Origin of the sequence: Kocuria rosea subsp. polaris (assembly GCF_001483755.1) — a bacterium.
GTDB classification, from domain to species: domain Bacteria; phylum Actinomycetota; class Actinomycetes; order Actinomycetales; family Micrococcaceae; genus Kocuria; species Kocuria cellulosilytica.
In genome coordinates this window covers 56,461-114,131 of sequence record NZ_LQBK01000002.1, presented here as the reverse complement: position 1 = coordinate 114,131, position 57,671 = coordinate 56,461, and the positions used below count along the sequence as shown (strand labels likewise).

The 57,671-nt window shown below is 74.0% G+C and carries 49 protein-coding genes and 1 pseudogene (2 of these 50 only partly in view); 17 read left to right on the top strand and 33 right to left on the bottom strand.

Going from position 1 to position 57,671, the window contains the following annotated elements:
- From AVL61_RS00670 to AVL61_RS00650, 5 genes are all read right to left on the bottom strand, one after another.
- Positions 1-146 carry the start of an L-lactate dehydrogenase gene (locus tag AVL61_RS00670; RefSeq protein WP_058872442.1) on the bottom strand. It extends 823 nt beyond the left edge of the window, so the window shows 146 of its 969 coding nt (coding positions 1-146); it begins with the start codon at positions 144-146; the stop codon falls past the left edge of the window.
- A gap of 111 nt (positions 147-257) precedes the next feature.
- A complete protein-coding gene (locus AVL61_RS00665; RefSeq protein WP_058872441.1) occupies positions 258-2,324 on the bottom strand; it encodes a penicillin-binding transpeptidase domain-containing protein in 2,067 nt (688 codons plus the stop codon).
- A 170-nt stretch (positions 2,325-2,494) separates the two neighbouring features.
- A complete protein-coding gene (locus tag AVL61_RS00660; protein ID WP_082696885.1) occupies positions 2,495-3,457 on the bottom strand; it encodes an HpcH/HpaI aldolase/citrate lyase family protein in 963 nt (320 codons plus the stop codon).
- A 282-nt stretch (positions 3,458-3,739) separates the two neighbouring features.
- On the bottom strand, positions 3,740-6,310 hold the full coding sequence (gene hrpB / locus AVL61_RS00655) for an ATP-dependent helicase HrpB (protein ID WP_058872440.1): 2,571 nt from the start codon (positions 6,308-6,310) through the stop codon (positions 3,740-3,742).
- Between the two features lie 100 nt (positions 6,311-6,410).
- Positions 6,411-7,220 (bottom strand): alpha/beta fold hydrolase, encoded by an 810-nt coding sequence (locus AVL61_RS00650; RefSeq protein ID WP_058872439.1) that lies wholly within the window; start codon positions 7,218-7,220, stop codon positions 6,411-6,413.
- A gap of 99 nt (positions 7,221-7,319) precedes the next feature.
- Between AVL61_RS00650 and AVL61_RS00645 the strand changes: the two genes are divergently transcribed.
- The 3 genes from AVL61_RS00645 (at position 7,320) to AVL61_RS00635 (ending at position 10,554) form a co-directional block, all read left to right on the top strand.
- The gene (locus AVL61_RS00645) at positions 7,320-8,294 is read left to right on the top strand and encodes a 1,4-dihydroxy-2-naphthoyl-CoA synthase (RefSeq protein WP_058872438.1); all 975 of its coding nucleotides are present in this window, start codon (positions 7,320-7,322) and stop codon (positions 8,292-8,294) included.
- A 70-nt stretch (positions 8,295-8,364) separates the two neighbouring features.
- Positions 8,365-9,528, top strand: coding sequence for an AMP-binding protein (locus AVL61_RS00640; protein ID WP_058872437.1), 1,164 nt, complete (start codon positions 8,365-8,367; stop codon positions 9,526-9,528).
- A 147-nt stretch (positions 9,529-9,675) separates the two neighbouring features.
- Positions 9,676-10,554, top strand: coding sequence for a 1,4-dihydroxy-2-naphthoate polyprenyltransferase (locus AVL61_RS00635; RefSeq protein ID WP_058872436.1), 879 nt, complete (start codon positions 9,676-9,678; stop codon positions 10,552-10,554).
- Between the two features lie 28 nt (positions 10,555-10,582).
- Here AVL61_RS00635 and AVL61_RS00630 read toward each other — a convergent pair whose 3' ends face one another.
- Entirely contained in the window at positions 10,583-10,870 is a 288-nt protein-coding gene (locus AVL61_RS00630) for a DUF4229 domain-containing protein (RefSeq protein ID WP_058872435.1), read from the bottom strand.
- 91 nt (positions 10,871-10,961) lie between these two features.
- Here AVL61_RS00630 and AVL61_RS00625 point away from each other — a divergent pair, with 91 nt between their 5' ends.
- Positions 10,962-11,435, top strand: coding sequence for a PLD nuclease N-terminal domain-containing protein (locus AVL61_RS00625; RefSeq protein ID WP_058872434.1), 474 nt, complete (start codon positions 10,962-10,964; stop codon positions 11,433-11,435).
- 235 nt (positions 11,436-11,670) lie between these two features.
- On the opposite strand, the gene ccsB is transcribed toward AVL61_RS00625, so the two are convergent.
- From ccsB to AVL61_RS00575, 11 genes are all read right to left on the bottom strand, one after another.
- Entirely contained in the window at positions 11,671-12,753 is a 1,083-nt protein-coding gene (ccsB, locus tag AVL61_RS00620; RefSeq protein ID WP_058872433.1) for a c-type cytochrome biogenesis protein CcsB, read from the bottom strand.
- A gap of 13 nt (positions 12,754-12,766) precedes the next feature.
- A complete protein-coding gene (resB, locus tag AVL61_RS00615) occupies positions 12,767-14,647 on the bottom strand; it encodes a cytochrome c biogenesis protein ResB (RefSeq protein WP_231738227.1) in 1,881 nt (626 codons plus the stop codon).
- Positions 14,648-14,691: 44 nt separating this feature from the next.
- The gene (locus tag AVL61_RS00610; RefSeq protein WP_058872432.1) at positions 14,692-15,453 is read right to left on the bottom strand and encodes a cytochrome c biogenesis CcdA family protein; all 762 of its coding nucleotides are present in this window, start codon (positions 15,451-15,453) and stop codon (positions 14,692-14,694) included.
- Entirely contained in the window at positions 15,450-16,070 is a 621-nt protein-coding gene (locus AVL61_RS00605) for a TlpA family protein disulfide reductase (RefSeq protein WP_058872431.1), read from the bottom strand. Before AVL61_RS00605 ends, AVL61_RS00610 begins: the two co-directional genes overlap by 4 nt.
- Before the next feature lie 54 nt (positions 16,071-16,124).
- On the bottom strand, positions 16,125-16,796 hold the full coding sequence (locus AVL61_RS00600; protein WP_157571236.1) for a histidine phosphatase family protein: 672 nt from the start codon (positions 16,794-16,796) through the stop codon (positions 16,125-16,127).
- 49 nt (positions 16,797-16,845) lie between these two features.
- Positions 16,846-17,109 carry a glutaredoxin family protein gene (locus AVL61_RS00595; RefSeq protein WP_058872429.1) on the bottom strand — a complete coding sequence of 88 codons (264 nt, stop codon included), beginning with the start codon at positions 17,107-17,109 and terminating at the stop codon, positions 16,846-16,848.
- A gap of 96 nt (positions 17,110-17,205) precedes the next feature.
- Positions 17,206-17,304 carry a 30S ribosomal protein bS22 gene (locus AVL61_RS17235; RefSeq protein WP_005504750.1) on the bottom strand — a complete coding sequence of 33 codons (99 nt, stop codon included), beginning with the start codon at positions 17,302-17,304 and terminating at the stop codon, positions 17,206-17,208.
- Positions 17,305-17,468: 164 nt separating this feature from the next.
- Positions 17,469-18,290 (bottom strand): FadR/GntR family transcriptional regulator, encoded by an 822-nt coding sequence (locus tag AVL61_RS00590; RefSeq protein WP_058872428.1) that lies wholly within the window; start codon positions 18,288-18,290, stop codon positions 17,469-17,471.
- A gap of 113 nt (positions 18,291-18,403) precedes the next feature.
- Positions 18,404-19,744, bottom strand: a complete 1,341-nt coding sequence (gene gdhA / locus AVL61_RS00585; RefSeq protein ID WP_058872427.1) for an NADP-specific glutamate dehydrogenase — start codon at positions 19,742-19,744, stop codon at positions 18,404-18,406.
- Between the two features lie 35 nt (positions 19,745-19,779).
- A complete protein-coding gene (locus tag AVL61_RS00580; protein ID WP_058872426.1) occupies positions 19,780-20,358 on the bottom strand; it encodes an ArsR/SmtB family transcription factor in 579 nt (192 codons plus the stop codon).
- Between the two features lie 110 nt (positions 20,359-20,468).
- Positions 20,469-21,689, bottom strand: a complete 1,221-nt coding sequence (locus AVL61_RS00575) for an acetoin utilization protein AcuC (protein WP_058872425.1) — start codon at positions 21,687-21,689, stop codon at positions 20,469-20,471.
- A gap of 170 nt (positions 21,690-21,859) precedes the next feature.
- On the opposite strand from AVL61_RS00575, the gene AVL61_RS00570 reads away from it, so the two are divergent.
- Positions 21,860-23,263 carry a TrkH family potassium uptake protein gene (locus tag AVL61_RS00570; RefSeq protein WP_058872626.1) on the top strand — a complete coding sequence of 468 codons (1,404 nt, stop codon included), beginning with the start codon at positions 21,860-21,862 and terminating at the stop codon, positions 23,261-23,263.
- Positions 23,256-23,924: a potassium channel family protein gene (locus AVL61_RS00565; RefSeq protein ID WP_017832491.1), complete on the top strand. Its 669-nt coding sequence runs from the start codon at positions 23,256-23,258 to the stop codon at positions 23,922-23,924. The genes AVL61_RS00570 and AVL61_RS00565 overlap by 8 nt, the downstream gene beginning before the upstream one ends.
- 24 nt (positions 23,925-23,948) lie before the next feature.
- On the opposite strand, the gene proC is transcribed toward AVL61_RS00565, so the two are convergent.
- From proC to AVL61_RS00510, 11 genes are all read right to left on the bottom strand, one after another.
- Positions 23,949-24,782: a pyrroline-5-carboxylate reductase gene (gene proC / locus AVL61_RS00560; protein ID WP_058872424.1), complete on the bottom strand. Its 834-nt coding sequence runs from the start codon at positions 24,780-24,782 to the stop codon at positions 23,949-23,951.
- Between the two features lie 115 nt (positions 24,783-24,897).
- The gene (locus tag AVL61_RS00555) at positions 24,898-25,845 is read right to left on the bottom strand and encodes a sugar phosphate isomerase/epimerase family protein (RefSeq protein ID WP_082696870.1); all 948 of its coding nucleotides are present in this window, start codon (positions 25,843-25,845) and stop codon (positions 24,898-24,900) included.
- Positions 25,842-26,819, bottom strand: a complete 978-nt coding sequence (locus AVL61_RS00550) for a Ppx/GppA family phosphatase (protein WP_058872423.1) — start codon at positions 26,817-26,819, stop codon at positions 25,842-25,844. Before AVL61_RS00550 ends, AVL61_RS00555 begins: the two co-directional genes overlap by 4 nt.
- Positions 26,820-26,865: 46 nt before the next feature.
- Complete coding sequence (gene topA / locus AVL61_RS00545) at positions 26,866-29,691, bottom strand: type I DNA topoisomerase (protein ID WP_058872422.1); 2,826 nt, start codon at positions 29,689-29,691, stop codon at positions 26,866-26,868.
- A gap of 222 nt (positions 29,692-29,913) precedes the next feature.
- Positions 29,914-30,351: a pyridoxamine 5'-phosphate oxidase family protein gene (locus tag AVL61_RS00540; protein ID WP_058872421.1), complete on the bottom strand. Its 438-nt coding sequence runs from the start codon at positions 30,349-30,351 to the stop codon at positions 29,914-29,916.
- 137 nt (positions 30,352-30,488) lie between these two features.
- Positions 30,489-32,147 carry a DUF7059 domain-containing protein gene (locus AVL61_RS00535; RefSeq protein ID WP_058872420.1) on the bottom strand — a complete coding sequence of 553 codons (1,659 nt, stop codon included), beginning with the start codon at positions 32,145-32,147 and terminating at the stop codon, positions 30,489-30,491.
- On the bottom strand, positions 32,144-33,208 hold the full coding sequence (gene trhO / locus AVL61_RS00530) for an oxygen-dependent tRNA uridine(34) hydroxylase TrhO (RefSeq protein WP_231738226.1): 1,065 nt from the start codon (positions 33,206-33,208) through the stop codon (positions 32,144-32,146). The genes AVL61_RS00535 and trhO overlap by 4 nt, the downstream gene beginning before the upstream one ends.
- A gap of 65 nt (positions 33,209-33,273) precedes the next feature.
- On the bottom strand, positions 33,274-33,726 hold the full coding sequence (locus tag AVL61_RS00525) for a pyridoxamine 5'-phosphate oxidase family protein (RefSeq protein ID WP_231738225.1): 453 nt from the start codon (positions 33,724-33,726) through the stop codon (positions 33,274-33,276).
- Between the two features lie 76 nt (positions 33,727-33,802).
- Positions 33,803-35,074 (bottom strand): galactokinase, encoded by a 1,272-nt coding sequence (locus tag AVL61_RS00520; protein WP_058872418.1) that lies wholly within the window; start codon positions 35,072-35,074, stop codon positions 33,803-33,805.
- The gene (gene galT, locus AVL61_RS00515) at positions 35,071-36,207 is read right to left on the bottom strand and encodes a galactose-1-phosphate uridylyltransferase (protein ID WP_058872417.1); all 1,137 of its coding nucleotides are present in this window, start codon (positions 36,205-36,207) and stop codon (positions 35,071-35,073) included. Before galT ends, AVL61_RS00520 begins: the two co-directional genes overlap by 4 nt.
- Positions 36,204-36,989 (bottom strand): DeoR/GlpR family DNA-binding transcription regulator, encoded by a 786-nt coding sequence (locus tag AVL61_RS00510; RefSeq protein WP_082696869.1) that lies wholly within the window; start codon positions 36,987-36,989, stop codon positions 36,204-36,206. Before AVL61_RS00510 ends, galT begins: the two co-directional genes overlap by 4 nt.
- Positions 36,990-37,183: 194 nt before the next feature.
- Between AVL61_RS00510 and AVL61_RS00505 the strand changes: the two genes are divergently transcribed.
- The 6 genes and pseudogenes from AVL61_RS00505 to AVL61_RS00480 all read left to right on the top strand — a co-directional run bounded on the left by AVL61_RS00505 (position 37,184) and on the right by AVL61_RS00480 (position 47,071).
- Positions 37,184-39,427, top strand: coding sequence for an alpha-galactosidase (locus tag AVL61_RS00505; protein ID WP_231738224.1), 2,244 nt, complete (start codon positions 37,184-37,186; stop codon positions 39,425-39,427).
- Between the two features lie 8 nt (positions 39,428-39,435).
- Positions 39,436-40,368, top strand: coding sequence for a carbohydrate ABC transporter permease (locus tag AVL61_RS00500; RefSeq protein WP_058872415.1), 933 nt, complete (start codon positions 39,436-39,438; stop codon positions 40,366-40,368).
- Positions 40,369-40,383: 15 nt separating this feature from the next.
- On the top strand, positions 40,384-41,379 hold the full coding sequence (locus AVL61_RS00495) for a carbohydrate ABC transporter permease (RefSeq protein WP_082696867.1): 996 nt from the start codon (positions 40,384-40,386) through the stop codon (positions 41,377-41,379).
- Positions 41,380-41,388: 9 nt separating this feature from the next.
- A complete protein-coding gene (locus AVL61_RS00490) occupies positions 41,389-42,801 on the top strand; it encodes an ABC transporter substrate-binding protein (protein ID WP_058872414.1) in 1,413 nt (470 codons plus the stop codon).
- 117 nt (positions 42,802-42,918) lie between these two features.
- Positions 42,919-43,933, top strand: a pseudogene (locus tag AVL61_RS00485) (ABC transporter ATP-binding protein).
- A 72-nt stretch (positions 43,934-44,005) separates the two neighbouring features.
- Positions 44,006-47,071 (top strand): glycoside hydrolase family 2 TIM barrel-domain containing protein, encoded by a 3,066-nt coding sequence (locus AVL61_RS00480; RefSeq protein ID WP_058872413.1) that lies wholly within the window; start codon positions 44,006-44,008, stop codon positions 47,069-47,071.
- A gap of 34 nt (positions 47,072-47,105) precedes the next feature.
- Here AVL61_RS00480 and AVL61_RS00475 read toward each other — a convergent pair whose 3' ends face one another.
- On the bottom strand, positions 47,106-48,338 hold the full coding sequence (locus tag AVL61_RS00475; protein ID WP_231738223.1) for an ROK family protein: 1,233 nt from the start codon (positions 48,336-48,338) through the stop codon (positions 47,106-47,108).
- 234 nt (positions 48,339-48,572) lie between these two features.
- On the opposite strand from AVL61_RS00475, the gene AVL61_RS00470 reads away from it, so the two are divergent.
- From AVL61_RS00470 to AVL61_RS00450, 5 genes are read left to right on the top strand one after another with little or no spacing between them, the layout of a single operon-like run.
- Complete coding sequence (locus AVL61_RS00470) at positions 48,573-49,793, top strand: ABC transporter substrate-binding protein (RefSeq protein WP_058872411.1); 1,221 nt, start codon at positions 48,573-48,575, stop codon at positions 49,791-49,793.
- Positions 49,790-50,713, top strand: coding sequence for a carbohydrate ABC transporter permease (locus AVL61_RS00465; protein ID WP_082696865.1), 924 nt, complete (start codon positions 49,790-49,792; stop codon positions 50,711-50,713). The genes AVL61_RS00470 and AVL61_RS00465 overlap by 4 nt, the downstream gene beginning before the upstream one ends.
- Positions 50,713-51,621, top strand: a complete 909-nt coding sequence (locus AVL61_RS00460; protein ID WP_058872409.1) for a carbohydrate ABC transporter permease — start codon at positions 50,713-50,715, stop codon at positions 51,619-51,621. The genes AVL61_RS00465 and AVL61_RS00460 overlap by 1 nt, the downstream gene beginning before the upstream one ends.
- Positions 51,618-53,417 carry a glycoside hydrolase family 13 protein gene (locus AVL61_RS00455; RefSeq protein WP_058872408.1) on the top strand — a complete coding sequence of 600 codons (1,800 nt, stop codon included), beginning with the start codon at positions 51,618-51,620 and terminating at the stop codon, positions 53,415-53,417. The genes AVL61_RS00460 and AVL61_RS00455 overlap by 4 nt, the downstream gene beginning before the upstream one ends.
- A gap of 54 nt (positions 53,418-53,471) precedes the next feature.
- Positions 53,472-55,814, top strand: coding sequence for a DEAD/DEAH box helicase (locus tag AVL61_RS00450; protein WP_231738222.1), 2,343 nt, complete (start codon positions 53,472-53,474; stop codon positions 55,812-55,814).
- Between the two features lie 4 nt (positions 55,815-55,818).
- Here the strand turns inward: AVL61_RS00450 and AVL61_RS00445 are convergent, their stop codons facing one another.
- The 4 genes from AVL61_RS00445 to AVL61_RS00430 all read right to left on the bottom strand — a co-directional run.
- Positions 55,819-56,244, bottom strand: a complete 426-nt coding sequence (locus AVL61_RS00445) for an Rv3654c family TadE-like protein (RefSeq protein WP_058872406.1) — start codon at positions 56,242-56,244, stop codon at positions 55,819-55,821.
- 22 nt (positions 56,245-56,266) lie between these two features.
- Positions 56,267-56,668: a TadE family type IV pilus minor pilin gene (locus AVL61_RS00440; protein WP_058872623.1), complete on the bottom strand. Its 402-nt coding sequence runs from the start codon at positions 56,666-56,668 to the stop codon at positions 56,267-56,269.
- Between the two features lie 252 nt (positions 56,669-56,920).
- The gene (locus tag AVL61_RS00435) at positions 56,921-57,220 is read right to left on the bottom strand and encodes a DUF4244 domain-containing protein (RefSeq protein ID WP_082696864.1); all 300 of its coding nucleotides are present in this window, start codon (positions 57,218-57,220) and stop codon (positions 56,921-56,923) included.
- A gap of 278 nt (positions 57,221-57,498) precedes the next feature.
- Positions 57,499-57,671, bottom strand: partial view of a type II secretion system F family protein gene (locus AVL61_RS00430; protein WP_058872405.1) — the end only. The gene runs 388 nt beyond the window's last position; only the last 173 of its 561 coding nucleotides appear in the window; its start codon lies beyond the right edge, outside the window; its stop codon occupies positions 57,499-57,501.

Here is a 57,671-nt window from a genome sequence, read left to right as displayed (position 1 = left end):
ACCCGGTCCCCGGCGAGGTCGTAGAGGGCCACCTCCTGGGCGACGCCCTTGATGAGGGCCGCGTAGGCCAGGGACGAGCCGACGGACCCGGCGCCGACCACGCCGATCTTGGTCCTCGCGGGGGTGGTGGGCACGGTCTCGGGCACGAGGGGCTCCTGACGGTCTCGGCGGTCCGCGGCGGCGGACGGTGTCCTCCCATCCTGGGCCAGCGGCGCCGGTCGCGGAAGGGGGACGCCGGCGCCTCGCCCCGGCGTCCCTCAGCCGGCGCGGGACGCGGAGGCCGCCGCGGCCAGGAAGTCGCGCATGATGGGGCCGCCGGTGACCGAGCCCAGGTCCCCGTCCTCCACGAAGACCGCCACGGCGAGGTCCTCGTGCTCGGCGATCACCCAGGAGTGGGTCCGGGGCGGGTCCTCCTCGCCGAACTCGGCCGTGCCGGTCTTGCCGATCGCGGTGTCCGGCTCGAGCTCCTGGAGCACGCCCAGGTGCCCGGAGGAGACGACGGCCCGCATCATGGTGCGCAGCTGCTCCGCCTCCTCGGCGGTCAGGGGCTCCTGCGGGCCGGGCCCGGCAGCGGCCGTGCCGGTGGCGCCGGGGGCGTCGTCCGGGGCCAGGCCCTCGGTGCTGACCAGCCGGGGGGTGACGAGCTGCCCGGCGGCCACCGAGGCGGTGAGCCGGGCCATGCTCAGCGGGGACACGAGCGTGCGGCCCTGCCCGAACATCGCCGCGGCGTGCTGGGCGGGCGGCTCGTCCTGCGGGATCTCGCCCCAGAACGCGGGCACGGCCGACTCGGCGGGCACGCCGATTCCGAGCGCGGCCGCGGCCGCGGCGAGGTCCGCCTGGCCGATCCGCTCGTGCTGGTCCACGAAGGTGGTGTTGCAGGAGTGGGCGAGGGCCTCGGTGAGGGTGATCGAGCCGGTGAACTCGGCCGGATAGGACTCGACGTTGTCGATCCGCACGCCCGCCGCGGTCGTGGACGGCGGGCACGGCACCTCCGTCCCGGGGGTGTCGCCCTCCCGGAGCATCCCCAGGGCCGTGACGACCTTGAAGGTGGAGCCGGGGGCGTACCGGCCCAGCAGCGCGGTGGAGTAGCCCTCGGAGCCCGGCCCGTTGGCCGAGGCGACGAGCTCGCCCGTGGAGGGCCGGACCGCCACGACCGCGGACGGGGACTCGATCCCGGCCAGCAGCTCCTCCGCGGTGGCCTGGAGCCCGCGGTCCAGGGTCACCGCGACCGGCTCCCCGGCCTGCGGCGGCACCTCGAACAGCGGCTCGCCGGCGGCCGGCCGCACGCCGTCGGCACCGGACCCGGACTCCTCCGCGGGCCTCCCCCCGGTCTCCGTCACGACCTCCTCCACGACGACGCCGGGCCTGCCGCGCAGCCGCTCGTCGAAGCGCTCCTGGACTCCCCCGCGGCCGATCGCCGTCCCGGGGGCGAGCTGCCCGCCGGAGTCCGCCACGTCCTCGGCCGTCGCCTCGCCCACGCCGCCCAGGAGGTCGGCGGCGAAGCCGCGGGACGGGGCCAGCGGCATCTCGTCCTCGACCGCGAGCAGCCCCGGGACGGCCTCCAGCCGCCGGGCGTCCAGCTCCCGGAAGTCCTCCTCGCGCAGCGGCAGGGCCTCGACGAACGCCTCGGGCCCGGCCTGCTCGACGGCCTCGGCGTAGGCGTCGGCGTCGAGGCCCACGACCTCGGCGAGCCGGCGCGCGGCCTCGCCGGGGTCCGCCCCCGCCAGCCGCGACCGGTCGATGCCGACCCGCCGGACGGGCCGCTCCGTCACCAGCGTCTCGCCGCCCGCCCCGAGGATGTCCCCGCGGTCCGCGTCCACCGTCCGCGCGCGCAGGGCCTCCCCCTCCTCCAGTCCCGGCCGCACCACGGCCGGGGACCACTCGGGGACCCACTCGCCGGACCCGCTGCGGACCAGCGGGAGGACGGAGTCGTAGGCCCAGTCCTGCTCCGCTCCCGGGAGGTCCCAGGACCAGGAGAGGGTGGCCTCGCGCCGCCCCTCCTGGCCCGTGTCCTCGACCGCGGCGACCTCGACGGCCGGGGCGACCTCGACGGCCGGGGCGGCCTCGCCGAGCCGGGCGACCGCCTGCTCGTACTGCTCCTGGGCGGAGGCGCCCTCGACGTCGCCGAAGGACAGCTCCGCGACGCTGCCCGCGCTCAGGGCCGCGGCGACCTGCTCGGCGGCCTCCCGGCCGTCGTCGGGGCCGAGCACCGAGCAGCCGGTCGCGAGGAGGACGGCGGAGAGGACGGCCGGGACCGCCGCGCCCGGCCGCCGGCGGAGCGGCCGGGACGCCGGGGGCTGCGGGGCGGGGCGTGGAGTCTGCACGCCCTCAATGTAGTCCGGCCCGCCCGGGGCGGCACAGGCCGGAAGGGGGCCGGGCACGGAAGAACCGGTGGGCGCCGTGTCTGCACGGCACCCACCGGTCCGTCGGACGCGGCGGGAGGGGGTGCGCTCCCGCGCGAGGCGGGGCCGGGTACCGGCCCCTCACCACCGGATCAGCAGTGGTACGTGTCGGTCGGCGCCTCGAAGTGGACGTCGTAGCCCTCGGGGATGCTCAGGCCGAAGGCGCCGGCCAGGCCCAGGATCTTCTTCGCGCGGGCGAGCCGGGGCAGGTCCGAGCCGTTGCGGATCTCCCCGCCGTCGGCGTCGAACTCCTGGAGGAACTCCGTGGCCCAGGACAGCTCGGACAGGGACGGGCTCAGGCCCTCGTTGACCGTGGCGGTCTGCTCGGGCATCAGGCACAGCTTGCCCGTCATGCCGAACTCCAGGGTCACGGACGTGGCCTCGGCCAGCTTGGGCCCGAGCGCCCCGACGGCGGGCCCGTCGATGGGCCCGGGCAGGTTGGCGGCCCGGGAGGCGATGGTGAACTGCGAGCGCGTGTAGGCCAGCGTCATGGGGTTCTCGCCGAATCCCGTGTCGCGCCGGAAGTCGCCCAGGCCGAAGCCGAGGCGGTACGTGGAGCGGGCGCCGGCGATGGCCTGCAGGTGCTGGACGCCGCGGGCCGTCTCGACGAGCGCGACGATCTTCGTGTCCTTGAGCAGCTCCGCGGTGCGGGTGACGTGCTCCGGGGACTCGACCATGGCCAGCATGACGCCGTCGAGGCCGCGGACCCCGGCGAGGGCCCGGAGGTCCTCCTCCCACCACTGGGTGCCGAAGCCGTTGACCCGCACCCACGCGTGGTGCTGCTCGCCGTTCTCGTCCCGGGCGTCCAGCCAGCTGATGACGTTGCGGCGGGCCCGCTCCTTGTCCTTGGGCGCCACGGAGTCCTCGATGTCCAGGACCACGACGTCGGCCGCGCTCGCCCGGGCCGCCGCGAACCGCTCGGCCTGGGCGCCGTTGACGAGCAGCCAGGAGCGGGCGAGCTCCGGGCCGACCGCGGGGACGGCGGCCTGGGGAACCAGCGGCAGGGACGAGGTGGTCGGGGTCGTCGACGAGGTCTCGATCGAGGTGGCAGTCATGAGGGCGTACCCGTTCTCCGTGAGGTGCAGCGTGCTGCGGTGCAAGAGCGTGCCGGGGCATTCGTGCTGGGAGGGCTGGTGCTGCCCGGCGGAACCGTGACCGGTGCCGGGCCCGCGGGAACGATCGCGTCGCGGGGGTCCGGCCGGTGCGTGCCCCGGACCGGGGATCGCGAGGTGGGCGAGCCGGTCCGTGCGCGCTGGATCAACGCGCTCGGCAGGTGCGGTGACTCCACCGTAACGCAGATCACACGCGGACGCCACCCGCCGTGCGCGGGCCCGGGCTCAGGAGCGGCGCGCCGTGCGGGCGGTCGCGGGGGCGGCCCACGGGTCCTCGGGCCACGGGTGCTTCGGGTAGCGGCCGCGCATCTCGGCGCGCACCTGGGCGTAGGGGCCGGACCAGAACGAGGCGAGGTCGTCGGTCACGGCCAGGGGCCGGCCCGCCGGGGAGAGCAGGTGGAACAGGACGGGGACCCGGCCGTCGGCGACCGTCGGGGACGCCGCCCACCCGAAGCACTCCTGCAGCCTGACGCTGACCACGGGCCGGCCCGCGGGGTCGTCGGCGGCCGGGTAGTCGATCCGGACCCGGCTGCCGCTGGCCACGGCCAGCCGCTCGGGCGCGAGCTCGTCGAGGCGGGTGGCCTCCGGCCACGGGAGCAGCCGGCGCAGGGGCGCGGCGAGGTCCGCCCGGCCGCCGCCGGCGAGGCCGTCGAGCTCGGGGGCGAGCCACTCGTCGAGGCGGTCGAGCAGGGCGGCGTCGGCCACGTCGGGCCACGGCGGCCCGAGCCGGTGGTGGAGCAGCGCGAGCCGGCGCCGGAGCCGGTCGGCGCCGTCCGACCAGCCGAGCAGGCCCAGGCCCTGCTCGGCCAGGGCCTCGCGCACTGCCGCCCGCGCCGCCGCCAGGGCGGGCCGCACGGGGGTCGAGGACAGCTCGATCGCCCCGAGCGCGCGGACCCGGCGGGCGCTCGCCCGCCCGCCCTCGAACCGGGTGCGCACCTCGTCGGTGAGCAGGTGCTCGGCGCAGCGCTCGGCGAGGGGACGGTCGAGGGCCGCCGCGGCCCGCACCACCGCCCCGGTCCCGGCGGCGGCCTGTCCGGCCGCCCGGGTGACGTCGGCGACGGCCAGCCACTCCTGGCCGGCGAGGCCGCTGCCCGGGGCCAGCCCCGCCCGGGTCCCGGAGGCGAGCAGGTACGTGTCCCCCACCTTCCGGGCGACCCGCTCCGGCAGCGCCAGCGCCACCACGGCGCCGGTCACGAGCTCGGCCGGGATCTCTCCGGCCCCCGCCGGCGCCGCGGAGGGCGCCGCGTCCGTGGCCGTGCGCTCCAGCCGGCGGGCCTCCTCCGCCCAGCGGCGGGCGTCCGGGGCCCGTCCGGAGCGCAGCTCCGCCAGCAGCCGGGAGAGGTCCCCGCCGGGCGGGCGGTGGTCGTCCGAGACCATCGCGACGACCTCGGCCGCAGGCCGGGCGCCCACGGCGCGGGCGCCGTCGAGCAGGCCGCGGGCCAGGCGCGGGTCCACGGGCACGGCCGCGAGCAGTCGGCCGGTCGCGGTGGCCCGGCCGTCGTCGTCGAGGGCGCCGAGCCCCCGCAGCACCGCGAGGGCATCGGCCAGGGCCGGTGCGGGCAGCGGGTCCGGCAGGGACAGGCCCCGTCCGCCGGGGGCGCCCCAGCAGGCCAGCAGCAGGGCGGCGCCCGTGAGGTCGGCGGCCGCGAGCTCGGGCGTCAGGTGGCGGGGCATCGCGGCCCAGGCGCGCTCGTCGTAGCAGCGCACGACCTCCCCGGGCCCGAGCCGGGCGGCGCGGCCCGCCCGCTGCTCCGCGGAGGCCCGGGAGGCCGCGACCGTGACCAGTCCCGTCATTCCGCGGCCGGCGTCGCGCCGCGGCTCCCGGGACAGCCCGGAGTCGACCACCAGGCGCACGCCCGGGACCGTCAGGGAGGACTCGGCGAGGGACGTGGAGACGACCACGCGGGGCGGGTCGCCCGGTCCGCGCCCCGACGTCGCCCGGTCCTGCTCGGCGGCGCCCACCCGGCCGTGCAGCTCGAGCACCTCGGTCCCCCGGCAGGTCTCCCGCAGCCGCCGGGCCACCTGGGCGACCTCCCACGCCCCGGGGACGAACACGAGCGCGTCCGTGGCGGCGTCCCGGGCCAGCGCCTGCGCGTGGGCGCCGGCCGCCGTCCGGGCGACGTGGTCGAGGAACGGGCGGGTCGCCCCGCGCTCGTCGGTGCGCCGGCCGGGGGCCGGGGCCCACCGGACCGTGAGCGGGTGCAGGGCGGCCGGGCAGTCGACCACCGGGGCCGGGCCGTCCTCGCCCAGCAGGCCGGCGAAGCGCGCGGCGTCGAGGGTCGCGGACATCGCGACGAGCACGAGGTCCTCGCGCAGCTGCCGGACCTCGGCCAGCAGGCCGACGAGCAGGTCGGACTCGAGACCGCGCTCGTGCACCTCGTCCAGGACCACGGCGTCCGTGCCGGGCAGCCCCGGATCCTGCAGCAGCCGGCGCAGGAGCACGCCGGGGGTGACGAACTCGACGAGCGTGCCGGGGCCGGCGCGCCGGTCGCCGCGCACCGTGTGGCCGACGAGCCCGCCCACCCGGGTGCCCGCCAGGTGCGCCAGCCGGCGCGCCGCCGAGCGCGCGGCGACCCGGCGGGGCTGGGTGACGACCACCCGGCCGGGCGCGGCCCCGGTGGCGCGCTCGTGCAGCAGGTCGGCGACCAGCGGGGGCACCAGGGTGGTCTTGCCGGTGCCGGGCGGGGCCTGCACCACGGCGGCACCGTGCCCGAGCGCCGCGCGCAGCTCGCCGAGCACCCCGGCGACCGGCAGGCCGGCGCCGATCCGGGCGAGGTCGAAGGGTGCGGTGCTCACGGTCCCCAGTCTGACACCGCCGCAGGGGGCCGGTCGCGCCGGTCCGGCCGTCGCGGGCGGCCACCGTCCGCAGCGGCCGTGCCCGGCGCGGGCCGGACGGTCAGTCCCCGGTGTGCGCCAGGAACCCGCGCAGCACCTCGGCGAACTTCTCCGGTGCCTGCGAGTGCACCCAGTGGCCGGCCTCGCGGATCGTCACCCGGTGCGCCCGGGGGAACAGCCCGCGCATGACCGGTGCGTGCTCGTCCCGGACGTAGTCCGAGCGCCCGCCGGCGATCCACAGCACGGGCCCCTCGTAGACGGCGTCCCCGGTGTCCGGGAAGCCGCCGATGGCGTCCAGGCTCGTCCGCAGCAGCTCGAGGTTGGGCTCCCAGGAGAAGCCGTCCTCGCCGCTGCGCAGGTTCTGCAGCAGGAAGCTGCGGGTGGTGTCCCACGGGATGGGCTCCTTGAGGGCCTCGTCCGCGTCCGAGCGGCGCTCGAGGGCGCTCAGGTCCACGGCCGCGAGACTGTCCAGCAGGTGCGCGAACTCGCCCTCGCCGCCCCCGGTCCGCGTGGGCGAGATGTCCACCACGACGAGCCGGGAGACGAGCTCCGGGTGCCGCAGCGCCAGCACCATGGCCACCTTGCCGCCGAGGGAGTGCCCGACGACGGCGACCGGGCCCGCCGCGGCGAAGTCGTCCCGCAGGGTCTCGGCCACGGAGTCGGCCATCTGCGCGTAGTCCACCCGGTCCGTCCACTCCGACCGGCCGTGGTTGGGCAGGTCCACCAGCAGGCTCCGGAAGTCCGGCCGGAGGTCCTTGGCGATCCGGGTGAAGTTCTTGCCCCGGCCGAACAGGCCGTGCAGGAAGACGACGGGCTCGCCGTCGTCCCCGACGGGGGTGGTGTGCAGAGTGCTCGTCCGGGTCTCAGCCATCCTCCGAGCTTAGCCAGGTCCCGGCGCCCGCGTCCCGCGCGGCGGCGGCGCTCGCTCCCGCGCCCGCCCCCGGGCGGGCGCCGCACGTAGACTCGGGGCGTGACTGACTCCACCCCCACCACCGGCAGCGACCTCCCCGAGCAGGTCTCGGAGCTCTTCGACCCCGCGCAGTGGCGGACGGTCGAGGGTTTCCGGGACCTGCAGGACCTCACCTACCACCGCGGCGTGGAGCGGGCCCCGGACGGCACGGTCGTCCGGGACCTCCCGTGGGTGCGGATCGCCTTCGACCGCCCCGAGGTGCGCAACGCCTTCCGCCCGGGCACGGTCGACGAGCTCTACCGCGCGCTCGACCACGCGCGGATGTCCTCCGACGTGGGCGCCGTGGTCCTCACCGGCAACGGGCCCTCCCCCCGGGACGGCGGCTGGGCCTTCTGCTCCGGCGGGGACCAGCGCATCCGCGGCCGGGACGGCTACCGCTACGCCGGGGGCGAGACCGCGGAGAGCATCGACCCGGCCCGCGCCGGGCGGCTGCACATCCTGGAGGTGCAGCGCCTGATCCGCACCATGCCCAAGGTGGTCATCGCAGCGGTCCCCGGCTGGGCCGCGGGCGGCGGGCACTCCCTGCACGTGGTCTGCGACCTCACGATCGCCTCCCGGGAGCACGGGCGGTTCAAGCAGACGGACGCGACCGTCGGCTCCTTCGACGCCGGCTACGGCTCCGCGCTGCTCGCCCGGCAGGTGGGGCAGAAGGCGGCCCGCGAGATCTTCTTCCTGGCCCGGGAGTACGACGCGCAGCGGATGCACGAGCTGGGCGCGGTCAACGAGGTCGTCCCGCACGCGGAGCTGGAGAACGCGGCGATCGACGCCGCCCGGGACGTGGCCGCCCAGTCCCCGCAGGCCATCCGGATGCTGAAGTTCGCGTTCAACCTGCCCGACGACGGGATGGTCGGCCAGCAGGTCTTCGCGGGCGAGGCGACCCGCCTGGCGTACATGACCGACGAGGCCGTCGAGGGCCGGGACGCGTTCCTGGGCAAGCGCGACCCGGACTGGTCCGGCTTCCCCTACTACTTCTAGGGCGCCCGCCGCCGGGCCACGGCCCGTCCCCGGGTCACGGTCCGGCCGGCGGCACGAGGAGGAGGCCGCGATGGCCGAGCTGACCGTCCCCGGCGACGCCGTGGTGCTCGACGGGCCCGTGCCCGGGGACCCCCTGCGGCTGCTGTCCCCGCTGACCCGGGCGCTGGCGCGCGAGGGCCCCGCCGTCGTCGTGCGCACCTCCGGGTCCACCGGCCGGGCCAAGCGCACGGTCCTCACCCGTGACGCGCTCGCGGCGTCCTCGATGGCCACCGCGGTGCGCACCGGCGGGGTGGGCCAGTGGCTGCTCGCCCTGCCCGTCCACTACGTGGCGGGCGTGCAGGTGCTCGTGCGCTCCCTCTACGCCGGGACGGACCCCGTGGTCCTCGATCCGGCGGCCCGCTTCACCCCCGAGGCCTTCGCCGCGGCGGCCGAGGAGCTGGACGACCCCGTGCGCTTCACCTCGATCGTGCCCACCCAGCTGCAGCGGATCCTGGACCCGGCGTCCGGGGTGCGCAACGGTGACGCGGTCTCGGCGCTGAAGAGCTTCTCCGCGGTCCTGCTCGGCGGCTCGGCCGCTCCCCCGCGCCTGCTCGCGGCCGCCCGGGACGCCGACGTCCGGGTGGTGGCCACCTACGGGATGTCCGAGACGTGCGGGGGCTGCGTCTACGACGGTGTGCCCCTGGACGGCGTCTCCGTGCACGTCGGGACGGCGGGGGACGACGACGCCCCGCGCCCCGGGTCCGTCCGCGGGCCCGGTCCGGGCCGGATCTGGCTCGGCGGGGACGTCGTGGCCGCCGGCTACGCCGGGGACCCCGAGCAGACCGCACGGCACTTCCGGGAGACCGCCGGCACGCGCTGGTACCGCACGGACGACCTCGGCGAGCTCTCCCCCGACGGCGTGCTCACGGTGCACGGGCGGGTCGACGACGTCGTGAACACGGGCGGGGTCAAGGTCGCCGCGGGACTCGTGACCGCCGTGCTGGCCGAGCACCCCGCGGTGCGTCAGGCCATGGTGCTGGGCGTGCCCGACGCCGAGTGGGGGCAGGCGGTGGGGGCCGCGGTCGTCGCCGCCCCCGGCGCCGACCGGCGGCGGCTGCGCGCCGAGCTCGAGGAGGCGGTGCGCGCCCGGCACGGCGCCGCCGCGGTGCCCCGGCGCTGGGCCTGGCCGGAGGAGCTGCCCCTGCTGCCCACCGGCAAGCCGGACCGCGCGGCCGTGGCCGGGATGCTCGGCTGAGCACCCGCTCCGTTCCGGGTCCGGTCCGGGCCCGGACCGGGGGCCGTGGCGGGGGCCGTGGCACAATGGTCCGCGGCCCCGGACCCCCGCCGCGGCCCGCATCCCGCATCCCGCACCCGTGCGGGTCGTTCTCGACGGAGGTACCCCGTGGCCACGCCAGCACAGTGGATCGAGGGAGCCCGGCTCCGGACGCTGCCGATGGCCCTCGCCCCCGTGGTGGCCGGCTCCGCCGCGGCCCAGGCCCTGTTCTCCTTCGAGCCCGTCCGCGCGCTGCTCGCCCTGCTGGTGGCCCTCTTCCTGCAGATCGGCGTGAACTACGCCAACGACTACTCCGACGGCATCCGCGGCACCGACGACGTCCGTGTCGGCCCCCTGCGCCTGACCGGCTCCGGGGCCGCCGCGCCCGGGCAGGTGAAGGCGGCGGCGCTGCTGTGCTTCGGCCTCGCCGCGCTCGCCGGCGCGGTCCTGGTGGTGCTGAGCCGCCAGTGGTGGTTCATCCCCGTGGGCCTCTCGGCCGTGCTCGCCGCGTGGGGCTACACCGGGGGGCGGAGCCCGTACGGCTACCGCGGGCTCGGGGACCTGTTCGTGTTCGTCTACTTCGGGCTCGTGGCCGTGCTCGGGACCACGCTCACCCAGGCCGGCACCCTCAACCTCGAGGCGTTCGTCGCGGCCCTGTCCACCGGCCTGATCGCCACCGCCCTGCTGATGGCCAACAACATCCGGGACCTGCCCGGGGACCGGGAGGTCGGCAAGCGGACGCTGGCCGTGCGGCTGGGCGACCCGCTGGCACGGGTGGTGTTCACCGCGGAGATCGCCGTGGCGTTCGCGCTGGTGCTGTTCCTGGTGCCCTACAACCCGTGGATGCTCCTCGTGCTGCTGCTCGTGCCGGTCGCCTGGGCGCCCGTGGCCACGGTGCTGCGGGTGCAGGACCGGCGCCGGCTCATCCCCGTGCTCCGGCAGTGCGGGGTGCTCAACGTGGGCTGGGCCGTGCTCTTCCTGCTGGCGGTGCTGCTGCGGCAGTGGTGAGGCCCCGCCGGGGCTCCGCGGCCCGTGCTCAGACCTCGCGGCCGTCCTCGCGCAGCCGCCGGTCCACGTAGGCGTCCTCGACCTCCTGGTCCTCGAGCGCCACCCGGTTGCGGGGCCTCGGCGCCCGGGCGAACCACCGGTGGAACTCCTCCCCCGCGGCGGCGTGCAGGCGCGGGAAGAAGAGGTAGGAGACCGCGAACGAGATCGCCACCGCGGCGACCCCGGAGAGGACCAGGCCCACGCCCAGCCACATGCTGACCAGGAAGACCAGCACGAGCAGCGCGAACCGGAGCAGGGAGTACTTCAGGAAGTTCACGCACCCAGTCTACCGGGGCCGCACTGAAGAACTCCCGGGAACTCCCGGGGCGCTGAGCTGGCGTCCAGGCAACTCCCCTACGATTGTCGGCATGGGCAGAGCCATCCTCATCATCGGCGCCGCCGCACTGGCGGTGGGCGTCATCGTCTACTCCCTCATCGAGTGCGCCCGGACCGACAGCAGCGACATGCGCGGTCTCCGCAAGGGCGGCTGGATCGCGGTGATCCTCCTCCTCCCGCTCGTCGGCGCCGTCCTGTGGCTGTTCCTCGGGCGCCCCAAGGGCACCGCGGAGTCCGCGCGCCCCGTGCGCGGCAAGGGCCCCGACGACGACCCCCAGTTCCTGCGCAACCTCGAGGAGCGCCGACGGCAGCAGGAGAAGGCCGAGAAGCTCCGGCAGTGGGAGGAGGAGCTGCGGCGCAACGGCGGGCCGGGCGCGGACGGGGACACCGGCCCGGACGACGGTCCCGGCGGGCGCCCCGACGAGGGGCCCTCGGACGGCTCGTCCGCCGGCCGCTCCGACGGGCCCACCGACGGCTCCCCCGGCAACCGGCCCCCGCACGACTGATCCACCCGGCGAGACCACCGGGCGGGACCACCCGGGCAGGACCACCCGGCCGGACCGGGCAGGACCTCCCGTCAGGACCAAGCAGGAGGACCGCCAGACGGGACCACGTGACGGAACCGCCCCGCAGTGGACCCGCCCCGGCCCGACGTCCCTGCCGCGACCGCCCCGACCACGACGAACGGCCCGCACCTCCCGGTGCGGGCCGTTCGTCGTCGCCCGGCGGGGGCGGCCGGGATCAGACCCCCGAGTAGGAGTGCAGGCCGGGGAAGACCGTGTTGACCACGGTGAAGTTGAAGATGACGCAGAGGTAGCCGACGATCGAGAGCCAGGCCGAGCGGTTGCCGGTCCAGCCCCGCGTGGCGCGGGCGTGCATGTAGGCGGCGTAGACCACCCAGATCACGAAGGTCCAGACCTCCTTCGTGTCCCAGCCCCAGTAGCGCCCCCACGCCTGCTCGGCCCAGATCGCGCCGGCGGCGAGGGTGAAGGTCCAGAACGCGAACCCGACCGCGTTGAGCCGGAAGGACAGGTTCTCCAGCGCCTGGGAGGACGGGACCAGGCCGAGGAAGCCCGCGCCGGTCCCCTCGCCGGCCAGGATGACCCGCTCGCGCCGAGCCTGCAGCAGCTGCAGGACGGCCATCGCGAACGTGATGGTGAAGACCCCGGAGGCGGCCACGGCGATGGACACGTGGATCACCAGCCACCAGGACTGCAGCGCGGGCTGCAGCGGTCCCACCGGGGTGGGGAAGCCGATGGTGGCCGCGCAGAGCATGATCACCACGAGCCCGGACACGAGGGAGCCCACGAAGCGCAGGTCCCGGGCCAGCAGGGACAGCAGGTACACGCCCGCGACGACCAGGGCGCCCGTGGTGCAGAACTCGTACATGTTGCCCCACGGCACCCGTCCGGCCGCGAACGCCCGGCTGAGCACGGCGGCGGTGTGCACCGTGAAGCCCAGGACCATGACGGCCACGGCCACGCGGGCGGCGGGCCGGCGCTCACCGGTGTAGCGCATCTCCTCGTCCGCCACGTGCCCGGCCAGGGCCGAGCGCGCTCCCGTGCGGTAGCCGCGCCCGCGGTGGCCCGCGCCGTGGCCGGCCCGGGCGTCGGCGGGCTCCGAGGCCGCCTGCGGGGACGCCGCGGAGGCGCCCGCCGCGGCGCCCACCAGCTCGTGCTCCTCGTCTCCCCCGGCCCCGCGCAGGGTCCGGGAGTGGGACGCCACGTCCCACGCGAAGGCCACGAAGGCCACCAGATAGGTCAGGGCGGCCAGGAGCATGAACAGCTGGCTCCAGGCGCCCAGGGTCTCGTTGACGACGGTCATGCCGCCCATCCTCTCACTCGTGGCCGGACCGGGCGTCGGGCCCGGTCTCCGGTCGGCTGCCGGTCCGCACCCGGCGGTCCGCCGCCGTGGTCGTCGCCGCGGTCGTCCCCGCGGTCGTCGCCGGGGCCGTTGCCGTGCTCGTTGTCGTGCTCGTTGCCGGGGTCGATCCCGTGCTCGTTGTCGTGCTCGTGCTCACCGCCGCGGCGGTCGCCGTGCTCTCCGTGTCCCGCACGCCGGCGTCCTGCCACTGCTCGGTCCACAGCCGGTCCAGCCGCTCGGCCTCGGCGCTCAGCCGGGGGTCCTCGCCGCGGGCCAGCAGCCCGTACTCCAGCACCGTGCAGGCCCGGCCGTCCCCGTCGACGCCCTCGGCCGCACGCACCCAGACGCGGCGGCGGGCGATGAACAGGGACATGAGCAGGCCGGCGAACGCGGCGACGAAGGAGACGAACGCGCCCGTCTTGCCGGGGTCGTAGTGGATGTCCAGGCCCACGTAGCGCTTGACGTCCAGGAACTCCACCGTGCCCTTGCCGTCGGGCAGCTCGTGCACGGGGTTCGCGGCGTCGAGCGTGATCGCGCCGTTCTCGCTGGTCATGGCGTTGAGCTCCGTGAGCGGCTCGACGTCGAGCACGTACACGTTCTGGGGCTCGCCGCTGTCCAGGCCGAGGTCGCCGTGGTAGGCGGAGAGGATCAGCCGGGGGTTGGCGAGGCCCGGGTCCACCGAGCGGGGCATCTCGCCGTCCCCGCCCACGGCGGTGGGCAGCAGCAGACCCACGAACCCGAGCTGGTCGGGGCGGGCGTCCGGGACCTTGAGCACGAGCGAGGACGTGTAGACGCCGTCGGAGGGGACCGTCACCACGGGCCCCTCGAAGGCGACGTCCCCGTTGCCGTCGGTCACCCGGATCACCGGGGCGTAGCCGTTGCCCACGAGATAGCTCTTCACGCCGTCCACGTTCAGCGGCTGGTTCACCTTGAGGACCTCCTGCCGCGGCTCGGCGCCGGGCTCGTCCTGCACCGTGACCTCCGCGGTGAAGTCCAGGGGCGCCCCGTAGTTGCGCGGGTCGGTGGTGTCCCGGTTGAACACGGCCTCGAAGCTGTCGAGCCGCACCGAGAAGGGCTCGAGCCAGTCGGCGTCGTAGTTGGTGCCGGGGGTGAAGGAGTCGTAGCCGATGAGGGTGTTGACGAAGGACTCGCCCTCCACGACCACCCGCTGGCCCTTGTAGCCGAAGAGGGAGCCGACGGCCACGGACACCAGCACGCCCAGCAGGGCCAGGTGGAAGACGATGTTGCCGACCTCCTTCCACATCCCGCGCTCGGCGGCCACCGACGGGGCGGCGGTCCCGGTGTCCCGCACCGCCACCCGGTATCCCCGCCTCCTGAGCAGCCGGGCGGCGTCGGCGACGACGTCGTCCGGGGCGGGCGGCTCGGCGCCGTCGCGCCCGCCGAGGGCGAGGGAGCGGTGCTCGGGCAGCCGCTCGAGCCGCCGCGGGGTGCGCGGGGGCTCGGCCCGCCACGCCCGCCAGTGCTTGGCCGCGCGCGGGAGGACGCACCCCACGAGGGAGACGAACAGCAGGATGTAGATCGCGGAGAACCACGCCGAGGAGAAGACGTCGAACAGCTGCACCCGGTCCAGCCACTCCCCCAGCACCGGGTTGTTGTCGAGATAGTCCTGGACCGCCGCCGGGTCCTGGATCCGCTGCGGGAAGATCGATCCCGGCACCGCGGCGACCGCGAGGAGCAGCAGCAGGAACAGTGCGGTGTTCATCTTGGTCAGCTGCGTCCAGGCCCACCGGGCCATGCCGAGGGGCCCGAGGGCCGGGAGCTCGACGTCCGGGCTCCGCGCCCCGGACGGGTCCGGGGTCGAGGGGCCCGACGACGGGGGCGCTGTGGTGCTCATGCCGGCCTTTCTGCGGTCGGGACGGGGCCGGGGCTCGGAGGTGCTCAGATCGGCATCACCCAGTCGGTGACGAGCTCGGCCTGGACCCACGAGACGAACGCGGTCCAGGCGCCCGTGACCATGAGCAGGCCGACCAGCACGAGCAGGCCGCCCCCGGCGCGCTGGATGCCCAGGCGGTGCCGGCGGAAGACGCCCATGGCGCCCATGCCCCGGCGCAGGGCCATGGCCAGGACCAGGAACGGCACGCCCAGGCCCAGGCAGTAGGCGACCGTGAGGACGGCCGCCTTGCCGGTCGAGGCGCCGTCCACGTAGACGAGCGCCTGCACGGCCGCGAAGGTGGGGCCGATGCACGGCGCCCAGCCGAGGCCGAACGTCACGCCGAGCAGGGGGGCGCCCCAGAGCCCGGGCGGGGGGCGGCGCTCGATCTTGCGGTCCCGCTGGAAGAAGGAGAACCCGCCGAGGAACACGACGCCCATGAGCATCACGAGGGCGCCGAGGACCACGGTGATCCAGTTCTGCCCCAGGAACCAGGCGTAGGCGCCCAGCTGGGCCAGGAGCACGGACATCAGCAGGAACACGGCGGAGAAGCCGAGGACGAACAGCGTGATCCCCGCGAGCACGCGGCCGCGCCGCTGCTCCTGCAGGTCCGCGCCGGTCAGGCCGGTGACGTAGCCGAGGTAGCCGGGCACGAGGGGCAGCACGCACGGGGAGGCGAAGGAGACGAGGCCCGCGAGCAGCGCCACGGGCAGCGCGACGAGGAGGGAGCCGTCGAGGACGATCTCGGCGAAGGGATTGCCTGCCGTCATGCCGCCTCGGCCACCGTGTCCTCGAGGAGGGTCTCGAGCACGGAGCGGTCCGCGATGCCGAGGATGCGGGCGGCCACCCGCCCCTGGGCGTCGAGCACGAGGGTGGTGGGCACGGCCTGCGGCGGCACGTAGGCGCTCAGCGCCATGAGCACGCCGCCGTCCTTGTCCTCGAAGGAGGGGTACGGGATCTCGAAGGTGCGCTCGAACGCCCGGGCGGTGGCCTGCTCGTCGCGCAGGTTCACCCCGTAGAAGGCGGCCTGCCCCTCGAACCGCTCGGCGAGCTCGCGGAGGTCGGGGGCCTCGACCCGGCACGGGGCGCACCCGGCGTACCAGAAGTTCAGCAGGGCCGGCTTCCCGCGCAGGTCCGCGGCGGAGAGGGCCGTGCCGTCGAAGAGCGTGCCGGAGAACTGCACCGGCTCCCCCCGCTCGGCGGCGGGGTACTCGGAGACCGTGCCGTCCCCGGCGATGTAGCCCTTCTGGTCCCCCGAGTTCGCCTGCTGGGCCAGGGAGTCCTCCTCTGTGCACCCGGCGAGGGCGAGCCCGAGGACGCCGAGGCCCGCGAGCGAGAGCACGCGGCGGCGGGACGGGCGGGAGGAGGGCGAGGGGCGGGAGGTCACGGGCGGATCACCTGGTGCTCTGGGCGGGACGGGGAGGGCGGCGGCGCCCGGCCATTATGAACCGGGAAGCTGGTTGACCCCTGGGTAGAGGGCGGCTGCCGGCTCGGTGTAGACCACCCGGGGCGGGCGGCCGGCGTCGAGGTCGTCGAAGACGAGCGACGTGATGGAGGCGAGGTTGCACTGCCGCCGGCGGGGGTCGTGCGGCAGGGGACGCCCCTCGGCGGAGCGCCGGGTGAGCCAGATCGGCAGCTGGTGGGACACCAGCACGGCCTCGGCGCCGCTGCCGCCGCGCTCCACGGCGGTGCGCCCGGCGTCCAGCACGGCTTCCACCATGCGCGCGACCTGCTGCCGGTAGGGCTCGCCCCAGGACGGGCGCAGGGGGTTGCGCAGATGCGGCCAGTGCCGGGGCCTGAGCAGCTCGGGGACGTCCACGTGCAGGCCCTCGAAGTGGTTGTGGGCCTCGATGACGCGTTCGTCCGGGTGCACCGGCAGGTGCAGCTCCCGGGCCACGGGAGCGGCCGTCTCCCGCGCCCGCTGCAGCGGGGAGGAGACGAGGTGGACGATGTGCGAGCCGGTGTTCACGCGGCGGGCGAGCTCCGCGGCGGCGGCCTCCGCCATGCGCGCGCCCAGCTCCGTGAGGCCGTAGCTGGGCATCCTGCCGTAGACGATGCGGTCCGGGTTGAGGACCTGGCCGTGGCGCAGCAGATGGACCGTCGAGGAGGGCATGGCTCCCATGATCCCAGACCGGGCGCACGGGCCCCAAAACGGTGGCGGCTCAGCCGGCCAGGCGCTCGCGCAGCAGCCGGGCGAGGCGCCGCTCGTCGATCTGCCAGAAGTCGCGCGGGACGCCGTCGACGAGCACCACGGGGATCTCCTCGGCGTGCCGGCGGGCCAGCTCGGGGTCGGTGTCGACGTCGACCTCCGCCCAGCCCAGGCCCAGCGCGGAGGTGACCCGGCCCACGGACTCCCGGGCGGCCTCGCAGAGGTGGCACCCCGGGCGGGTGAGGAGGGTCACGGCGGGAGGCTGCGGAGGGGTCATGGGGCCATGCTACGACCCCGCCGGAGCGTCCCGGGAACGCACCGGGGCCGCCGTCCAGGAGTGGACGGCGGCCCCGGTGGCGCGCTCAGCGCAGGGTCACTTCTTGTTGCGGCGCTGGTGACGGGTCTTGCGGAGCAGCTTGCGGTGCTTCTTCTTGGACATCCGCTTGCGGCGCTTCTTGATCACTGAACCCATAGGATCCCTCGCATCTTCATGTCTCGGTGGTGGTCCCCGGGAGCTCCGCGCGACAGGCGGGAACCGGGGGTGCCGGCCTGCGGACGGTGACAGCCGGGCAAACGTTCACTGACACCCTACCGTCTCGGCGGGAAATTGCTGCATTCGGCCCGGCCGCGGACGCCTCAGGCGCTGCGGGGCACCTGCGCGGGGCCGCCGCCGGGCTCGTCCGCGGCGGGCTCCCGCGGCTCCGCCGCGGCGCCGGGCGGGTTGAGCTCGGCGGGCGCGTCCGGCGCGGGGCCCGGAGTGCGCTGCTCCTGGTCGGGGTCCACCCCGGCCTCCCGGTACTGGTACTCGATGTGCTCGGCCACCAGCCGGGACGCGAGCCGGCGGTCGCCGGCCGCCACGGCGGAGTAGATGGCGTGGTGCTCCGCGCGCAGCCGCTCGGAGGTGGTGCTCCACAGGGGCACGTGGCCCACGAGGGCCATCGTGTACTCGTAGATCGAGTCCCGCAGGGAGGACATCAGGGCCGAGACCACCGAGTTGCCGGCGGTCTTGCACAGTGCGATGTGGAAGCTCACCTCGAGGTGGTGGAACTCCTTGAGGGACAGGTCGTCCCGGGCCATCTGCTCGAGCAGCGCCCGCAGCTCGGCCATGGCCGGGTGCTCCGGGTCCGAGCGCTCCAGGGCCCACGTCTCGAGCAGCACCCGGGTCTCCACGATGTCCCGCAGCGGGTAGTCCGAGGTGGCCATGTGCAGCTGCAGCGCGGGACCCGCGGAGGCCGCCGGCTCCCGCACCAGCATGGGCAGGATCGACTTGCGCGGGCCGTCGAAGAGCCGCACGATGCCCTGGGCCTCCAGGGTCTTGAGCGCCTCCCGCATGGTGCTGCGGGACACGCGGTGGATGGCCGCGAGGTCGCGGTCCGAGGGCAGTTGTTGGCCCAGCACGAGATGGCCGTCGAACAGCTCGTTCTCCAGCCACTGCAGGACCTGCCGATGCGTTGCCATAGTCTCCAGGGTAGGACCACCGCGGCCCTCCGTGGGGCGATCGCGGGTCCGGACGTGTCGGAAGTGCGGTCCGCGGCCGGTCCGGGCCCCGTGGGACCCGGACCGGCCGGGGCTCAGATGAGGCCCTGCGCCATCATGGCGCCGGCCACCTTGACGAAGCCGGCGATGTTCGCGCCGGCCACGTAGTTGCCGGGCATGCCGTAGTCCTCGGCGGTCTCGGCGCACGTGTCGTGGATCGACTTCATGATCTGGCCGAGCCGCTCCTCCGTGTACTCGAAGGTCCACGAGTCGCGGGAGGCGTTCTGCTGCATCTCCAGCGCGGAGGTGGCCACGCCACCGGCGTTGGCCGCCTTGCCCGGGCCGAAGAGCACGTCCGCCTCCTGGAACAGCCGGGTGGCCTCGCCGGTGGTGGGCATGTTGGCGCCCTCCGCCACGGCCAGCACGCCGTGCTCGAGCAGCTTCTTGGCGTGGGAGCCGTCCAGCTCGTTCTGGGTGGCGCACGGCAGGGCCACGGTGCCGGGAACGTCCCACACGGAGCCCTTCCCGATGAACCGGGCGCGTCCGCCGCGGCGCTCGGCGTACTCGGAGATCCGGCCGCGCTCGACCTCCTTGACCTCGCGGAGCAGGTCCAGCTCGATGCCGTCCGGGTCCACCACGTAGCCGCTGGAGTCCGAGGCGGTGACCACGGTGGCGCCCAGCTGCTGCGCGCGGTGGATCGCGAAGGTCGCCACGTTGCCCGAGCCGGAGACCAGCACGGTCTGTCCGTCGAAGGACTTCCCGCGGGTCCGCAGCATCTCCTCGGCGAACATCACGGTGCCGTACCCGGTGGCCTCGGTGCGCACCAGGGAACCGCCCCAGCTGAGGCCCTTGCCGGTGAGGACGCTGGACTCGTACCGGTTGGTGATGCGCTTGTACTGGCCGAACAGGTAGCCGATCTCGCGCCCGCCCACGCCGATGTCACCGGCGGGGACGTCGGTGTACTCGCCGATGTGGCGGTAGAGCTCGGTCATGAAGGACTGGCAGAAGCGCATGATCTCCGCGTCGGAGCGCCCGCTCGGGTCGAAGTCCGAGCCGCCCTTGCCGCCGCCGATGGGCATGCCCGTGAGGGCGTTCTTGAAGATCTGCTCGAAGCCCAGGAACTTCACGATGCCCAGGTACACGGACGGGTGGAAGCGCAGGCCGCCCTTGTAGGGCCCGAGCGCGGAGTTGAACTCCACGCGGAAACCGCGGTTGATGTGCACGCGGCCCTGGTCGTCGGTCCACGGGACGCGGAAGATGATCTGCCGCTCCGGCTCGCAGATCCGCTCGAGCACCGCGGCGTCGAGCAGTTCGGGGTGGCGCGCGACCACGGGCCCCAGGGAGTCGAAGACCTCGTCCACGGCCTGGTGGAACTCCACCTCTCCTGGATTTCGGGCGAGTACGGCCTGGCGGATCGGGTACAGGTCCTCGTGCATGGTGCTCCTCGTTCGGATCGGGTGGGCCGGACCGGTCACCGCCGCGGGTTCCTGGTGCGGCGGCGCAGGCCGGAGAGGCTGGACAGGATGTCCGCGGCGCGGGCCCCCGCCCCCCTGGTCGGGCGGGCGGGCCTGCCGGCGGACGGCTCCGGACCGCGCTCGACGGCCGGCTCCGCACCGGCCACGACGGCCGGCGCGGGAGCCGGCTCGGCGTCCGCGAAGCCGCTCCCGGGCGTCACCTCCGTGTCCCGCGCGGTCGTCCCGACCGCGTCGGCCCCGGCGGTCACGGCGACGCCGGCGGCCACCGCGGCGTCGTCCGGGGCGCGCGTCGGCGCGGCCGCCTCGCGGGCCGCCCCGCCCACGACCTCGTGGACCCATGCGGTGACCTCGGCCAGCGGCTCCGGCTGCACGGCGTAGAGACGTCGCTGCCCCTGTGCCTCCATGGACACCATACCGGCCTCGCGCAGGATCTTCAGATGCTTGGAGACGGTGGGCTGGGACACTCCCAGCTCGTCCACGAGGTCCCCCACGGGTCGTTCGCCGTCCTTGAGCGCGGTGAGGATCCCTCGCCTGGTCTTGTCGGCGATCACCGCGAACACGTCGTTGTTGCCCATCCGAACACTGTAAACGGGATGCCGTGCGGCTCCCGGCACCGGCACGTCCGCGCCGCCGCGACCGCCTGCGCGGTCGCTCCCGCGCCCGCCGGGGCCCGCGGGCGGCGCGCTCAGTCGAACCACGGATCCAGCCCCCACTGGGGGAAGACCTCCTTGCGGGTCGCCATGATGGTCCGGTCCGTCTCGTCGTTCGGGTCGAAGCCCACCTCCCAGGAGCGCCACCACAGGTCCACCTCGTCGCCCATGACCCGCGGCGCGTCGGCGCCGTAGCGTTCGCGCACGTACTCGCGCCACGGCTGCGGCACCGCGGTGCGCACGTCGATCGGGTGGCCCGCGGCGACGCCGACCAGGTGCGTCCAGGACCGGGGCACCACGTCGTAGCAGTTGTACCCGCCCCCGCCGGTGGCGATCCACCGGCCCTCGCACAGCTCGTGGGCCAGGCCGGCCACGGCCACGGCGGTCTGCCGCTGCGCGTCCACGCTGACCCGCAGGTGGGTGAGCTCGTCCGCGAAGTGGGAGTCGCAGCCGTGCTGGCTCACGATCACCTCGGGCCCGAACTGGCGCAGCAGGGGCGGGACCACGGCGTCGAACGCGCGCAGCCACATCGAGTCGTCGGAGGCCGTGGGCATCGCCACGTTGACGGAGTGCCCCTCGGCCTCCCCGCGGCCGGTCTCGTTGGCGAAGCCCGTACCCGGGAACAGGGTCAGGCCCGTCTCGTGCAGCGAGACGGTGAGGACGCGGGGGTCGTCGTAGAAGATCGACTGCGTCCCGTCGCCGTGGTGGCCGTCGACGTCCACGTAGGCCACCCGCCGGACCCCCTGGTCGAGCAGGTGCTGGACCGCCACGGCGCAGTCGTTGTAGATGCAGAAGCCGCTGGCCTTCTCGGCGTGGGCGTGGTGCATCCCGCCCCCGAAGTTCACGGCGTGCACCACCTCCCCCGCGAGCACGGCCGCCGCCCCCTGGTAGGAGCCGCCCACGAGCCGGGCGCTCGCCTCGTGCACCCCCGGATAGGCGGGGGTGTCCTCGGTGCCGAGCCCGCACTCCGGGATCTCCACGGAGGGGTCGGCGCTGACGGCCCGGACCGAGTCCACGTAGTGCTGCGGGTGGACGAGGTTGAGGACCTCGTCCGGGGCCACCTCGGGCGCCTCCACGGTGACGTTGTCCCGCCGGTCGAGGCCGAACTCCTGGACCAGGCGGTAGGTGGCCTCGAGCCGCGTCGGGTGCATCGGGTGGTGGTCGCCGAAGTTGTAATCGAGCAGGGCGGGGTCCCAGAACAGTCGGGTGGGGTACGGGGCGCCGGGCCCGGGTGTAGCAGGAGTCACACCGATCATTAGACCACCCGGGACGCCGGACGGGGTCCCGGGGCCCGCCCGCGCCCGCCTATGTGTCGACACGCCCGCGCGCGACCGGCAGTGCGATACTGTCAGCGGTCGCGGCGGCCGCCGGGCCGCCCCGCCTCGCCCCGGCGGCCCGGACACCAGGAGGAGGACCCGTGAGCAACCTGCAGCGCGGTTCCTGGATCCGCCCGGAGGAGCGCGGCCGGTTCTGGCTGCTCACCTCGCTGCGCGACCTCGTGGACCGGATCGCGGCGTCCTCCCCGGCGCGGCTGGCGCTCATCGTCTTCGCCGTCGTGGTCGCCGCCTTCTCCCTGCTGCTGTGGCTGCCGGTCTCGTCCGCCCCCGGGATCGAGACGTCGCTGGAGGACGCCGTGTTCACGGCGACGTCGGCCGTCACCGTGACGGGCCTGACCACGGTCCCCACCGGTGCGAACTGGTCCTTCTTCGGGCAGTTCGTGATCATGGTCGCGATGCAGATCGGCGGGCTGGGCACCCTGACGATGACGTCGATCCTGGCGCTCGCCGTGGGCCGCAAGCTCGGTCTCCGCTCGCGGCTGCTGACGCAGGAGGCGCTCAACATCGGGCGGCTCGGCGAGGTCGGCTCGCTCCTGCAGATCATCGTGCTGACGTCCGTGAGCATCGAGGCGGTGCTCGCCGCCGTCCTCACGGTCGGCTTCCTCGTCGAGGGCGAGCCGTTCCTCCTGGCCCTGTGGCAGGGCGTCTTCTACGCGATCTCGGCGTTCAACAACGGCGGCTTCGTGCCCAACGAGGCCGGCCTCGGGCCCTACACCACGGCGTGGCTGATCGTCGTGCCCATCGCCCTCGGGGTGTTCATCGGCTCCCTGGGCTTCCCCGTGATCCTGGTGGTGCGGCAGGTCGGGCTGCGGTTCACCCGGTGGAACCTCAACACGAAGCTCACCGTGACGACCACGACGGCGCTGCTCGTGCTGGCCTGGATCATGTACACCGCGTTCGAGTGGTCCAACCCGGGGACGCTGCGGGACCTCCCCGTGGGCGAGAAGATCTTCAACGGGTTCTTCTCCTCGGTCAACATGCGCTCCGGGGGCTTCGCCCTCGTGGACACCAACAGCGAGCTGCCGCAGACCCTGCTGATGACGGACGCCATGATGTTCGCGGGCGGCGGCTCGGCGTCCACGGCCGGCGGCATCAAGGTCACCACGCTCGCCGTCCTGTTCCTCGCGGTCCTGGCCGAGGCCCGCGGCGACCGGTCCGTCATCGCGTTCTACCGCACCATCCCCGAGGAGGCGTTGCGGATCGCGATCTCGGTCACCATGATGGGGGCCACGATCGTGCTGGTGGCCTGCGGGATCCTGCTGGCCGTCTCGGACGCGCCCCTGGACCGGGTGCTCTTCGAGGTGATCTCGGCCTACGCCACGTGCGGGCTGAGCGTGGGCCTGTCCGCGGAGCTTCCGCCGGAGGGCAAGTACGTGCTCGCGGCGACCATGTTCGTCGGGCGCATCGGCATCACCACCGTGGCCGCCGCCCTGGCGCTGCGCTCGCGCCGGCGCCTGTACAAGTACCCCGAGGAAAGGCCCATCATTGGCTGACCGTTCGTCCCACAGCGTCCCCGTGCTCGTGATCGGCCTCGGCCGCTTCGGCACGGCCACCGCGCTCCAGCTGGCCCGCCAGGGCCGGGAGGTCCTGGGGGTGGAGCGGGACGCCCAGCTCGTCCAGAAGCTCTCGGGGCAGCTCACGCACGTGGTCGAGGCCGAGGCCACCGACATCGACGCCCTGCGCCAGCTGGGGGCGGCCGAGTTCGACTCGGCCGTGGTGGGCGTCGGCACGTCCATCGAGTCGAGCGTGCTGATCACGGCGAACCTCGTGGACCTCGGCGTGAGCCGGATCTGGGCGAAGGCCATCACGCCCTCGCACGGCAAGATCCTCTCCCGCATCGGGGCGCACCACGTGATCTTCCCCGAGGCGGACGCGGGGCGGCGCACGGCGCACCTCGTCTCGGGCCGGCTGCTGGACTACATCGAGTTCGACGACGACTTCGCGATCGTCAAGATGTATCCGCCGCGGGAGGTGCAGGGCTTCACGCTGGGCGACTCCAACGTCCGCTCGAAGTACGGCGTGACCGTGGTGGGCGTGAAGTCCCCGGGCGAGGACTTCACCTACGCCCGCCCCGACACCAAGGTCACCTCGCGCGACCTGCTGATCGTCTCGGGGCACGTGGACCTGCTGGAGCGCTTCGCGGCCCGCCCCTGATCCCGGGGTCCCCGCGGCGCCGGCTCAGTCGCTGAACTCGCGCGTGAGTTCCGCCGAGCGGTCCGCGGAGGCGCGGGCGGCGGAGGCGACGAGGTCCTCGAAACCGTTCTCCTGGAAGGTCGTGATGGCCCGGTCCGTGGTGCCCTTGGGGCTGGTGACCGCCTTGCGCAGGGCCGCGGGGTCGGCCTCCGCGGGGCGCAGCAGCTCCCCGGCCCCGGAGACGGTCTCCTTCGCGAGCACCCGGGCCACGTCCGGCGACAGCCCCATCCGCTCCCCCGCGTGCTGCATGGCCTCGGCCAGCAGGAACACGTAGGCGGGCCCGGAGCCCGAGACCCCGGTCACGGCGTCCACCTGCTCCTCGGGGACCTCGACCACGGTGCCCACGGCCTCGAGCACCCGGCGCACGGCCTCCGTCTGCTCCGGGGCGGTGGCGCTGCCCGGGGTCACCGAGACGACCCCGCGGCCCACGCTGGAGGGCGTGTTCGGCATCGTGCGCACCACCGGCTGGCCGGCGGGGAGGGCGCGCTCTAGGGCGCCGACGGAGATCCCCGCGGCCACCGACGCCACGACCGTGCCGGGGCGCAGCGCGGGGGCGATCTCGCGGGCGAGCTCGAGGATGCCGACGGGCTTCACCCCGAGCAGCACGACGTCCGCCTCCTGCGCGGCCCGCCGGTTCGCCTCGGGGTCCTCGCCGGTGACGTAGGGCCGCACGCCCGTCTCGTCCTCGAGCCGGCGCGCGCTCTCCTCGGAGCGGACGGTGGCCCGGATCCGGTCGACGGGCACGCCGGAGGCCAGCACCCCCCGCAGGATGGATCCGTTCATGGAGCCGCAGCCCAGGAAGGCGAGCACAGGAGTCATGGTCGGTGAGGTCCTCTCATCGGTGGCAGTGGAACGGTGGAACGGGAACGGTCGGACTGGAACGGTCGGGCGGCGCGGGCGGAGCGGTGGGCTCGGGCCGGTGGGGCCCCGGCGGTCAGCCGTCGCCGACCTCGGTGGCCCCGGCGCTGTCGGCGCCGGCAGGGCTCCCGGTGCCGCCCGAGCCGGCAGGGCTCCCGGTGCCGCCGGGCTCGACAGTGCTGCCGGGCTCGGCGGAGCTGTCGGCGTCGTCGGACAGGCTCGTGTGCCGGCGGGCGAACTCGAGGGACTCCGCGAGCCACTGGGTTCGCTCCTCGGGGCTCTTCGAGCGGCGGGTCGAGACCTCGACCCCGATGATGCCCTGCCACCGGGTGGAGGCGAGGTACCGGAGGGACTCGGCCACCGGCTGGACGCCGTGGCCGGGGAGCAGGTGCTCGTCGGCCGTGGTCTCGCCCGAGCCGTCGGTCAGGTGCACGTGGCCGAGCCGGGGGCCCAGCTCCTGGATGGCGGCCAGGGAGTCCATCCGGGCGGTCGCGGCGTGCGAGAAGTCCCACGTCACCCAGTCGTAGTCCTGGCCCAGCGGGCTGTAGTGGGGGGCGTAGACCACGGTGTCGCGGCCGCGGACCCGCCAGGGGTACATGTTCTCCACGGAGATCTTCACGCCCGTGGCCTGGGAGACCACCCGCACGCCCTCCACGAAGTTCGCGGCGTACCGGCGCTGCCAGCGGAAGGGCGGGTGGACCACGACGACCTCCGCGCCCACCTGCTCGGTGAGGGCGGCGGCCATCTGGATCTTGGTCCAGGACTTGCCCCACACCTGCTGGGTGAGCAGCAGGGTGGGCGCGTGGATGGTCGAGATGGGGAGCTGGTGGCGCTGCACGAGGTCCTGCAGCTGGTGGGTGAGCTGGCTCATCCGCTCGTGCGTGACGAGCACCTCCACGCTGTCGTAGCCCAGCTCCACGGCGGCCTCGAAGGTCTCCGGGACCCCGAGCGGATAGAGGGAGCTGGTGGACAGCGCCACGTGGGGACGGTACGGCTCCGCGGCGGGGCCCGGCTGCTCGCTCATGCCGCACCCACCAGGTGCCGGGGGTCCACGGTGCGGACGTCGGAGTGGCTGTTCAGCTGGTCCAGCCGGCGCAGGATCAGACCCTCGCGCAGCGCCCACGGGCAGATCCGGATCGAGTCGACGCCGTAGGCGTCCATGGCCGACTCGGCCACCACGGCTCCGGCGAGGATCTGCGCGGCCCTGATGGCGGAGACGCCCGGGAGCTCGGCGCGCTCGTCGGGGGACATGGCCTCCATCCGGCGGGCCCACAGCCGCAAGTCCTCGAGGTGGAGGGTGCGGGGCACGTAGGGGCCCATCGCATACGGTGCGGCCCCGCAGATCCGCGCCAGGGAACGGAACGTCTTGGACGTGCCGGCCACGCAGGTGGGCTCCCCCGCGGCGCGGACCTTCTCGACGGCGGGCTTGAGCTCCTGGCGCACGTGCTTGCGCAGCGCCTTCATCTCCTTGGGGGTCGCGAGGTCGCCGGCGATGAACGCGCGGGTGAGACGCCCCGCGCCCAGCGGCACGGACGTCGCCACGGTGGGCAGCGCGTTGTCGCCCAGGGCCATCTCGAAGGACCCTCCCCCGATGTCGAGGTCCAGGACGGTCCCCGCGCCCCAGCCGAACCAGCGGCGCACCGCGAAGAACGTGACGGCCGCCTCCTGGTCCCCGGCCAGCTCCGTGAGGGTGACGCCGGAGCGGGACTGCACGTGGTCCAGCACCTCCGCCCCGTTGCCGGCCTCGCGGATCGCGGAGGTCGCGAACGCCAGGAAGTCCTCGGCCCGGTTGTCCACGGCGAAGTCCCGGGCCTCGATCACGAACGCCGTGAGGGCGTCCCGGCCGGCGTCGGAGATGCGGCCGTCCGCGTCGAGGTACTGCACGAGCCGCAGGCCGAGCTTGTGGGACGCGTACGGCTCGGGCCGGGAGCCCGGGTAGACGTCGAGCAGGAGGAGGTGGACGGTGTTCGACCCCACGTCGAGGACTCCGAGACGCATGCCGTGGTGCTCCTTCGAGTTCCGTGTCCGCCCCGCGCGGGACGGCTCAGCCCTTGGACCCGGCGCGGGCGGGCTTGGCCGCCGCGGGCTTCTTGGCCGTGCTCTTCTTCGTGCCGGTCCTCGTCGTGCCCTTGGCCGAGGACCGCGCCGTCTTCTTCGGGGCGGGGCCCTGGGCGCGCTTCTCCGCGAGCAGCTGGCTCGCGCGCGCCGGGGTGATCTGCTCCACCGTCTCACCGCGCGGAACCGTCACGTTGGTCTCCCCGTCGGTGATGTACGGGCCGAAGCGACCGTCCTTGATCACCATGGGCCGCTCCGTGATCTGGTCGGTGCCCAGGTCCGCGAGCGGCGGCTTCGCGGTGCCGCGGCCGCGCTGCTTCGGCTGGGCGTAGATCTTCAGGGCCTCGTCGAGGGTGACCGTGAACAGCTGCTCCTCGGACTGCAGCGAGCGCGAGTCGCCGCCCTTCTTGAGGTAGGGGCCGAACCGGCCGTTCTGCACCGTGATCTCGTTGCCCTCGGCGTCCGTGCCCAGCGTGCGCGGCAGGGACAGGATCTTGAGGGCGTCCTCGAGGGTCACGTCCTGCAGGGTCATCGTGGAGAGCAGGGACCCCGTGCGGGGCTTCTCCTTGACCGGCTTCTTCGGGGGCTTGGGCTTGCCGTTCTTGTAGTACTCGACGGGCTGGGCCGCGAGCTCCTCGGCGGTGGGCTCGGGGATCACCTCGGTGACGTAGGGCCCGTAGCGGCCGTCCTTGGCCACGATGGTGCGCCCGGTCACGGGGTCGCGGCCGAGTTCGCGGCCGTCGGCCTTGCCGGTCTCGATGAGCTCGCGGGCCTTGTCGGGCGTGAGCTCGTCGGGGGCGAGGTCCTCCGGCACGTTGGCCCGGACCGGGTCGGTGAGCTCCCCGGTCTCCGGGTCCAGGGTCCCGGCCACCTCGAGGTAGGGGCCGAACTTGCCGACCCGCAGGGTGATGTCCTCGGTCACGGGGATCGAGTTCACGGCGCGCGCGTCGATCTCGCCGAGGTCGTCGACGATGGGCTTGAGCCCGTTCTCGTGGCCCTGGGAGCCGAAGTAGAAGTCCTGCAGCCAGTCGGTGCTGTCCTCCTCGCCGCGGGCGATCCGGTCGAGGCCCTCCTCCATCTCCGCCGTGAAGTCGTAGTCCACGTAGTCGGAGAAGTGCTCCTCGAGCAGGCGCACCACGGAGAACGCGGTCCACGAGGGGATGAGCGCGGAGCCCCGCACCCGGACGTAGCCGCGGTCCATGATCGTCGAGATGACGGCCGCGTAGGTCGAGGGCCGGCCGATGCCGAGCTCGTCGAGGACCTTGACCAGGGACGCCTCGGTGTAGCGGGGCGGGGGCGAGGTGCGGTGCCCGTCCGCCTCGACGTCGGTGGCGTCCAGGCGGTCGCCCTCCGCCATCCGCGGGAGCCGCTTGTCCCCGTCCTTGCCGCCGTCCTTGTCGGTGGCGGGGTCCTCGTCCCGGCCCTCCTCGTAGGCGGCCAGGAAGCCGCGGAAGGTGATGACGGTGCCGGACGCGGAGAACTCGGCGTCCCGGCCGGTGGACGAGGTCGCCCCGAGCCGCACGGTCGCCGTCGAGCCCTTGGCGTCGGCCATCTGGGAGGCCACGGTGCGCTTCCAGATCAGCTCGTAGAGCCGGTAGGCGTCCGCGGAGAGCTCGCCGCGGACCTGGTTGGGGGTGCGGAAGGAGTCCCCGGCGGGGCGCACGGCCTCGTGCGCCTCCTGCGCGTTCTTCGACTTGGAGCTGTAGAGCCGCGGGGAGCCGGGCACGAAGTCCGCGCCGTAGAGCTCCGTGGCCTGGCGCCGGGCGGCCGTGACCGCCTGGTCCGACAGCGCCACGGAGTCGGTGCGCATGTAGGTGATGTAGCCGTTCTCGTACAGCTTCTGCGCCACCTGCATGGTGGTCCGGGACGTGAAGCGCAGCTTGCGCGCCGCCTCCTGCTGCAGCGTGGAGGTGGTGAACGGCGCGGCCGGGCGGCGGGTGTAGGGCTTGGTCTCCAGCGACCGGACCGTGAACGCCGCGTCCTCGAGGCCGGCGGCCAGCTCGCGGGCGGCCTGCTCGTCGAGGTGCGCGAGCTTGTCGACGGCGCCCTTGAGCACGCCGTCGTCGCCGAAGTCGCGGCCCCCGGCCACCCGCTTGCCGTCCACGGAGGAGAGCCGGGCGCTGAAGGCGGTGCCGGCGTCCTCGCCGTCGGTGCGGGCGAAGGTCCCGCTGAGGTCCCAGTAGTCGGCGGGCACGAAGGCCATGCGCTGCCGCTCCCGCTCCACCACCAGGCGCGTGGCCACGGACTGCACGCGCCCTGCGGACAGGCCGGAGGCGATCTTGCGCCACAGCACCGGGGAGATCTCGTAGCCGTAGAGCCGGTCCAGGATGCGCCGGGTCTCCTGCGCGTCGACCAGGTCCTGGTCGAGCTCGCGCAGCTCGCCGAAGGCCCGCTCGATGGCCTCGCGGGTGATCTCGGGGAAGGTGAGCCGGTAGACGGGGACCTTGGGCTTGAGCACCTCCAGGAGGTGCCACGCGATCGCCTCCCCCTCGCGGTCGCCGTCGGTGGCGAGGTAGAGGGCGTCGGCGTCCTTGAGCTTGCGCCGGAGCTCGGTGACCTTCTTCTTCTTGTCCGGGTTGACCACGTAGTACGGCTCGAAGCCGTGCTCCACGTCCACCGCGAACTTGCCGTAGGGCCCCTTCTTGAGCTCCGCCGGCAGCTCCGAGGGCTGCGGGAGATCACGGATGTGCCCCATCGAGGACTCGACCTCGTAGGCGTCGCCGAGGTACCCGGCGATGGTCTTGACCTTCGAGGGGGACTCCACGATGAGCAGGCTCTTGCCCGTTCCGGGGCTCTGGGTGGCCTTCGTTGGCACGGTACTCCTTGCTGCGCTCCGCGGTGCCGCGGGCCGCGGCGCTGCTGGACGTCGGGTCGAACGGGCGGGCGTCGGCCCGCCGTTGCGCTCCACCATAACGCCTCACCGCCGTCGGTCCCCGCCCGGTGGCCCGGCCGGGGGCCGCGGCGGCTCCCGGACCGGGCGCCCGGCCGCCCGGGGCCCGGACGGCTCCGATCGGCCGGGCCGCGGCCGGGGCCGCGCTCAGGAGGGGTAGCGCTCGGGCTCGGCGCCGATCGTGAACTCGCGGCCGGTGGCGGTCTCCACGTCGATGACCACGAAGTTGTACTTGAGCGTGGGCGCCCACGGCTTCAGCGGCAGCTCCTCCGCGGCGTCCACCTCGGCACGGGTCTCGAGCCGCCGGGCCCGCCCGTGCACCACCACGGAGCGCACGACGTCGTCCTCCGAGACCTCGTCGATCTCGAACGCCACCTGGTCGTTGACGATCAGGCTCGAGAGCTTGGAGCCCTGGGCGGTGCGGAAGTACAGCTTGTGCTGGTGCACCACGTAGTTCACGGGGAAGATGTCCACGAGTCCGGCCGCCTCGACGGCGAGCCGCCCGAACGGGTGCTTCTCGAGGAGCTGCCAGACGGCGTCCTTGTCGAGGGTCTTGATGGGGCTCAGGTTGTCTCCGATGCTCATGCCCCCATCCTTCCACCCCGGCGGCCGCGGCGCCGCCTGCTCATCCGCCCACAGCTCCTGCGCCCGCGACGCGGCCCACGGCCCCGACCGCCCCGGCACCGCCCGGGACGCCGTTGGGAGCGGCCCGGCACGGCCGCTCACGCCGGGGACGGCACCGGTTCCTGCGGCACGAGGAAGCCGTCGAGCACGAGGTGGCGGACCTCCTCGGTCAGCCGCTGCCGCTCCTCGCCGGCCCAGTCCAGCAGGGCGGCGAGCGCCCCGAGGATCTGCCGGGCGCTCAGCTCGCCGTCGCACGCCCCGGCGAAGCCGGCGGCCTCGCTCGAGAGCACCACGGTCCGGCGCAGCCCGGTCCCCTGCCGGAGCAGGATCACGCCGGGGTGCTCCGCGCCGGGACGCTGGTGGCGCTCCTCGGTGACGTCCTCGGGGGCCACGAGCCGGGCGTCGAGCCAGTCCTGCGGGTGCGTCGCGAGCCAGTCGGCCCGCTCCCACGCGGCGGCGAGCGCCGGGGCCAGCGGCTGCTGGACCGGGTGGGGGACGTGCTCGAAGCGGCGGAGCACGTCCCCGGGGCGGGACGGGGCCGGGCGGCGGAGGCGGATCATCCCGAAGCCCACGGCCTCGACGCCGCGGGCGGCGAAGTCGTCGAGGTAGGCGCGGTAGGCGCGCTCGTAGTGCTCGAGGTCGCGGGACTCCGCCGCGTCCCGCAGCCACGTCTCGGCGTACTCCTCCGGGGTGGCCAGCTCCCGCTGGACGAACCACGCGTCCACGCCTCCGGGAACCCACTGCTCGGGCCGCAGCGCCCAGCGCTCGGCGGCCGGGCGCGCGTCCCCCGGCCGCGGGGCGAGCACCTCCCAGTTGCCGAGCAGGTGGGCCGTGGCCCCGGGGGCCATGACCGCGGGGAGCTCGCGCACGAGGTCGGCCACGATCCGGTCCCCCGGCAGGCCGCCGTCCCGGTAGGTGTAGCGGTCCTGCGGGGCCTCCCCGGCGGGCCGCGGGGTGATCACGAACGGCGGGTTGGACACCACGAGGTCGAACTGCTCGCCGCGCACGGGCTCGAGCAGGGAGCCCGCGCGCAGGCTCACCCGGTCCTCCAGCCGGCCGGGGTCGATGCCGAGGGCCGCCGCGTTGAGCAGCAGGTTGAACCGGGTGAAGCCCAGCGCCCGGTCCGAGACGTCGGTCGCGGTGACGTGCCCCGCGTGCGCCAGGAGGTGGAACGCCTGGATGCCGCAGCCGGTCCCCAGGTCCAGCGCCCGGTCCACCCGGCGGCGGTCGGTGGTCTGGGCCAGCGTCAGGGACGCCTGCCCGATGCCCAGCACGTGGTCCCGGCGCAGCGCACCGGGGCGCTGGGACTCGCCCAGGTCGCTCGCGACGTACAGCTCCGTCCCGTCGTCGGAGGCGTGGGGGCGCAGGTCCACGGTGGAGCGCAGCCCGCCCGCCGTCTCCTCCGCGAGGCCCAGGCCCACGAGCTGTTCGGGACGCACCGGGGCGGGCTCGAGCGTCTCCGCGGGGACGGTGCGCCCCAGCAGGAAGAGGGTGGTGATCCCGGCGAGCGCCCGGTCCGGGTGCCCCGGCGTGCGGAGGGCCGGCTCGAGCACCCGCAGGGCGGGCACCGCCTGGTCCCGCGCGAGCGCGTCCATGGCCGCCTCCCCCAGCAGCTCCGCCACGCGGTCGTGGGTGAAGCCCGTGCGGCGGAGGGCGTCGTGCAGGGCGGCCGGTGCCCGCGGGTCGTCGGAGACGGGGGTGCCCGGGACCCGGGAGAAGGCCGGCGCCGCGGAGGGACCGGGTGCGGCGGGGCTCATGCGGCGCTCGTCGGCACGGGCACGGGTGCCGGGGCGGCCCCCGAGGCGACCGGGGCGCCGTCGTCGGGTGAGAGCGCCGGGACCGGCAGGGAGGCGGCCGGCGCGCCGCCGCCGGGCACGGGTGCCGGGGCGGCCCCCGAGGCGACCGGGGCGCCGTCGTCGGGTGCGGGGCGCGGGGCGGTCCCGCACCCCGCGGGGCACGTGAGCTGCGGGTGCTCCTCGTGGCAGGCCGGGCACGCGAGGACGAGGGCGCGGCAGGACGCGTCCGCGCAGTTGACGAAGCGGTTCGCGGGGCCGGCGCACCGGTCGCAGCGCCCGATCGTGACCGCGGCCGGGGTGAACGGCACGTGCATCCGCCGGTCGAAGACGTAGAGGGAGCCCTCCCACAGCCCCCGGTCCCCGCGCTCGCGCCCGTACGCGGCGATGCCGCCGTCGAGCTGGTAGACCTCCTCGAAGCCGCGGTCGCGCATCAGCGCGGAGAGCACCTCGCAGCGGATCCCGCCGGTGCAGTAGGTGACCACGGGCCGGGTCCTCAGGTGGTCGTACTTCCCGGAGTCCAGCTCGGCCACGAAGTCGCGGGTGTGCGCCACGTCCGGGACCACGGCCCCGCGGAAGCGCCCGATCCGCGCCTCGTGGGCGTTGCGGCCGTCGAAGAACACGACGTCCTCGCCCCGGCGGGCCACGAGCTCGTCCACCTCGGCGGGGGCCAGGCGGGTGCCGCCGCCCACGACGCCGTGCTCGTCGACCCGGAGCTCGCCCGGCGCGCCGAAGGACACGAGCTCGTCGCGGACCTTGACCGACAGCCGCGGGAAGTCCTCGGCCGAGCCGTCCGACCACGTGAACACCGTGTCCCGGAAGCCGGGATAGGAGCGGGTGGCCCGGGTGTACTGCTTGAGCGCCCCGACCTCACCGCCCACGGTGGCGTTGAGCCCGTGCGGGGACACGATGATCCGGCCGCGCAGGCCCAGGCCCGCGCACAGGGCGCGCTGCCAGAGCATCACGGCCGTGGGGTCGGGGAGCGGGACGAAGACGTAGTGCAGGACGATCCGGTGCTGTGCCACGGGTCCAGGCTACAAGCGCGGCGGGACCCCCGGCGCCGGGCCGGACCCCGGTCCGCGGTGCGGGGTCAGTGGCCCAGGTGGAACACGCGGCCGGTGACCTTCGTGGGGACCACCTCGACGTACTCGAGCTTGGTGGTCTCCAGCCACGGCCGCAGCGGCAGCTCGTCGACCCGGGCGGTCTCCTCCGGATCGGTCAGCTGGCGGGCCGTGCCGCGCACGATCACGGACCACGCCTCCCCGCCCTGCGCCTGGTCGACCTGCACGGCCACGTGCTCGTTGAGCACCAGGTGCAGCAGCTTGGTGCCCTTGGCCGTGCGGAAGTAGATCTTCCCGTCGTCGGCCACGAGGTTGATCGGGGTGATCTCGATCTCGTCGCCGTCCATGGTGGCGATCCGGCCGAAGCGGGCGCTGTAGAGGTGCTCCCAGCACTGCTCCGGGGACAGCTCCGTGACCGGGGGCCGGTGCGCGCGGGCCTCCTTGTCGGGGTTGCGCCCGGAGATGTTCATGGGGTTGCTCATGCGGTCATTCTGGCACGCGGGCCCCACGGCGGTGACCCGTGTCCTGAACGTGACCGGCGGCCCCGGGCGGGGCCCGTCACCGCACCCGGCCGGCCCCCTCCCCCGGAACGACGGCGAAGACGTCCGGCGCCCGGCGGCCCGCCTCCGCGAAGGCCTCCGCGACCGCGCTCCGCACCCGGTCCGCCCGCTCCTCGGGCACGAGGGCGATCGCGGACCCGCCGAAGCCGCCGCCGGTCATCCGGGCGCCCAGGGCCCCCGCGGCGAGGGCGGTGTCCACGGCCAGGTCCAGTTCCGGGCAGGACACCTCGTAGTCGTCCCGCAGCGAGGCGTGGGAGGCGACCAGCAGCTCCCCGATGCCCCGGACGTCACCGGCCCGCAGCCGCTCGACGGTCTCCAGCACCCGGCGGTTCTCGCCGAGCACGTGCCGGACCCGGCGGGCGGTCTGCTCGTCGAGCGCGGTCAGCTCGGCCTGCTCCGGGACGTCGCGCAGGGAGGCCGCGCCGAGGGCGGCGGCCCCGCGCTCGCAGGCGGCGCGGCGGGCGGCGTAGCCGCCGTCGGCGTGGGAGTGGGCGACCCCCGTGTCCAGCACCAGCACCGTCAGCCCGTGCTCGGCCACCGGCAGCGGCACGAGCTCGGCTGCCTGGGTGCGGCAGTCCAGGAACAGCGCGGCTCCCGCCCGGCCCCGCAGCGAGGCCGACTGGTCCATGATCCCGGTCGGGGCGCCGACGAACTCGTTCTCCGCCCGCTGCGTCAGCCGCGCCATCGCGGGGCGGTCCAGGCCCAGCCCCAGCAGGTCGTCCAGCGCCACGACGGTGGCGACCTCCACCGCGTGGGAGGAGGACAGGCCCGCGCCCACGGGGACGGTCGAGTCGAGCAGCAGCTCGAAGCCGGGGACCCGGACCCCGTCGAGGCCGGCGAGCACGTGCACGACCCCGGCCGGATAGGCCCCCCACCCGGGGACCGTCCCCGGGCGCAGCTCCGGGATCCGGAACCGCGCCCGGGACAGCCCGGAGCCGTCCGGGGCCCAGGTGGAGGCCAGGTCGACGACGTCGTGCCCGGCCGGCTCCCGTTCCTCGCCGTGCCCCGGTCCGGGCTCCTGCCCGTGCTCCGGCGCCGGCCCGGGATCGCGGCGCAGCCGGACGGCGACCATGGCGGAGCGGTCGATGGCGAACGGGAGCACGAAGCCGTCGTTGTAGTCGGTGTGCTCCCCGATGAGGTTCACCCGGCCCGGGGCCCGCCACACCCCGTCGGGGGCGTGGCCGTACACCTCGGCGAAGCGCCGGGCGAGCTGCTCGGCCCGGACGGCGTCGTCGTGCGCGGGCGGCGGAGCGGTCTGTCGGCGGGTCATCGTGCGGCCTCCCTCAGGCGTGCGGCGGTCTGCTCGGCGGTGACGTCGTTGATGAACGCCCCCATGGCGGCCTCGGAGCCGGCGAGGAACTTCAGCTTGTCCTCGGCCCGGCGCGGGCTGGTGAGCTGCAGGTGCAGCCGGCCGGCCTCCCGGTCCGCCGCGTCCACGGGGGTCTGGTGCCAGGCGGCGATGTAGGGGGTCGGGGTCGTGTAGAGCCGGTCGACGCGCTGGACCAGGTCCTGGTACACCACTGCCAGCTCGTCCCGCTCGGGCCCGGTGAGCGCGGCGAGGTCCGGCACCTGCCGGTGCGGGACGAGGTGGACCTCCAGTGGCCAGCGCGCGGCATAGGGCACGAACGCGGAGAAGTGCTCGCCCTCGATCACCATCCGGTCCCCCGAAGCGGTCTCGTCGGCCAGGACCTCCCCCATCAGCGCCCGTCCCGTGGCGGCCAGGTGGGCCCTCGAGCGGGCGGCCAGCCGGGCGGCGTGCGGAGCCGGATAGGGATAGGCGTAGATCTGCCCGTGCGGATGGTGCAGGGTCACGCCGATCTGCTCGCCGCGGTTCTCGAAGGGGAAGACGTGCCGGACGCCGGCCATGGCCGAGAGCGCCTCGGTGCGCTGGGCCCAGGCCTCCACCACGGTGCGCGCCCGCTCGAAGGGCAGGGACGCGAAGGAGCCCTGGTGCTCGGGGGTGAACACCACCACCTCGCAGCGCCCCACGGCCGGGGACGGGGCGCCCCACAGGGACCGCTCCCCCACCTGTTCCGGGTCCGGCAGTTCGGCCAGCTCCGGCCCCAGCGAGGGGAAGCGGTTCTCGAAGACGACGACGTCAAAGTTCTCCGCGGGGATCTCCGACTCCCGCCCGCCCGTGCTCGGGCACAGCGGGCACTGGTCGGCCGGGGGCAGATAGGTGCGCGCCTGGCGGTGGGCGGCCACGGCCACCCACTCCCCCGTCAGCCGGTCGAAGCGCACATCGCCGCCACCGGACCGGGCGTCGAGGGGCCTGCGGTCCACGACGTGCTCCACGGGCGGGGTGCCGCGGTCGGAGAAGAACACGGCCTCCCGCCCGTCGGCGAGGTGGTGAGTGCGGTGCGCGAGGGTCCCGGCGCGTCCGGTGGGCAGGGGAAGTGTCATCGGACGGGCTCCAGTCGCAGGTCGGGGACGTGCTGGTTCAGGGTCTCGCGGTCCGCGGCGTCGAGGCCGTCGTCGGTCACGACGGTGTCGACCTCCTCGAGGCCGGCGATGCGGTGCAGACCGGACAGGCCCCACTTGGTGGAGTCGGCCAGTACGACGCTGCGGTCGCAGCGCTCCAGGAAGAGGCGGTTGATCTCGGCCTCCATCATGTTCGGGGTGGTCAGCCCGTCGCGCACCGACAGCCCGTGCACGCCCAGGAAGCACAGGTCCACGTGCAGGGTGCGCAGGGCCGCGGTGGCCAGCGGGCCCACCAGGGCGTCCGAGGGGGTGCGGACGCCGCCGAGGAGGACCACGGTCTGGCCCGTGGCCGGCGCGTCCTGGAGGACGTCGGCGATGCGCGGGGAGTTCGTCACCACCGTGATCCCGGAGACGCGGCGCAGGGCGCGGGCCAGGGCGAAGGTGGTGGTCCCGGAGTTCAGCGAGACCGACATCCCGGGCTCCACCATGGCCTCGGCCGCGGCGGCGATCGCGGCCTTCTCCGGCAGCTGCAGCTCGGACTTGTGCGTGAAGCCCGGCTCGGCCGCGGAGGACCCCGCGGGCAGCTTCGCCCCGCCGTGCACCTTCTGCAGCTCCCCGTCCCGGGCCAGCCGGTCCAGGTCCCGGCGCACCGTCATGTCCGACACGCCCAGCTCGGCGACCAGGTCGGCGACCCGTACGGCGCCGGCCGCGCGGACGCGGTCGAGGATCTCCCGCCGCCGGCGGTCGGGAAGCATCTCGGTCATGGGTCCTCCTGGTTCGGCACAGGCCTGTCGAGGCCCCGGAATGGTGACTTGTCCCACAATACAAACATTTCGGTGTGTTTTTCAACAGGGTTGATGTTTGATTCTGTCGCTTCTACTATGACATGGAACACACCGATCGATCGCCTCGATCGAGTGCCCGCCCCCACCACCCCGATCAGCGACCAGGAGCCGACGTGACTGCTGTGACCCTCGAGCCGACCACCACCCTCGATCCGACCGGACCGTGCCGTGTCCACCTCCTGAGCGGGGGCGTATCGGTGCTGGTCGACCTCTCCGAGACCCTGCTGCCCTCGGTGGTGCACTGGGGCGCGGCGCTGCCCGGTCTCGACGCGGCCGAGGCCACCCTGCTCGTCGAGGCCGCCGTGCCCCACGGCACGGCCAACGGGCAGGACCTCCCGATGCGCCCCGACGTGCTGGGCAGCCGGCACACCGGCTGGAGCGGCCGGCCGGGACTCGTCGGGGACCGGGACGGCACCGGGTGGACCCCGCTCCTGCGGGTGACGGAGGCCTTCCTGGAGCCGGTGGACCCGCAGGAGGTCGCCACGGACGGGGCCCTGGTGAGCGTCGGCACGGGCCGCCTGCACGTGGTGGCGGAGGACACCGGCGCGGGTCTGCGCGTGGTGATCGAGCTGGAACTGACGTCCTCGGGGCTGCTGCGGGCCCGCGCCACCCTGACGAACACCGCCGCCGGGTCCTACCGCGTCCATGAGCTCGGCCTGGTGCTCCCGCTGCCCGTCCACGCCCGGGAGGTCCTCGACTTCGCCGGGCACTGGGGCAAGGAGCGCGTTCCCCAGCGCCGGGAGCTCACCGTCGGCACGCACCTGCGGGAGGGGCGCAAGGGACGCACCGGCGCCGACGCCGCCTACGCGCTGACCGCCGGGGAGCCCGGCTTCAGCTTCGCCGAGGGCGAGGTCTGGGGCCTGCACCTGGGCTTCTCCGGCAACCACCGCACGTGGGCGGAGCGGCTCTACGACGGTCACCAGGTCCTCGGCGCCTCCGAGCTGCTGCTGCCCGGAGAGGTGGTCCTGGCCCGGGGCGAGAGCTACACCACCCCCTGGCTGTACGGCGTGCACGGGCTGGGGCTGGACGAGCAGGCCGCACGCTTCCACGACTGGCTCCGGACCCGCCCCCAGCACCCGTCCCGGCCCCGGCCCGTGACGCTGAACGTGTGGGAGGCCGTCTACTTCGACCACCGCCTCGAGAAGCTGACCGCCCTGGCCGACCGCGCGGCCGCCGCCGGCGTGGAGCGGTACGTGCTCGACGACGGGTGGTTCGGCGCCCGCCGCGACGACAGCGCCGGGCTGGGCGACTGGGTGGTCTCCCCCGACGTGTGGCCGCAGGGCCTGTCCCCGCTGATCGACCACGTCACCGGCCTGGGCATGGAGTTCGGGCTGTGGTTCGAACCGGAGATGGTCAACCCCGACTCCGACGTGGCCCGCGCCCACCCCGAGTGGATCATGGGCCCGGGCGGTCGCCTGCCGACCGAGTCCCGCCGGCAGCAGGTGCTCGACCTGGGCATCCCGGAGGCGTATGCGCACGTGCGCGACCAGATGGTGGCTCTCCTGGCGGAGCACCCGATCGCCTACATCAAGTGGGACCACAACCGCGACCTGCTCGAGGCCGGCACCCAGCCCGACGGACGCCCCGGGGTGCACGCCCAGACCCTGGCGACCTATCGGCTGATGGCCGAGCTGAAGGAGAGGTTCCCGGACCTGGAGATCGAGTCCTGCTCCTCCGGCGGCGCCCGCGTGGACCTCGGGGTCCTCGAGCACACCGACCGGGTGTGGACCTCCGACGACATCGATCCCTTCGAGCGCCAGCAGATGCACCGGTGGACCCAGCAGCTGATCCCGGCGGAGCTCATGGGCGCCCACATCGCCTCCGGCGCCTCGCACACCACCGGTCGCATGCACACCCTGCACTTCCGCGCCGGCACCGCCGTGTGGGGCCACCTGGGCATCGAGTGGGACCTCACCCAGGCCACCGAGCAGGAGACGTCCGAGCTGGCCGAGTGGGTCGCCTTCCACAAGGACCACCGCGGCCTGCTCCACTCGGGCAGGCTGGTGCGCCTGGACGCGTTCGACCCGGCCCTGCAGATCCACGGCGTCGTCGCCCCCGACCGCTCGGAAGCGCTGTTCGCCGTCGTCGCGGCCGCCCTGCCCGACGTCGAGCCGGTGGGCCGGTTCCGCCTGCGCGGCCTGGATCCGGACCGCCGCTACCGGGTCCGGGACGTCACCCCCGGAGCCGAGCCGCACGGGTTCCGCCGCCCGCCGTGGTGGCCCGGAGAGCAGGGCGCGGTCCTGTCCGGACGCGCGCTGCAGACGGTGGGCGTCCACGCGCCGTGGCTGGCCCCGGACACCCTGCGGATCCTCCGTCTCGAGGCCCTGTCCCCCGCCCCGCTCTCCACCCAGGATTGAGGCCACCCATGTCCACGACGACCCTCTCCCGCCGGCGCGGTGCGGCCGGCGCCCCCGGACGCTCACGACGGCGCGGCCGGCAGGACACCCGGATCGCCCTGGTGTTCATCGCCCCCGCGGCCCTGGGCTTCCTCGTCTTCCTCGCCTGGCCCACCGTGCGCGGGATCTGGCTGAGCTTTACCAGCTTCAACCTGCTGACCCCGTCTGAGTTCGTCGGCCTGGCCAACTACCGTCGCCTCGTGCAGGACCCCATCTTCTGGGACTCGCTGCTGGTCACGGTGGAGTACGTCCTGCTGAACATCGGGATCCAGACCGCGTTCGCCCTGCTCATCGCGCTGATGATGCACCACCTGACGCAGTCCACCTTCCTGCGCGGGGTGGTGCTCGCCCCGTACCTGGTCTCCAACGTGGTCGCCGCGATCGTGTGGCTGTGGATCCTCGACACCCAGTTCGGTGTGGCCAACCAGGTCATCTCGTGGGTGGGGCTGGACCGGATCGGCTTCCTCTCCGACGAGACCTGGGCGATCCCCACGATCGCGCTGATCAACGTGTGGCGGCACATGGGCTACACGGCCCTGCTGATCTTCGCGGGTCTGCAGACCCTGCCCCAGTCCGTCTACGAGGCGGCGCGGATCGACGGGGCGGGCGAGGTCCGGACCTTCTTCACCATCACCCTGCCCCTGCTGCGTCCGATCCTGGCGCTGGTGCTCATCATGACGGTGATCGGGTCCTTCCAGGTGTTCGACACCGTGGCCGTGACCACGGCCGGAGGACCCGCCAACGCCACCAACGTGCTCCAGCTCTACATCTACGACATGGCGTTCGGCCGCTTCCAGTTCGGCTACGCCTCGGCGATGTCCGTGGCCCTGCTCGTGGTCCTGGCCGTCATCACCTTCCTCCAGTTCCGTCTGACCCGCGCCGGGTCCACGGACCTGGCCTGACCCCGAGGAGTTCCGATGAACCCGACCCCTGCTCCCGCGCAGCCCGGAAGCGCTGCGCCCAGCCCCGCCGGCGCGGCAGCCCCGGTGGCCGCGGACCCCACGGACACCGGCCCCGCCCGCCCGGGCGCACCGCGCCGGCGGATCGCCCCCGGCAAGGTGCTCGCCTGGGCCTTCCTGATCGCCGTCGTCCTGGTGACACTGTTCCCGTTCTACTGGATGCTGCGCACCGCGCTGTCCACGAACCCGGGGCTCCAGGCCGACCCCTCCTCCTGGTTGCCGCCGGAGTTCACCTTCGGCGCCTTCGAACGCGTGCTGGGCCTGCAGTCCACCGAGGAGGCCCTCGCCGAGGGCGGCTCCGGCACGTCGCTGAACTTCTGGCGCTACCTGCTGAACTCCGTGGTGGTGGCCACGCTCATCACCGCAGGCCAGCTGCTGTTCTCGGCCATGGCCGCCTACGCCTTCTCCCGGCTGAAGTGGCCCGGGCGGGACAAGGTGTTCGGCCTGTTCCTGGCCGGGCTCATGGTGCCCGCCATCTTCACCCTGCTGCCCAACTTCGTGCTCATCAAGGAGCTGGGACTGGTGGACAACATGCTCGGCATCGCGCTGCCCACGATGTTCATGACCCCGTTCGCGGTGTTCTTCCTGCGGCAGTTCTTCATGAACGTCCCCGCCGAGATCGAGGAGGCCGCCCTGCTGGACGGCGTCTCCAAGGTCGGCGTGTTCTTCCGGGTGGTCCTGCCGATGTCGGCGGCGCCGATGGCGACCCTGGGCATCCTCACGTACATGACGGCCTGGAACGACTACTTCTGGCCGCTGATGGTCTCCTACACGGACGCCTCCCGCGTACTGACGGTGGCCCTGGGCGTCTTCCGGGCGCAGTCCCCGCAGACCGGCACCGACTGGGCGGGCCTGATGGCCGCCACCCTCATCGCCGCGCTGCCGATGATCCTGCTCTTCGCGGTCTTCGCCAAGCGCGTGGTCAACTCCATCGGCTTCAGCGGCATCAAGTAGGAGCTCACCATGACACGCAACCCCGCACTCTCCCACCACCCCCGGCGCACGCCACGTGCCCGCACGCGCCTGGCCCTGGCCGCGTCCGCCGTCCCGCTGCTCGCCCTCACCGGGTGCGGGGCGGGCGCCGACGCCGAGGCCACGGCCACCGGCGTCATCGACTACTGGATGTGGGACACCAACCAGCTGCCCGCCTACCAGAAGTGCGCCGAGATGTTCGAGGCCGAGCACCCCGACCAGGACGTGCGCATCACCCAGACCGGGTGGGGCGACTACTGGACCAAGCTCACCGCCGGGTTCATCGCCGACACCGGCCCGGACGTGTTCACCAACCACGTGTCCAAGTACCCGCAGTTCGCCGAGCTCGAGGTCCTGGCCCCGCTGGAGGAGCACCCGGCCACCGCGGCACTGGACCCCGAGGACTACCAGGACGGCCTCGTGGACCTGTGGACCGGACCGGACGGCCACCAGTACGGCGTGCCCAAGGACTGGGACACCGTCGCGGCCTTCTACAACGAGGAGCTGCTCGCCGAGGCGGGCCTGACCCCCGCGGACCTCGAGGGCTGGAGCTGGAACCCCGAGGACGGCGGCAGCTTCGAGGACCTCGTGGCACACCTGACTGTGGACGAGAACGGCGTCCGCGGCGACGAACCGGGCTTCGACAAGGACCACGTCGCCGTCTACGGCCTGGGCATCTCCGAGGCCGGCGGGAGCACCGCCGGCCAGGGACAGTGGTCGGCCTTCGCCGCCTCCAACGGCTGGCAGGTCACCGACGAGCCGCTGTGGGGCGACCACTACAACCTGGACGACCCCGCCCTGCACGAGACCCTCGACTGGTACTTCGGACTGACCGACAAGGGATACATGCCCCCGTACGGGCAGTTCAACGCCGCCGAGGGCGTCAACGCCCAGCTGGCCTCGGGATCGGCGGCCATGGTGCTGGACGGGGCCTGGATGATCAGCACCTACGCCGGCATCGACGACTTCCCCGTGGGGACCGCCCGCACCCCGGTGGGCCCCGACGGCACCGCCACGACCATGCTGAACGGGCTGGCCGACTCGATCGTCAAGGACACCGACAACCCCGAGGGGGCGGCCCAGTGGGCGGCGTTCATGGGCTCGGCCCAGTGCCAGCAGGAGGTTGCCCGCGCCGGCGTGGTCTTCCCCTCCCGCCAGGACGCCACGCCCCTCGCCGCGGAGGCCTACCGGCAGATGGGCATCGACCCCGAGCCGTTCATCGCCCCGGTCGAAGAAGGCAACACCGTCTACTTCCCCGTCACCAAGTTCGGCGCGGACGTGTCGGCCCTGATGACCCCGGCCCTGGAGGACATCTACGCCAACCGGGTACCGGCCTCGACGCTCACCGAGATCAATGACGCCGTCAACGTCCTCTTCGAGACCGACGAAACCAACGACTCCTGACCCGCTCGGGCGCCGGGACCAGGCGTCCCGGCGCCCTGCCTCCTCCGGCACCACCCGGTGCCGCCCCACCCTCGCCGGCAGCAGTCCCTGCGGGCACTCCGAAAGGAACCACCCACCATGTCCTCTGTGCGCTACGCCAACGTCACCTGTCAGTACCCCGGGGCCGAACGCCCCTCGGTCACCGACCTGAACCTGGACATCGCCGACGGGGAGTTCCTCGTCCTGGTCGGCCCCTCCGGGTGCGGGAAGTCCACCACCCTGCGGATGCTCGCCGGCCTCGAAGAGGTCACNNTTCGCCCTGAAGATCGCCAAGATCTCCCCCGAGGAGCGCCGCCGCCGGGTCGAGGAGGCGGCGAAGATCCTGGACCTGACCGACTACCTCGACCGCAAGCCCAAGGCGCTGTCCGGCGGGCAGCGCCAGCGCGTGGCCATGGGCCGTGCCATCGTGCGGTCCCCGCAGGTGTTCCTGATGGACGAGCCGCTGTCGAACCTGGACGCGAAGCTGCGCGTGCAGACCCGCACCCAGATCGCCTCGCTGACCCGCCGGCTCGGGGTCACCACCGTGTACGTCACCCACGACCAGGTCGAGGCGATGACCATGGGCGACCGGGTCGCCGTCCTCAAGGACGGGCTGCTGATGCAGGTCGACACCCCGCGGGCGCTGTACGACCGGCCGGCCACGGAGTTCGTGGCCGGGTTCATCGGCTCCCCGGCGATGAACCTCTTCCGCGTGCCCGTCACCGAGGCCGGGGTCCAGCTGGGCACGGTGCGGATCCCGTTGAGCCCCGCCCAGCGATCCGCCCTGAGAGGGTCCCAGGTCACGGTCGGGATCCGGCCCGAGGACCTCGCCCCGGCCGCGGAGGGCACGGGACTGCCGATCGTGGCCGACGTCGTCGAGGAGCTCGGTGCGGACGCCTTCGTCTACGGCCACCTCGCCCCGGTCACCGCCGCCAACACGATCGTGCCCGTGGATCCCACCACGGGGACGGCCGACGACCCCACCACCCACGAGTTCATCGTCCGGGCCGAGGGCCGCACCCCGCCGCGGGCCGGGACCACCATCTGGGTCGCCCCGGACCTGGAGCATGTGCACCTGTTCGACACCACCACCGGCAACCGCCTTCCCGACTGATCCGCAGGGCCCCGCAGCCCTGCCCCACCCCGCACAGCACGTCGTCCGACCCGACTCGGAGCACCCAGACCCATGCACCCCCGCACCACCGAAAGCACCACCGATCCCCGAGCCGACCCCTGGTGGTTCACCCACCCCAACGAATCCCGCGGGTCGTTGCCCCCGCGGGCGCACCTGGCCTCCGATCGGCCGGAGCTCTCCCTGGCGGGCGCGTGGGACTTCCGCTGGTTCCCCTCGGCGTCCGACGCCCTCTCGGCCTGCCCCGACCCGACAGCACCGGACACCGCCTGGCCGGAGCGGATCCCGGTGCCCGGCCACTGGGTGCTCGAGCACCTCGACGGCGACCGGCGGTTCGGCACCCCCTGGTACACCAACGTCCTCTACCCCTTCCCCGTGGACCCACCCCACGTGCCGGACGCCAACCCGACGGGCGACCACCGCACGCGCTTCGTGCTCGCCGATCTCACCGGCGGCGCGAGGACGGACCTGCGGGCCGTGCTGCTGCGCTTCGAGGGCGTCGAGTCGGCCTTCCGGGTGTGGGTGAACGGACGGTGGGCCGGCCAGGCGATGGGCTCCCGGCTCACCCACGAGTTCGACGTCACCGACCTCGTCCGGGACGGGGAGAACACCGTGGTGGTGCGGGTCCACCAGTTCAGCGCGGGGTCCTACCTCGAGGACCAGGACCAGTGGTGGCTGCCCGGGATCTTCCGCGACGTCCGCGTGCTCGGCGAGGTGCACGGCGGGATCGACGACGTCCACCTCACCGCGGACCGGGACCCGGCCACCGGTGAGGGCGTCCTGGGCTGCCGGATCACGGCCCCCGCGGACGCGTTCCCGGTGCACGTGGAGATCCCGGCGCTCGGCCTTTCCACCACCGTGGACGGCCCCGACCGGGTGGAGCTGCCCGTCGGGGTCGTGCGCGCCTGGACCGCCGAGGACCCGCACCTCTACGACGTCGCCCTGCGCGCCCAGGGACAGCTCGTCACCCACCGCGCCGGATTCCGCCGCGTCGCCATCTCCACCGACGGCGTCCTGCAGGTCGACGGCGCCCCGGTGCGCTTCCGCGGGGTCAACCGGCACGAGTTCCACCCGCGCCGGGGCCGCGCCGTGGATGCCGACTTCACCCGCGACGAGTACCGCCTCATGCAGGGGCACCACGTCAACGCGGTGCGCACCAGCCACTATCCACCGGCGCACCACGCCCTCGACCTGGCCGACGAGATGGGGCTGTGGGTCGTCCTCGAGGGCGACATCGAGACCCACGGCTTCGTGCAGCAGGGCTGGGAGCGCAATCCCTCTGACGATCCCGCGTGGCGGGACGTCTACCTCGACCGCACGGCCCGGATGTGGCACCGGGACAAGAACCACGCGAGCGTGGTGATGCTGTCCCTCGGCAACGAGGCCGGCACGGGCGCCAATCTGGCCGCTGCCGCGGACTGGCTGCGCCGGCACGACAGCCGTCCCGTCCACTACGGGGGCGACCACGACGCCGCGTACACCGACGTCTACTCCCGCATGTACCCGACGCCGCGCGAGACCCGCAGCATCGCCGCCGGCGATCGCGTGCCCTCCACGGACACCGCCGGTTCCGAGCGGATCTCCCGGATGCCGTTCGTGCTGTGCGAGTACGCCCACGCCATGGGCACGGGCCCCGGTGGTCTGGCCGAGTACGAGGAGATCTTCCGCGCTCACCCCCGGTCCTGCGGCGGTTTCGTCTGGGAGTGGAAGGACCACGGCATCGCCACCGTCGCACCGGACGGCTCCCCGGTGCTCGCCTACGGCGGCGACTTCGGCGAGACCATCCACGACGGCAGCTTCGTGCTCGACGGGCTGTGCACCGCCGACGGCGCCCCCGGTCCCGGCCTGGTCGAGTACTCAGCGGTGATCGACCCGCTGCGCCTGGAGCTCGAGACCGGGCACGCGGTGGTCGGCAACGGGTACGACCACACCGTGCTCACCGGCCTCCGGCTGCGCTGGGCGCTGCGCACGGCCGAGCGGGGGGCGGTGCGCACGGGGACGACGGAGCTGGACGACCTCCCGCCCCGCGGGAGCCACCGGGTGGCCCTGCCCGAGTCACCGGGACCGGGCCAGCACCTCGAGGTGTCGGTGGAGGCCCACGGCCCCGCGGCCGGGCCACGGCGGCGCGACGCCCGGCTCGCCGGCCCGCCCGCCGTGCCCGTCGGAGCTCCGGGGCCCGCCGCGACGGCGCCCGACGCGGTCCGCGGCCCCGAGCTCTGCGTGTTCCGTGCTCCCACGGACAACGACGCCGGCACGATCGAGCCCACCCGGGAACTGTGGGCGGCCTCGCCGGCCGGGGACGCCACGGACTGGTACGCCTACACCGGCGCGGATCCGCGCGACACCACCAGCACACCGGGGATCGTGATCTCCACGGCGCGGCGCTGGCTCGACCACGGCCTGCACCGTCTCCAGCCCCGCACGCTGCCGCGCGTCCCCGGCGCACAGGCCGGCACGGTGCACACGCTCTGGGCCGCACCGGGCGCCGACCTGGCGGCCGCGCCGTTCGTGCTGACGCACCGCTGGAGCGGGACGGACGTCCCCGGCGCTCGGCGCCTGGAGCTGTCCTGGCAGCTGCCGGAACTGGACTTCCCGCTCGCGCGGGTGGGCTGCGTCCTGTCCCTGCCCGTGGATCCCGACGGGGACGTGGAGTTCGACGGCGACGGCCCGCAGGCCTCCTACCCCGACTCCTGTGCCGCCGCACGGTACGGCACGCACCGCCTCCCCGCGCGTGCTCTGACCGAACCGGGTGCCCGCCCCCAGTCCTCGGGGAACAGGAGCGGTGCGCGGCGCCTCAGCATCCCCCTGCTGGACGGCACCCGTCTCGAGCTGCGGACGGTGCGGGCGGAGCTGGACGGCGCGCCCGCTCCCCGGGGCCTGCAGTGGACGCTCACGCCGTACCGGGACGTCGAACTCATGGCCGCGGGCCACCCGCACGAGCTGCCGGACACCGCCGGGCGCAGCTGGTTCCTGCATCTCGACGTCGGCCACCACGGTCTCGGCAGCCGCTCCTGCGGCGCCGACGTCTCCCCCGCGGCTCGGCTGCACGCCCGCAGCGCCCGCCTCGAGCTGCTCCTCGGGTTCGATGCGGATCCCGGCCCGGGGGCGCCTCCGCCGTGAGCACGCCCCGGGGGACGAGCCCGGCCGTCCGTGCTCATCCCCGGGGTGAGCCGGCCCCGTCCGGGTCCGGCTCCCGGCGGGCGGCGAGGAGCTCCAGGTCCAGGGCGTGGCGCTCCACGTGGTCCAGGGCGAGGCGGACGGCACCCACGGAGACGACCTCCTCCCCGAGCACAGAGACCGCCACCCGTGGGGGCGTGGCGGCGAAGCGCGGCAGCTGCTCCTCGATCCGGCCCAGCAGGACGCCGGCCGACTCGGCGACGGCACCGGCGACGACCACCAGTTCCGGGTCGAAGAGCGTGCCCAGCAGGCCGATCACCCGCGCGAGACGCTCGGCGAGGCGGTCGAGGATCCGCTGCGCCACCTCGTCGCCGACCGCCGCGGCACGGAACACCGCCTCCGCCCCGACAGTGCCGGACGGCCCGGCCAGCTCCCGGAGCACCGTCTCCGGCGCCCCGTGCCGCACCGCTTCGTCGCCCCACGCCCGGCACAGCGCCGCGATGCCGTCCGGGCTGCCGACGCCCTCGACCAGGGTCAGGCTGCCCAGCTCGCCCGCGGCTCCGGAGCGGCCGTGCAGCAGGCGGCCGGCCTCCATCACACCGGTGCCGATCCGCTCCCCCGCCAGCATCACCACGAGGTCGTCCACCCCGCACGCCACCCCGCGCCAGCGCTCGGCCATCGCCGCGAGGTTGGCGTCGTTGGCCAGCAGCACCGGCCACCCGTGACGCCCCTGCAGCCGGGACTCGAGCCCGAGGTCGAAGGCCGCCCAGAACGGCTGGCCGTGGGAGATCCTGCCCCCGCGGTCCACGGGCGCGGCGACGCCCACGGCGGCGGCCAGCACGGACTCGGGGAGCACGGACGCGTCCGCGAGCGCGCCGTCGACGGCGTCGTCCACGGTGGCCAGTCGCCGCGCCGGGGCGGGGTCGGCGAAGGCGCGGGTCGTCCGGCCCAGGACCCGCCCGCGCAGGTCCGCCACCACGGCGGTGGTCTTGACCTCGCCGACGTCCACGCCGATCACGAAGCCCGCCCGGTCCCGGAACCGGAAGCGGCGGGCCGGCCTGCCGACCTGGGCGTGGGAGGCCCCCTCCAGCTCCTCGATCCAGCCCGTCCGCAGCAGCTCGTCGCACACGGCGATGACGGTGGTGCGCACCAAACCGGTGGCCTCGATGAGCTCCGTGACGGTGACGACCCCGGACTCGCGCATCACGTCCAGCACCGCGACGGTGTTGGTGCGGCGCAGCAGCTGCGGCGATGTTCCCGTACGACCCACGTGCACCCCTTGACCGTCTCGGACTGTGATCCACATAATAGTCCAGATAATAAATCTATGCCCCGTATTTATAGCCGAGACGGTTCGTGCCGCCCACGCCCGTCGTCGTCGCCCGAGGAGAACCATGACCGAGACCCCCGGCGCTCCGCCGCCGTCCGCCCGCCCGGCACCGGTGCAGCCGTGACGGCCGTCGCGCCCCGGCGCCGCACTGCGCGGAGATGGACCGCGACGGCCGTGTGCGCCCTGCTGCTGACCGGCTGCGCCGCCGACGCCGAAGCGCCCACCACGATCACCTTCTTCCAGTTCAAGCCCGAGGCCGTCGCCTACTTCGAGGACCTCGCTCGGGAGTTCGAGGCCGAGAACCCGGACGTGCGCGTGATCGTGGACAACGTTCCGGACCCCGAGACGGCCCTGCGCACCCGCCTGGTCAAGGAGGACGTCCCCGACGTGCTGACCCTCAACGCGAACGCGACCTTCGGCGAGCTCGCCTCGGCCGGGATCTTCGCCGACTTCGCCGGGACCCCGGCGCTCGAGGACGTCAACCCGGCCTACGTGGACGTCGTCCGGGACCTGGGCGCGAGTGCGCAGGGCGCGGTCAACGGCGTTCCTTTCGCCGCCAACGCCTCCGGCGTGCTCTACAACGAGGAGCTCTTCGCCGAGCACGGTGTGGAAGTGCCCCGCACCTGGGACGAGCTGATTGCCGCCGCGGAGACGTTCGAGGACGCCGGGGTCACTCCCTTCTACGGCATGCTCGCCGATGCCTGGACGGCCCAGGCTCCGCTGGCGCCGCTTGTCCCCCAGACCGTCCCAGAGGACTTCTGGGAGCAGCGCTTCGCGGGCAGCACGACGTTCCAGGAGGACTGGACCGAGGCCACGGACAAGCTGGCGACCCTCTTCGACCACACCCAGGCCGACCCGGTGGCCACCGGCTACGAGGACGGCACCGCGGCCTTCGCCCGGGGCGAGTCGGCCATGCTGCTGCTCGGCAACTACGCCGTTCCGCAGATCCGCTCCTTCGAGCCCGGATTCACCATCGGCAGCTTCGCGCTGCCGGCCACGAACGACCCGGACGAGACCGTCCTGGTCTCCGGGGTGGACGTGGTGATCACCGCCGGCGCGCAGACCGAGCACCCGGAGGAGGTGCAGCGCTTCGTGGAATTCCTCATGCAGCCCGAGGTCGTCGCGGCCTACGCCGAGGAGCAGACGGCCATCCCGACTCTCGACGGCATGTCCAACGACGACCCTGCGCTCGCCGGGGTCCAGCCCTACATCGACCAGGAGCGCATCGTGGGATTCTTCGACCACCAGTTCGTCCCCGCCGTCCCTCTGGGGTCACTGCTGCAGCAGTACCTCATCGACCGCGACCAGGAGGCCTTCCTGGGGACCCTCGACGAGAGCTGGGACAAGGTCGCCGACCGGCGCAGCTGGGGCCTCGGGGCGGTGGAGTCCCGATGACCACGGCACCTTCTCGTCCACAGGGGGCGCCGACCACGGACGCGCCCGCGCGGCGCCGGAAGGGGGCCGGCCGCGCCTTCTACTGGATGGTGCTGCCCGCCCTCGTGCTCTTCCTCATGTTCCACACCCTGCCCGTGCTGCAGGGGGTCGTCTACAGCTTCACGGACTCGCCGGGCTACGGCGAGTGGAACTTCGTGGGCCTGTCCAACTACACGGCGCTGTTCACCGACGAACGGGTCCGCTCCGCGTACCTGTTCACCTTCCAGTTCGCCCTCGTGGCGACCGTGCTGGTCAACGTCATCGCCCTCGCCCTGGCCGTGGGCCTCAACGGGAGGATCAAGTTCAAGAACACCCTGCGCGGGGTCTACTTCGTGCCGAACATCCTCGCGGTACTGGTGATCGGCTACGTCTTCAACTACCTGTTCACCAACTCGCTGCCGAGCATCGCGGCCGCACTGGGCATCGACCGGCTCTCGAGCTCGATCCTTGCCGATCCCGAGCTCGCGTGGATCGGGATCGTGGTCCTCGCCGTGTGGCAGGCGGTGGCGTTCAACATCATCATCTACCTCGCCGGCCTGCAGACCGTTCCCGCCGAGCTCTACGAGGCCGCCGCCATCGACGGCGCGGGCCCGTGGAAGCGGTTCTGGAGCATCACCTTCCCGATGATCGCGGCGTTCTTCACCCTGAACATGGTCCTGTCCCTCAAGAACTTCCTCCAGGTCTTCGACCACATCATCGCCATGACCAACGGCGGCCCGGGAACGGCGACCGAGTCCGTCTCCGTGCTCATCTACAAGGGCGGCTTCCAGGGCGGGGAGTACGGCTACCAGATCGCCAACGCGGTGGTGTTCATGATCGTCCTGGTCGTCTTCGCCGTCGTCCAGCTCCGAGTCCTCCAGCGCGAAGAGGTGTCCGCCTGATGTCCTCCACCAACATCTCCGCCCCGCCCAGCGGCACCGCCTCCAGCACCCTCCCGGGCGGGCCCCGGCGGTCCGACCGACGTCGGCCCACCAGGGCCCGGGTGAACTGGTGGCTGACCGCGCTGCTGGTCGTCCTGGCGCTGACCGTCTTCGTCCCGCTGTACTTCACCGTCATCACGGCCCTGAAGACGCCTGACCAGCTGGGCGGCAGCGGCTTCGCCCTCCCCACAGAGGTCCGGTGGGCCAACTTCGCCGACGCGTGGACGCTGACGGACTTCCCGCGTGCCGCGCTCAACAGCGCCCTGATCACCGTCTCCGCCGTGGTGCTCACACTCCTGACGAACTCGATGGTGGCCTACGCCATCGCCCGCAACATGCACCGGCGGTTCTTCAAGGGCCTGTTCTTCTACTTCATCTCGGCGCTCTTCGTGCCCTTCCCCATCCTCATGCTCCCCGTGGCCAAGCAGACGGCCGCTCTGGGACTCGACAACCCCGCCGGCCTGATCCTGCTCTACGTGGTCTACGGCCTGTCCTTCAACATCTTCATCTTCACCGCCTACATCCGCTCCATCCCGGTCGAGCTCGAGGAAGCCGCGAGGATGGACGGTGCCGGCACGTGGGGGGTCTTCTGGCGGGTGATCTTCCCGCTGCTCACACCCATGAACGCCACGGTCGGGATCCTGACCTGCCTGTGGGCGTGGAACGACTTCCTGCTGCCGCTCATCATCGTCTCCGACCCGCAGCAGGCCACCCTGCCGCTCGTCCAGTACGTCTTCCAGTCCCAGTTCCAGACCAACTACACCGTCGCGTTCGCGTCCTACCTCATGGCGATGGCACCGCTGCTCGTGGTGTACGTCTTCGCCCAGCGGTGGGTCATCTCCGGCGTCACCCGAGGAGCAGTCAAATGAGCACCGATCACCAGCAGCAGGACATCACCGACCAGCGGCCCGGAACCGGCAGCGGCGCCGGGGACGCCCCCGCGTGGTGGACCGACGCGGTCGTCTACCAGATCTACCCGCGGTCCTTCGCGGACTCCGACGGCGACGGCATCGGCGACCTCGGCGGCATCATCGCCCACCTGGACCACCTGCAGGACCTGGGCGTGGACGTCGTCTGGCTCTCCCCGATCTACTCCTCCCCGCAGGACGACAACGGCTACGACATCAGCGACTACCAGGACATCGACCCGGTCTTCGGCACCCTCGAGCAGTTCGACGAGCTGCTCGCCGCGGTGCACGCCCGCGGCATGAAACTGGTGATGGACCTCGTGGTCAACCACACCTCCGACGAGCACCCGTGGTTCGTCGAGTCCCGCTCCTCCCCGGACTCCCCCAAGCGGGACTGGTACTGGTGGCGCGCCCCTCGGAAGGGGATGGAGCCCGGCGCCCCGGGCGCCGAGCCCACGAACTGGCAGAGCTTCTTCTCCGGCTCGACCTGGGAGCTCGACGAGACCTCGGGCGAGTACTACCTGCACCTGTTCTCCCGCAAGCAGCCGGACCTCAACTGGGAGAACCCTGAGGTGCGGGCGGCCGTGCACGCCATGATGCGCTGGTGGCTGGACCGCGGCGTGGACGGCTTCCGCATGGACGTGATCAACATGATCAGCAAGGACGTCGCCGAGGACGGTCACCTGCACGACGGGCCGCCGGTGGACGGGACGCCCTGGGGCGACGGCTCGGCGTCCTACCTCTGCGGTCCCCGGATCCACGAGTTCCTCCAGGAGATGCACCGCGAGGTCTTCGACGGCCGGGACGCCGAGCTCATCACGGTGGGCGAGATGCCCGGGGTCACCGTGGAGCAGGCCCAGCTGTTCACCGACCCGGCACGGGCCGAGGTGGACATGGTCTTCCAGTTCGAGCACGTGGGCCTGGACCACGGCCCGGGGGGCAAGTTCGACCCGCACCCGCTGCGCCTGACGGACCTCAAGGCCTCGCTGGGCCGCTGGCAGGAGGGCCTGGAGGAGGTCGGCTGGAACTCCCTGTACTGGAACAACCACGACCAGCCCCGTGCGGTCTCCCGGTTCGGCGACGACGGCCCCGAGCACCGGGTGGCCTCGGCCACGTGCCTGGCCACGCTGCTGCACCTGCACCGCGGCACGCCCTACGTGTACCAGGGCGAGGAACTGGGCATGACCAACGCCCCGTTCGGGACGATCGAGGACTTCCGCGACATCGAGTCGGTCAACCACCACCGCCACGCCGTGGCCGCCGGGGCGGACCCGGAGACCGTGCTGGCCGGGCTGTGCTGGTCGAGCCGGGACAACGCCCGCACCCCGGTCCAGTGGACCGGCGGGGAGCACGCCGGGTTCACCACCGGCACCCCCTGGATCGCGGTCAACCCGAACCACCACGAGGTCAACGCCGAGGCCGCCCGGGCCGAGCCGGACTCGGTGTTCCACCACTACCGGCGCCTCATCGAGCTGCGGCACACCGAGCCCGTGGTCGCCCTGGGCGACTTCACCATGCTGCTGCCCCGCCACGAGCAGGTCTACGCCTTCACCCGGCGGCTCGACGACGTCGAGCTGCTGGTGCTCGCCAACGTCTCGGGCGAACCGGTCCGCGCCGATCTGCCCGCCGGCTGGGCCGGCGCCGAGCTGCTGATCGGCAACCGTCCCGGCGTCGTCGCCCCCGGCGAGGAGGGGCTGCTGCGGCCGTGGGAGGCCCGCGTGCACCGGCGGACCCGCGAGGCCGCGCGGCAGGCCTGAGGGGCCGGCCCGCCCTCGATGGGCCCGCCGGGACGGCGGTGGCACAATGAACCGGTGCCGTCTTCCGACCACGACTCCCTGATCCCCCTGCTCGGCCGCGGCGACGCGCCGGAGCAGGTGCGCCACGTGCGGGAGCTCCCGGACCGGGACGCCGTGACCGCGCCGTGGCCCGAGCACCTCCATCCGGACGTGGTCGCGGCCTACGAACGGCTCGGCGTGCACGCGCCGTACCTGCACCAGGTCCAGGCGGTGCTGGCCCCCCGGCACGTGGTGGTCGCCACGGGCACCGCCTCCGGGAAGTCTTTGGCCTACCAGGCGCCCGTGGCCGACGCCGTGCACCGCGGCCGGCTCGCGGCGCTGGCCCATCCGGGCATGCTCCACCACCCGGACGAGGCCACGGCCCTCTACCTCTCCCCCACCAAGGCCCTGGCCGCCGACCAGCTCAAGGGCCTGGACGCCCTCCTCCTGCCGACCCTGCGCGCCGCGACCTACGACGGCGACACGGACCCCGCGGAGCGCCGGTGGGTCCGGGACCACGCCGACGTGGTGCTGTGCAACCCGGACATGCTGCACTACGGGGTGCTGCCCAACCACGCGCGCTGGTCCCGGTTCTTCCGCCGCCTGAAGTACGTGGTGGTGGACGAGGCCCATTCGTACCGAGGCGTCTTCGGCTCGCACGTGGCCAACCTGATGCGGCGGCTGCGCCGGATCTGCCGCGCCTACGGCGCGGACCCGGTCTTCATCGGGGCGTCCGCGACCTCCTTCGAGCCGCACGCCTCCTTCGCCCGCCTCGTCGGCGTCCCGGAGGCCGAGGTGACGCCGGTGACCACGGACTTCTCCCCGCACGGGCCGGTCACCGTGGTGCTGTGGGAGCCGGAGCAGACGGACGGCGGCGGCGAGAACGACGCCCCGGTGCGCCGCACCGCCCTGGCCGAGACCGCCGACATGCTCACGGACCTGGTGCTGCACCAGGTCCGGACCATCGCGTTCATCAAGTCCCGCCGCGGCGCGGAGACGATCGCCCAGATCGCCCACCGCCAGCTGGAGGAGATCGACCCATCGCTGGCGCACCGGGTGGCGGCCTACCGCTCCGGGTTCCTCCCCGAGGAGCGGCGCGAGCTCGAGGAGGCGCTGCGCGACGGGCGGCTGCTCGGGATCGCCAGCACGTCCGCCCTCGAGCTGGGCATCGACGTGGCCGGGCTGGACGCCGTGGTCGTGGCGGGGTGGCCCGGCACCCGGGCGTCCTTCTTCCAGCAGATCGGCCGCGCCGGCAGGGCCGGGCAGGAGGCTCTGGCCGCCTTCGTGGCCGGCGACGACCCCCTCGACACGTATCTCGTGAACCACCCGGAGGCGATCTTCGACGTGGACGTCGAGGCCACGGTCTTCGACCCCTCGAACCCCTACGTGCTGGCCCCGCACCTGTGCGCGGCCGCGGCCGAGCAGCCGCTGCGCGCCGAGGAGGTGGCCGGCTTCGGGCCCGCGGCCCCGGAGGTGCTCGGCTCCCTCGTGGCGAGCGGGCACCTGCGCCGCCGCCCGAACGGCTGGTACTGGACGCACCCGGAGTCCGCGGCGGGAATGGTCTCGCTGCGCTCGGACGGCGGCGGGCCGATCCGGATCATCGAGACGGACACCGGCGCGGTGCTCGGCACGATGGACGCCCCGCAGTCCCACTACCAGGCCCACCCGGGAGCCGTGTACGTGCACCAGGGCCGGACCTACATCGTGGACGAGCTGGACGAGGCGGGCTCGGTCGCCGCCGTGACGCGGGCGCACCCGGACTTCTACACCACCGCACGGGACGTCACGCAGGTGAGCGTGGTCGCCGAGGAGCGCTCGGAGCGCTGGGGGCCGGTGACCGTCCACTTCGGCCAGGTGCAGGTCACCACGAAGGTGGTCTCGTTCCAGCGCAAGGCCGTGGTCTCGAACGAGGTCCTGGGCGAGGAGCCCCTCGACCTCGGGGCCCGGGACCTGTTCACCAAGTCCGTGTGGTTCACCGTGCCGGGTCCCGTGCTGAGCGGCGCGGGGATCGAGGAGCCCGACGTGCCCGGGGCGCTGCACGCGGCCGAGCACGCCGCGATCGGCCTGCTCCCGCTCGTGGCCTCCTGCGACCGCTGGGACGTGGGCGGGCTCTCCACGGCCCTGCACGCCGACACGGAGCTGCCCACGGTCTTCGTCTACGACGGCCACCCCGGCGGCGCGGGCTTCGCGGAGCGCGGCTACGCCACGGCCGTGGCGTGGCTGCGCGCCACCCGGGAGGCGATCTCCTCGTGCGAGTGCGAGCACGGGTGCCCGTCCTGCGTGCAGTCGCCCAAGTGCGGCAACCGCAACAACCCCCTGGACAAGGCCGGCGCGGTGCGGCTGATCGACGCGGTGCTGCAGGACGCCCCGGGGACCTGAGTCCTCACGGAGCGCCGGTGGCCTCCGGCGGCCCCGCCCGGGACACGCCGCGGGCGGACCCGATCCGGGCGAGCGGCCCGTCGAGGGCCACGGTGGTGCGCACGTCGACGACGACGCGCTCCGGCTCCAGGAGCTCGCACCGCTCGAGCCGCGCCCCGTTCTCCCGGGCCACGCGCTCGGCCGTGCCGCACGGGTCGCCGGCCACGAGGCCCCGGGCGGTGTCGGCGGCGGCGAGCGCCGCGAGGTCGGCGGCCTTGCCGGCGCGGTGGGTCGCGATGCCCGCCTGCGCGAGCAGCAGCACGGTCAGCAGCAGCACGCCGAGCACCAGGGCGAGCGTCAGTGCGTGCACCGTGCCGCTCCCGAGGTCGCCGTCCCGGTCACGACCGCGGCGGCGCCCCTGCGGGCCCCGCGGCACCGGGCTTTCCGACATCGGGCACTCAGTCACCGTGCGCTCAGCCACCGTGTTCACCGGCGGCCCCGGCTCCCTCGGTCTCCGCGGCGGCGTCCGCGCGCAGCTCCCAGCCGCCCCAGGTCCCGAGGACGCCGGGGGCGGGGCCGGTGACGGTGACCGTCGCCGTCCCGGCGCTCCCGCCCAGCCGGACGGCGGCGTCCTCCCCGGCCACGCGCAGCGCCGTGGCGCGCACCACGGCGGCGCTCTCGCCGCGGGCGGCGGCCCGGGCCGAGGCCCGCGCCGCCTCCTCGTACCGGATCAGGGTCATCCCCGCCGCGGCGGCGGCCAGGAGCACGGCCAGGAGCAGCACGATCGCGGGCAGGAGGACGGCGGTCTCGGCGGTGACAGCGCCGCGGTCCGGTACTGCGGGCCGCGACCGGGACCCGGGGGAGCACCAGGGGATGGATCGGGAGCGGAGACGGGAGCGCGACCCGGGGAGAGCCCGGGTGCGGAGCCGAGGACGGGTCCCGGGACGGGACCGGGAACGACCCCGCGGGCGCGGACCGGCTGGACGGGAAGGGGGTCGGTCGGCGGTCATGGCGTTCTCCTCGGGCGGAACGGGGTGCGTGGTGGCGGGGGCCGGGCGGAACGGAAGAGGTCCGCCCGCAGGGACCGCGGCGCCGGGTGCGGCGCCGCGGCCCCTGCGGGCGGACGCTCAGACGCCGAGCGCCTTCTCGACGATCGCGGTCAGGAGCTCGCGCACCTGCCCGGAGGACAGCACCGCGGCCATGACGCCGCCGAAGGCCGCGGCGGCCAGCACGACCATGGCGTACTCCACGGTGGTCGCGCCGAGGTCCGCGTCCCCGGTCCGGGCGGGCGGGCGCGGCGGCGCCCCGGTGGTCCCGCGGACGGACGGCGCGGCGGGACGGGCCCCCGTGATGGTCCCCGGTGCGAGCCCCGAGAGGCTGCGGCGCCTCCGCGCGGACCGGGGCTGGGAGATCTGGAGCTGGGACATGACGTTCCTTTCGAGCAGGACGAACAGTGACGAGTAGGACGAACAGGACGAACAGGTGCTGGACGGGGTGTGCTGGAAGGTCCGCACCGGACGGTCCGCACGGGATGGCCCGCACGGGATGAGTGCGTGCGGCTGCGGGACGAGCAGTGCAGCACGGCGGTGCGGCACGGGAGACGCGGCGATGCCGGAGCGCTCCCGGAGGCCGCGCACGGCGTGGACCCGGTGCGGAGCGGGTCCGGTCCCCGCGGTCGGGGGCCCGCGGCTCCGGGCGCGGCGTGTCATCCGAACACCTCGGGGACGAGTCCCAGCACGACCGGCAGGACGCCCCAGCAGACGAAGGCCGGCAGGGAGCACAGACCCAGCGGCAGGACGAGCTGGACCGACAGCGACTCCGCGGCCCGCTCGGCGCGCCGGTAGGCCGCCCGCCGCACCTGGGCGGCCTGCGCGCGCA

Coding starts and splice junctions, on each gene's coding strand:
- AVL61_RS00660 (WP_082696885.1), bottom strand. CDS start 3,457: ATGACTGCCACCTCGATCGAGACCTCGTCGACGACCCCGACCACCTCG.
- AVL61_RS00650 (WP_058872439.1), bottom strand. CDS start 7,220: ATGGCTGAGACCCGGACGAGCACTCTGCACACCACCCCCGTCGGGGAC.
- AVL61_RS00640 (WP_058872437.1), top strand. CDS start 8,365: ATGGCCGAGCTGACCGTCCCCGGCGACGCCGTGGTGCTCGACGGGCCC.
- AVL61_RS00625 (WP_058872434.1), top strand. CDS start 10,962: ATGGGCAGAGCCATCCTCATCATCGGCGCCGCCGCACTGGCGGTGGGC.
- ccsB (WP_058872433.1), bottom strand. CDS start 12,753: ATGACCGTCGTCAACGAGACCCTGGGCGCCTGGAGCCAGCTGTTCATG.
- resB (WP_231738227.1), bottom strand. CDS start 14,647: ATGAGCACCACAGCGCCCCCGTCGTCGGGCCCCTCGACCCCGGACCCG.
- AVL61_RS00610 (WP_058872432.1), bottom strand. CDS start 15,453: ATGACGGCAGGCAATCCCTTCGCCGAGATCGTCCTCGACGGCTCCCTC.
- AVL61_RS00600 (WP_157571236.1), bottom strand. CDS start 16,796: ATGCCCTCCTCGACGGTCCATCTGCTGCGCCACGGCCAGGTCCTCAAC.
- AVL61_RS00595 (WP_058872429.1), bottom strand. CDS start 17,109: ATGACCCCTCCGCAGCCTCCCGCCGTGACCCTCCTCACCCGCCCGGGG.
- AVL61_RS17235 (WP_005504750.1), bottom strand. CDS start 17,304: ATGGGTTCAGTGATCAAGAAGCGCCGCAAGCGGATGTCCAAGAAGAAG.
- AVL61_RS00590 (WP_058872428.1), bottom strand. CDS start 18,290: ATGGCAACGCATCGGCAGGTCCTGCAGTGGCTGGAGAACGAGCTGTTC.
- gdhA (WP_058872427.1), bottom strand. CDS start 19,744: ATGCACGAGGACCTGTACCCGATCCGCCAGGCCGTACTCGCCCGAAAT.
- AVL61_RS00580 (WP_058872426.1), bottom strand. CDS start 20,358: ATGGGCAACAACGACGTGTTCGCGGTGATCGCCGACAAGACCAGGCGA.
- AVL61_RS00575 (WP_058872425.1), bottom strand. CDS start 21,689: ATGATCGGTGTGACTCCTGCTACACCCGGGCCCGGCGCCCCGTACCCC.
- proC (WP_058872424.1), bottom strand. CDS start 24,782: ATGACTCCTGTGCTCGCCTTCCTGGGCTGCGGCTCCATGAACGGATCC.
- AVL61_RS00555 (WP_082696870.1), bottom strand. CDS start 25,845: ATGAGCGAGCAGCCGGGCCCCGCCGCGGAGCCGTACCGTCCCCACGTG.
- AVL61_RS00550 (WP_058872423.1), bottom strand. CDS start 26,819: ATGCGTCTCGGAGTCCTCGACGTGGGGTCGAACACCGTCCACCTCCTC.
- AVL61_RS00540 (WP_058872421.1), bottom strand. CDS start 30,351: ATGAGCATCGGAGACAACCTGAGCCCCATCAAGACCCTCGACAAGGAC.
- AVL61_RS00535 (WP_058872420.1), bottom strand. CDS start 32,147: ATGAGCCCCGCCGCACCCGGTCCCTCCGCGGCGCCGGCCTTCTCCCGG.
- AVL61_RS00525 (WP_231738225.1), bottom strand. CDS start 33,726: ATGAGCAACCCCATGAACATCTCCGGGCGCAACCCCGACAAGGAGGCC.
- AVL61_RS00520 (WP_058872418.1), bottom strand. CDS start 35,074: ATGACCCGCCGACAGACCGCTCCGCCGCCCGCGCACGACGACGCCGTC.
- galT (WP_058872417.1), bottom strand. CDS start 36,207: ATGACACTTCCCCTGCCCACCGGACGCGCCGGGACCCTCGCGCACCGC.
- AVL61_RS00510 (WP_082696869.1), bottom strand. CDS start 36,989: ATGACCGAGATGCTTCCCGACCGCCGGCGGCGGGAGATCCTCGACCGC.
- AVL61_RS00500 (WP_058872415.1), top strand. CDS start 39,436: ATGTCCACGACGACCCTCTCCCGCCGGCGCGGTGCGGCCGGCGCCCCC.
- AVL61_RS00495 (WP_082696867.1), top strand. CDS start 40,384: ATGAACCCGACCCCTGCTCCCGCGCAGCCCGGAAGCGCTGCGCCCAGC.
- AVL61_RS00490 (WP_058872414.1), top strand. CDS start 41,389: ATGACACGCAACCCCGCACTCTCCCACCACCCCCGGCGCACGCCACGT.
- AVL61_RS00480 (WP_058872413.1), top strand. CDS start 44,006: ATGCACCCCCGCACCACCGAAAGCACCACCGATCCCCGAGCCGACCCC.
- AVL61_RS00465 (WP_082696865.1), top strand. CDS start 49,790: ATGACCACGGCACCTTCTCGTCCACAGGGGGCGCCGACCACGGACGCG.
- AVL61_RS00460 (WP_058872409.1), top strand. CDS start 50,713: ATGTCCTCCACCAACATCTCCGCCCCGCCCAGCGGCACCGCCTCCAGC.
- AVL61_RS00455 (WP_058872408.1), top strand. CDS start 51,618: ATGAGCACCGATCACCAGCAGCAGGACATCACCGACCAGCGGCCCGGA.
- AVL61_RS00445 (WP_058872406.1), bottom strand. CDS start 56,244: ATGTCGGAAAGCCCGGTGCCGCGGGGCCCGCAGGGGCGCCGCCGCGGT.
- AVL61_RS00435 (WP_082696864.1), bottom strand. CDS start 57,220: ATGTCCCAGCTCCAGATCTCCCAGCCCCGGTCCGCGCGGAGGCGCCGC.